The organism is Streptomyces sp. NPDC059564 (assembly GCF_042735575.1).
Classification (GTDB): Bacteria; Actinomycetota; Actinomycetes; order Streptomycetales; family Streptomycetaceae; genus Streptomyces.
Map to the genome: position 1 here is coordinate 1 of NZ_JBHWBP010000018.1, position 45,783 is coordinate 45,783.

The 45,783-nt window shown below is 71.2% G+C and carries 40 protein-coding genes, 1 tRNA gene and 1 pseudogene; 32 read left to right on the forward strand and 10 right to left on the reverse strand.

What is annotated here, in order from left to right; translation table 11 throughout:
• The first annotated feature begins 174 nt into the window (after positions 1-174).
• From ACFV0Q_RS06175 to ACFV0Q_RS06185, 3 genes are all read left to right on the forward strand, one after another.
• On the forward strand, positions 175-2,067 hold the full coding sequence (locus ACFV0Q_RS06175; protein WP_385001178.1) for an MFS transporter: 1,893 nt from the start codon (positions 175-177) through the stop codon (positions 2,065-2,067).
• Positions 2,068-2,206: 139 nt separating this feature from the next.
• Entirely contained in the window at positions 2,207-2,410 is a 204-nt protein-coding gene (locus ACFV0Q_RS06180) for a hypothetical protein (protein WP_385001181.1), read from the forward strand.
• A gap of 281 nt (positions 2,411-2,691) precedes the next feature.
• Positions 2,692-3,333: a sortase domain-bontaining protein gene (locus tag ACFV0Q_RS06185; protein WP_385001184.1), complete on the forward strand. Its 642-nt coding sequence runs from the start codon at positions 2,692-2,694 to the stop codon at positions 3,331-3,333.
• Positions 3,334-3,393: 60 nt separating this feature from the next.
• Here ACFV0Q_RS06185 and ACFV0Q_RS06190 read toward each other — a convergent pair.
• Positions 3,394-3,466, reverse strand: a tRNA-Arg gene (locus ACFV0Q_RS06190).
• Between the two features lie 254 nt (positions 3,467-3,720).
• Between ACFV0Q_RS06190 and ACFV0Q_RS06195 the strand changes: the two genes are divergently transcribed.
• Positions 3,721-4,041: an SDR family oxidoreductase gene (locus tag ACFV0Q_RS06195; protein ID WP_385001187.1), complete on the forward strand. Its 321-nt coding sequence runs from the start codon at positions 3,721-3,723 to the stop codon at positions 4,039-4,041.
• A 129-nt stretch (positions 4,042-4,170) separates the two neighbouring features.
• Here ACFV0Q_RS06195 and ACFV0Q_RS06200 read toward each other — a convergent pair whose 3' ends face one another.
• Positions 4,171-4,668, reverse strand: a complete 498-nt coding sequence (locus tag ACFV0Q_RS06200; protein WP_385001190.1) for an NUDIX domain-containing protein — start codon at positions 4,666-4,668, stop codon at positions 4,171-4,173.
• A gap of 184 nt (positions 4,669-4,852) precedes the next feature.
• On the opposite strand from ACFV0Q_RS06200, the gene ACFV0Q_RS06205 reads away from it, so the two are divergent.
• From ACFV0Q_RS06205 to ACFV0Q_RS06220, 4 genes are all read left to right on the forward strand, one after another.
• Positions 4,853-5,485 carry a hypothetical protein gene (locus tag ACFV0Q_RS06205; protein ID WP_385001193.1) on the forward strand — a complete coding sequence of 211 codons (633 nt, stop codon included), beginning with the start codon at positions 4,853-4,855 and terminating at the stop codon, positions 5,483-5,485.
• Positions 5,486-5,557: 72 nt separating this feature from the next.
• Entirely contained in the window at positions 5,558-6,646 is a 1,089-nt protein-coding gene (locus ACFV0Q_RS06210) for a helix-turn-helix domain-containing protein (RefSeq protein WP_385001196.1), read from the forward strand.
• A 474-nt stretch (positions 6,647-7,120) separates the two neighbouring features.
• Positions 7,121-8,383, forward strand: coding sequence for an RNase A-like domain-containing protein (locus ACFV0Q_RS06215; RefSeq protein WP_385001199.1), 1,263 nt, complete (start codon positions 7,121-7,123; stop codon positions 8,381-8,383).
• A 22-nt stretch (positions 8,384-8,405) separates the two neighbouring features.
• Entirely contained in the window at positions 8,406-9,062 is a 657-nt protein-coding gene (locus tag ACFV0Q_RS06220) for a contact-dependent growth inhibition system immunity protein (protein ID WP_385001202.1), read from the forward strand.
• Positions 9,063-10,339: 1,277 nt separating this feature from the next.
• Here the strand turns inward: ACFV0Q_RS06220 and ACFV0Q_RS06225 are convergent.
• Positions 10,340-12,679 carry an ATP-binding protein gene (locus ACFV0Q_RS06225; protein ID WP_385001205.1) on the reverse strand — a complete coding sequence of 780 codons (2,340 nt, stop codon included), beginning with the start codon at positions 12,677-12,679 and terminating at the stop codon, positions 10,340-10,342.
• A gap of 266 nt (positions 12,680-12,945) precedes the next feature.
• Between ACFV0Q_RS06225 and ACFV0Q_RS06230 the strand changes: the two genes are divergently transcribed.
• The 14 genes from ACFV0Q_RS06230 to ACFV0Q_RS06295 all read left to right on the forward strand — a co-directional run bounded on the left by ACFV0Q_RS06230 (position 12,946) and on the right by ACFV0Q_RS06295 (position 27,119).
• Entirely contained in the window at positions 12,946-14,211 is a 1,266-nt protein-coding gene (locus ACFV0Q_RS06230) for a helix-turn-helix domain-containing protein (protein ID WP_385001208.1), read from the forward strand.
• Between the two features lie 395 nt (positions 14,212-14,606).
• On the forward strand, positions 14,607-15,794 hold the full coding sequence (locus ACFV0Q_RS06235) for a M16 family metallopeptidase (RefSeq protein WP_385001211.1): 1,188 nt from the start codon (positions 14,607-14,609) through the stop codon (positions 15,792-15,794).
• The gene (locus ACFV0Q_RS06240; RefSeq protein WP_385001214.1) at positions 15,791-16,642 is read left to right on the forward strand and encodes a hypothetical protein; all 852 of its coding nucleotides are present in this window, start codon (positions 15,791-15,793) and stop codon (positions 16,640-16,642) included. Before ACFV0Q_RS06235 ends, ACFV0Q_RS06240 begins: the two co-directional genes overlap by 4 nt.
• 1 nt (position 16,643) lies before the next feature.
• The gene (locus tag ACFV0Q_RS06245; RefSeq protein WP_385001217.1) at positions 16,644-17,714 is read left to right on the forward strand and encodes a nucleotidyltransferase family protein; all 1,071 of its coding nucleotides are present in this window, start codon (positions 16,644-16,646) and stop codon (positions 17,712-17,714) included.
• Positions 17,711-18,670, forward strand: coding sequence for an ABC transporter ATP-binding protein (locus ACFV0Q_RS06250; protein ID WP_385001220.1), 960 nt, complete (start codon positions 17,711-17,713; stop codon positions 18,668-18,670). Before ACFV0Q_RS06245 ends, ACFV0Q_RS06250 begins: the two co-directional genes overlap by 4 nt.
• On the forward strand, positions 18,667-19,434 hold the full coding sequence (locus tag ACFV0Q_RS06255) for an ABC transporter permease (protein ID WP_385001222.1): 768 nt from the start codon (positions 18,667-18,669) through the stop codon (positions 19,432-19,434). The genes ACFV0Q_RS06250 and ACFV0Q_RS06255 overlap by 4 nt, the downstream gene beginning before the upstream one ends.
• An 8-nt stretch (positions 19,435-19,442) precedes the next feature.
• Positions 19,443-20,240, forward strand: coding sequence for an ABC transporter permease (locus tag ACFV0Q_RS06260; RefSeq protein ID WP_385001225.1), 798 nt, complete (start codon positions 19,443-19,445; stop codon positions 20,238-20,240).
• A gap of 96 nt (positions 20,241-20,336) precedes the next feature.
• Positions 20,337-21,287, forward strand: a complete 951-nt coding sequence (locus ACFV0Q_RS06265) for an SDR family oxidoreductase (protein ID WP_385001228.1) — start codon at positions 20,337-20,339, stop codon at positions 21,285-21,287.
• Positions 21,288-21,315: 28 nt separating this feature from the next.
• Positions 21,316-22,572 (forward strand): aminotransferase class I/II-fold pyridoxal phosphate-dependent enzyme, encoded by a 1,257-nt coding sequence (locus tag ACFV0Q_RS06270; protein WP_385001231.1) that lies wholly within the window; start codon positions 21,316-21,318, stop codon positions 22,570-22,572.
• 78 nt (positions 22,573-22,650) lie between these two features.
• The gene (locus ACFV0Q_RS06275) at positions 22,651-23,544 is read left to right on the forward strand and encodes a hypothetical protein (RefSeq protein WP_385001234.1); all 894 of its coding nucleotides are present in this window, start codon (positions 22,651-22,653) and stop codon (positions 23,542-23,544) included.
• Between the two features lie 77 nt (positions 23,545-23,621).
• Positions 23,622-24,599, forward strand: coding sequence for a hypothetical protein (locus tag ACFV0Q_RS06280; protein WP_385001237.1), 978 nt, complete (start codon positions 23,622-23,624; stop codon positions 24,597-24,599).
• A gap of 63 nt (positions 24,600-24,662) precedes the next feature.
• On the forward strand, positions 24,663-25,421 hold the full coding sequence (locus tag ACFV0Q_RS06285) for a class I SAM-dependent methyltransferase (RefSeq protein WP_385001240.1): 759 nt from the start codon (positions 24,663-24,665) through the stop codon (positions 25,419-25,421).
• A 49-nt stretch (positions 25,422-25,470) separates the two neighbouring features.
• Positions 25,471-26,694 (forward strand): cytochrome P450, encoded by a 1,224-nt coding sequence (locus ACFV0Q_RS06290; RefSeq protein ID WP_385001243.1) that lies wholly within the window; start codon positions 25,471-25,473, stop codon positions 26,692-26,694.
• A 179-nt stretch (positions 26,695-26,873) separates the two neighbouring features.
• A complete protein-coding gene (locus ACFV0Q_RS06295) occupies positions 26,874-27,119 on the forward strand; it encodes a hypothetical protein (protein ID WP_385001246.1) in 246 nt (81 codons plus the stop codon).
• A 12-nt stretch (positions 27,120-27,131) separates the two neighbouring features.
• On the opposite strand, the gene ACFV0Q_RS06300 is transcribed toward ACFV0Q_RS06295, so the two are convergent.
• On the reverse strand, positions 27,132-28,094 hold the full coding sequence (locus ACFV0Q_RS06300) for an endonuclease/exonuclease/phosphatase family protein (RefSeq protein ID WP_385001249.1): 963 nt from the start codon (positions 28,092-28,094) through the stop codon (positions 27,132-27,134).
• Positions 28,095-28,304: 210 nt separating this feature from the next.
• On the opposite strand from ACFV0Q_RS06300, the gene ACFV0Q_RS06305 reads away from it, so the two are divergent.
• Positions 28,305-30,479 carry a tetratricopeptide repeat protein gene (locus ACFV0Q_RS06305; protein ID WP_385001252.1) on the forward strand — a complete coding sequence of 725 codons (2,175 nt, stop codon included), beginning with the start codon at positions 28,305-28,307 and terminating at the stop codon, positions 30,477-30,479.
• Here ACFV0Q_RS06305 and ACFV0Q_RS06310 read toward each other — a convergent pair.
• The gene (locus ACFV0Q_RS06310; RefSeq protein ID WP_385001255.1) at positions 30,411-32,102 is read right to left on the reverse strand and encodes a hypothetical protein; all 1,692 of its coding nucleotides are present in this window, start codon (positions 32,100-32,102) and stop codon (positions 30,411-30,413) included. The two genes, ACFV0Q_RS06305 and ACFV0Q_RS06310, sit on opposite strands and share 69 nt — an antisense overlap.
• A gap of 80 nt (positions 32,103-32,182) precedes the next feature.
• Between ACFV0Q_RS06310 and ACFV0Q_RS06315 the strand changes: the two genes are divergently transcribed.
• Entirely contained in the window at positions 32,183-32,659 is a 477-nt protein-coding gene (locus tag ACFV0Q_RS06315; protein ID WP_385001258.1) for a hypothetical protein, read from the forward strand.
• Between the two features lie 10 nt (positions 32,660-32,669).
• Here ACFV0Q_RS06315 and ACFV0Q_RS06320 read toward each other — a convergent pair whose 3' ends face one another.
• On the reverse strand, positions 32,670-33,158 hold the full coding sequence (locus ACFV0Q_RS06320) for a RidA family protein (RefSeq protein WP_385001261.1): 489 nt from the start codon (positions 33,156-33,158) through the stop codon (positions 32,670-32,672).
• A 51-nt stretch (positions 33,159-33,209) separates the two neighbouring features.
• Positions 33,210-34,487 carry a M6 family metalloprotease domain-containing protein gene (locus tag ACFV0Q_RS06325; RefSeq protein WP_385001264.1) on the reverse strand — a complete coding sequence of 426 codons (1,278 nt, stop codon included), beginning with the start codon at positions 34,485-34,487 and terminating at the stop codon, positions 33,210-33,212.
• A gap of 269 nt (positions 34,488-34,756) precedes the next feature.
• Between ACFV0Q_RS06325 and ACFV0Q_RS06330 the strand changes: the two genes are divergently transcribed.
• The 4 genes from ACFV0Q_RS06330 to ACFV0Q_RS06345 all read left to right on the forward strand — a co-directional run bounded on the left by ACFV0Q_RS06330 (position 34,757) and on the right by ACFV0Q_RS06345 (position 39,388).
• Positions 34,757-35,479: a TetR/AcrR family transcriptional regulator gene (locus ACFV0Q_RS06330; RefSeq protein WP_385001267.1), complete on the forward strand. Its 723-nt coding sequence runs from the start codon at positions 34,757-34,759 to the stop codon at positions 35,477-35,479.
• 113 nt (positions 35,480-35,592) lie between these two features.
• Positions 35,593-37,137, forward strand: coding sequence for an MFS transporter (locus ACFV0Q_RS06335; RefSeq protein WP_385001270.1), 1,545 nt, complete (start codon positions 35,593-35,595; stop codon positions 37,135-37,137).
• A 130-nt stretch (positions 37,138-37,267) separates the two neighbouring features.
• Positions 37,268-38,053 carry a dioxygenase gene (locus tag ACFV0Q_RS06340; protein ID WP_385001273.1) on the forward strand — a complete coding sequence of 262 codons (786 nt, stop codon included), beginning with the start codon at positions 37,268-37,270 and terminating at the stop codon, positions 38,051-38,053.
• A gap of 357 nt (positions 38,054-38,410) precedes the next feature.
• Positions 38,411-39,388, forward strand: coding sequence for an RNA polymerase sigma factor RpoD/SigA (locus ACFV0Q_RS06345; protein WP_385001276.1), 978 nt, complete (start codon positions 38,411-38,413; stop codon positions 39,386-39,388).
• 83 nt (positions 39,389-39,471) lie between these two features.
• Here the strand turns inward: ACFV0Q_RS06345 and ACFV0Q_RS06350 are convergent, their stop codons facing one another.
• A complete protein-coding gene (locus tag ACFV0Q_RS06350) occupies positions 39,472-40,428 on the reverse strand; it encodes a helix-turn-helix transcriptional regulator (protein ID WP_385001294.1) in 957 nt (318 codons plus the stop codon).
• A gap of 59 nt (positions 40,429-40,487) precedes the next feature.
• Between ACFV0Q_RS06350 and ACFV0Q_RS06355 the strand changes: the two genes are divergently transcribed.
• The 3 genes from ACFV0Q_RS06355 (at position 40,488) to pfkB (ending at position 43,923) form a co-directional block, all read left to right on the forward strand.
• Complete coding sequence (locus tag ACFV0Q_RS06355; protein ID WP_385001279.1) at positions 40,488-42,089, forward strand: MFS transporter; 1,602 nt, start codon at positions 40,488-40,490, stop codon at positions 42,087-42,089.
• A 134-nt stretch (positions 42,090-42,223) separates the two neighbouring features.
• Positions 42,224-42,985, forward strand: a complete 762-nt coding sequence (locus ACFV0Q_RS06360) for a DeoR/GlpR family DNA-binding transcription regulator (RefSeq protein ID WP_385001282.1) — start codon at positions 42,224-42,226, stop codon at positions 42,983-42,985.
• Positions 42,982-43,923 (forward strand): 1-phosphofructokinase, encoded by a 942-nt coding sequence (pfkB, locus tag ACFV0Q_RS06365; protein ID WP_385001285.1) that lies wholly within the window; start codon positions 42,982-42,984, stop codon positions 43,921-43,923. Before ACFV0Q_RS06360 ends, pfkB begins: the two co-directional genes overlap by 4 nt.
• A 59-nt stretch (positions 43,924-43,982) precedes the next feature.
• Here the strand turns inward: pfkB and ACFV0Q_RS06370 are convergent, their stop codons facing one another.
• Positions 43,983-44,759 carry a DUF6227 family protein gene (locus tag ACFV0Q_RS06370; RefSeq protein ID WP_385001288.1) on the reverse strand — a complete coding sequence of 259 codons (777 nt, stop codon included), beginning with the start codon at positions 44,757-44,759 and terminating at the stop codon, positions 43,983-43,985.
• Positions 44,760-44,951: 192 nt separating this feature from the next.
• Here ACFV0Q_RS06370 and ACFV0Q_RS06375 point away from each other — a divergent pair, with 192 nt between their 5' ends.
• Positions 44,952-45,593 (forward strand): vitamin K epoxide reductase family protein, encoded by a 642-nt coding sequence (locus tag ACFV0Q_RS06375; protein ID WP_385001291.1) that lies wholly within the window; start codon positions 44,952-44,954, stop codon positions 45,591-45,593.
• 77 nt (positions 45,594-45,670) lie between these two features.
• Here ACFV0Q_RS06375 and ACFV0Q_RS06380 read toward each other — a convergent pair.
• Positions 45,671-45,783, reverse strand: a pseudogene (locus tag ACFV0Q_RS06380) (RdlA protein); the annotation flags it as partial.

Genomic DNA, 45,783 nt, shown 5'->3' on the forward strand with positions numbered 1-45,783 from the left:
CGACACTGCGCGGTAACTGGTCGCGCGGGGGCGGGGCAGCAAGCTGCCCCGTAGCGGCTGATCCGATCGCGATCGCCGGGGCGCGGCGGCGCCCGGGGAACCCCGGGGGCGCCGCGGCGCGTCTAGGGTGCCGGGGCGGGACTCGGGTGTCGTGTCGGGGAGAGAGCGTCGGTTGTGACCACCGCTGAGCAGCATGAGCAGAGGCAGGGCCCGGCCGTGGCGTCCCCGGGGCCGGACGCCACGGGTACGGACGCCATGGGTCCGGACGCCCCGGGGCCGGACGGCATAGGCGTCCGCGCGCTCGGATGGGCGCACCGGCACCCCGTGGCCGTCGCCATGGCCGTGGCGGCCGTCCTGCACGTCGTCTGGTTCTTCAGCTTCGCCAACAGCGGCGGGGACCTGGCCGCGCAGGACGCGTGGGCGGAGTTCGTCGGCCGGCATCCCGACACGGCGTACAACCTCGCCTGGTACGGGGGCATGCACCCGGTCTCGTACAGCGTCGTGTCCCCGTACGTCATGCACATGATCGGCGTCCGGACGACGATGATGATCGCCGGGACCTGCTCGGCCGGACTCCTCGCCCTGATCCTGACCCGCTGCCGCGGAGCCGTGCGGCGCCCCCTGTGGCCGGCCCTCGCCGGGGTGTACGGGCTGCTGTGCAACGCACTGTCGGGCCGGGTCACCTTCGGGCTCGGCGTGCTGTTCGCGCTCGGGGCCGTCGCCGCCGTCTTCTGCTGGCCCCGCAAATGGGCCCGGCGGCGCTGGGCCAAGGCCGCCGTCGCCGCGCCGCTCGCGGGGCTCGCCACGGCCGCCAGTCCGGTCGCGGGCCTGTTCCTCGGGGTGGTCGCGGCCGCGCTGTTCCTGAGCCGGCGGCGGCCGGGCGCGTACGCCCTCGGGCTGGCTCCGGCGGCCGTCGTGGGGCTGTCGGCGTGGCTGTTCCCCTTCTCGGGGACGCAGCCGATGAAGCTGGGCTCGGCCTGGCTGCCCTTCGTCTTCGGCCTGGCCATCGTCTTCCTGGTGCCCGAGCGGTGGAAGACGGTCCGTATCGCCTCGGCCGTCTACGCCTTCGGGGTGTTCCTGACCTGGGCGATCGACTCCCAGGTGGGCTCGAACGTCACCCGCCTCGTCATGCTGTTCGGCGGGGCGGTGCTGCTCGCGGCCCTCCCGTACCCGCTCCCGCGCTCGCGGCGCTGGTACGCGGTGCTGTTCGCCTTCGTGGGGCTGACCGCCTGGATCACCACCAACAGCATCACCGACATCGTCCGCACCACCCCGGTGGCCGCCTGGAACCGGGAGCTGGCCCCGCTGGTCGACCAGCTCCAGAAGGCGGGCGCCGACCGGGGCCGCGTCGAGGTGGTCCCCGCCAGCAGCCACCGCGAGTCCTCCGCGTTCCCCGCGTACGTGAACCTCGCGCGCGGCTGGAACCGGCAGGCCGACCTGGAGCGCAACCCGCTCTTCTACGACGGCACCCTCACCGCCGACGGCTACCGGGCCTGGCTGGAGCGCTGGGCCGTGCACTACGTGGTGCTGCCCGCCGACAAACCCGACTCGGGCGGGGAAGCCGAGGCGAAACTGGTGGGCGCGGGGCTCCCGTACCTCAGTGAGGTATGGGGCGACGCGAACTGGCGGCTGTTCCGGGTCGTCGATCCGACGAACCTGGTGGCCGGCCCGGCGACCGTGGTGCGGGCGGGCGCCGACCGGCTGGTCATCGACGTCAGGACGCCCGGCCGGGTGCTGGTGCGGATCCCGCACTCGCCGTGGCTGGGCCTGGTCGACGCGGAGGGCAAGCCGGTCGAGCCCCCGCAGGAGACCCCCGTCTCGAAGGCGCGCGGCGCGACCGGCTCGGGTACGGGCACGGTTCCCAAGGAGTACGCGAACACGTCCGGGTGCCTCTTCAAGGCCGCCCCGGACGCCGCCGGCGACACCTGGACGGAGCTGCTGGCCCCGGCGCCGGGGGAGTACCGGGTGGCGGCGAAGTACCAGCTCCCGCGGGGTACGCCCTGCCCGGAGGAACTGGTCCGCACCGCGGTGGGCAAGCCGGAACGCCCGGCTCCGCCACGCTCTTGATCCACGGTCCTCCACGGTCCTCCGCGATTCTTTACGTACGGCCCGGGTGCATTGGTCCGCATATCTGCATACGATCCCAGTAGTCCGATTGAGTCGGATTGAGTCCGATTGGGTGCTTCCCGAGGGAGTTGACGACGGGATGAGCAAAGAGCAGAAGCAGGACGTCCAGGCGGCGATCGCGAAGGCCGCGGAGCAGCTCCAGCTGCCGCGCACACAGGGTCACGGCTTCGACGGTCCGATCCGGAGCAAGGTGAAGGGCGGCGCCCACACCAAGGCGGCCCTGAAGCGGGCCGGCACCCCGCAGGGCGACCGGATCGGTGAACGCAGCAGGGGCCTCAGCTGACGGCACTCTCCCCGTCACGACGTGCACTGGAAAGCCCTCCCGGTCAGACCGGGAGGGCTTTCGAGCACGCCGTGACCGATCCGCCTCCCCGCATCCGGGCAACCGTTACATGGCCGACGGACGACCCAGACGTGACTCTCGTAGCTTTGTGCCTGTCGCCAGGGCGAACCACTGCACAACGGATGGCCACCGAACGGGACCCGGGACGAGACCGGGACCGGGACGCCAGGCGCCGCAGGCCTCGGCTTCGCCCCACTCCGCCGCAACCAGAACTGACCACCATGCAACCCACCGCCCGCACCACCCCCACCACCCTCACCCGCCGCAGGGTCGCCCTCACGGCCCTCGCCCTGACCGTCTCCGGCACCCTCGCGGCCTGCGGCGGGAGCGCCACCGCGAAGCTCGCGCCGGACCCCGAGGTCGGCAGCACGGCCACCGCGCAGGCCGCCTCCGCCGCCCCGGCCCTGGAGCGCTCGAAGCCGACCGGCATGAAGATCGACGCGGCGGGCGTGGACGCGAAGAAGATGGTCGACCTCACGGTCGACCCGTCCTCCGGCGAACTCGGCGTCCCCGACGCCGACACCGACGCCGACAGCCCGGGCTGGTGGACCGAGGGCGTCACCCCGGGCGAGACGGGCGTCTCGGTCCTGGTGGCCCACTTCGACACCCGGCACGGCCCGGCCCTGATGAAGGACGTCAAGAAGATCCAACTCGGCGACACCATCGAGGTACCGCGCGAGGACGGCAAGACGGCGAAGTTCAAGATCCGCGAGATCGAGGACGTCAACAAGCGGGACTTCCCGACCGACAAGGTCTACGGCCCCACCCCACGCCCGGAACTCCGCCTGCTGACCTGCGGCGGCCCCCTGAAGGACGGCCACCGCACCAACAACGTCATCCTCTACGCGGACCTGCGGCCGTAACCACCCCGCACACGAAAAAGGAGGCCCCCAGCCGATCTCGGCTGGGGGCCTCCCCTCGCGTGCCCCCGGCAGGATTCGAACCTGCGACACCCGCTTTAGGAGAGCGGTGCTCTATCCCCTGAGCTACGAAGGCCGGGGCTTGTCGGAAACATTGCCGGAAACCCCAGAGGGATCGTGCGACCTGCCTCGACAAACGTGCTGCTCAGATGACGTTCGCGCACCCAGGCGGAGATGCCCTCGCGAACACTTTCCCGGGCACACGCCTGGTAGTCATCTGACCGCTGACAGCCTAGCGGATCGTGCTGGGAGTGGTCGCATGGATTGTCGTGGTCGCGGGGCTGAGACGAAGGCACGGTCGCGACCTGGGGTTTCTGAGCGTCTGGGGTGGTGGGTGGCGAAGCCGAGGACGAAGATCTTCTGGCGATCCACGCCGTAGGCGATCACGCTGCGATTCCAGAGGCTCTGGTCGAACACTGCACCTCGAAGAGCGCGCTGAACGCGATCACCGTGCTCTACGCCAATGAACTGCGCGCCGAAGGGATCCTGGTCAACGCGGTGAGTCCCGGCTACTGCGCGACCGACCTCAACCGCCACACCGGGATGCGCACGGCGGAAGAGGGCGCGGCCGTGGCGGTTGACCTGGCGACGGCGGGCGAGGACGGCCCGACGGGCACCTTTCGGGCCGAGGACGGGCCGATTCCCTGGTGAGACTGACCTCTTGCGCGGGTGCAGAGCGACGGGCTCGCCAACGTAATTGAAGGGGTGGAACGGCTGGATGGGCGCGACAGAGCGGCGTCCCAAGGCGAATCGGACACGGCTCTCTCCTGCCTCCGGGGGCTACGACCACCCTCTGAGCGTGACCTGGGGGCCGCCGTGCAGGAAGGCTAGTAGGGCACTGCCCGACGTGTGGACGAACTCGCCCGGCAGGGCATCGACATGGGCCCAGCGGACCTGGGAGTGCTTGTGGGGCTCGCGGTTCTCGGGCTCGCCGGTCCACTCGTGAGTGGCGAAGACGACCGCTAGGTAACCGTTGGGAGCCTCGACGCCCCAGGCGCCGTGGATGACGTGAACGACCTCGAGCGAGTCGGCCTTCACCGTGAGGCCGGTCTCCTCGTAGAGCTCGCGGACCGCGGTTTCGGTGATCGGTTCACCCGGCTCGCTCTTGCCGCCAGGTAGGTCCCACAACCCCTGGCCGAACTTGGCGTTCTCACCGCGCTGGAGGAGCACGACGCGATTGGCGGCCCGATCGTGGACGATGACCGCCGCGACCAGCAGGGTCATCGAGTCGAACGCCGGCTTGAGGGCCGGGGAGGGGTTGTTGGTCTGCTGAGTCACGGGGTTCCTTCGTTGGGCCGGCGACCAAGCGGGCCGCGGCCCGCTCTGAGGCAGTGTGTGGACGGCAACCTTTGATGGGCGGCAACTAGGCATCAGCTTAAGGCTCATGGAGGGAAACTTATAAAACTGACGCCTCGTTTGCGGTAGCCTCCTTATAACTTCCCGCCCAATCACCGGAGGCTCCGTGTCCCATGGCGTCCATGCCCAGCTGGCGGCGCTGGGAACGAAGTTGGAGTACCTTCACCCGGCTCTGTACGCCGGCGAGGCGGCGCGGCGAACGGCCACCCCCAACCATCCGGCGAACACTGCCGGGACGCGCGCCTATCAGGAGCACGTGCGGATGCTGCGGGAAGCGCATATTCGCCACGAGGGGTGGAAGCGGCTTCTCCACGACCACCTCGAACTCGTCTGCAACCCGGAGAAGACGCTCGCCATCGGCACGATGGTCGGCGACGCGGCCACCGGTAGCGCGAGCCTCCACCCCACCAACCTCCACAAGAGGGGCGCCGCCACGGAGCGCGCCGCCGAACACAACGTGCAGCTCGGGCTCTTCCCGCCGCCCGTCGATCCGAACGAAGTCCTCCTCGATGAAGACGAGGCCCTGAAGCTCAAGACCTGGTTCCTGGTTTCGTACCGGGTGAAGGCCGAGGGTGGGGTGCGGATCCACAGCGAGCTGTCACTGCCCGGCCAGGTCGATCGCGGGTTCGTCGTGAAGTGGGAGCAGCGGATACTGCTGCCGGCCATCGAGATGGACGAAATCGAACTGTCGGACGAAGATGGACCCGACGAGATCGACATCTCCGTCGAGTTTCGCTGAGGCCCATCATGTGGGGTGGCCGCGATACTGGCCGCCCCACCCGCACCATTCGGATCCCGAGGCAGTCTCACCATGGTGACCCCGTCCCGCATCACGCTGGCCCGAAAGCGCCGGGGCCTGACGCTCGCCGAGCTTTCTCAACTCGCGGGGGTCTCGCTCCAGAGCCTGTCCAACTATGAGACCGGCCGGACGGCACCCCGAAGTACCACCGTGGAGCGACTCGCAGGCGCGCTCGGCTTCCCGGGAGACTTCTTCACCGGTCCGGAGATCGACGAGCTGCCCGTCGAGGGCATCTCGTGGCGTGCTCGCAGCAAGACTCCGGCCCGCACTCTCGACGCCGCGCGCGCGGCCGGAACGCTGGCCGCGCTGCTCTACGACTGGATCGAGGAGCGCTTCCGTCTGCCGGTCGCCGACATTCCCTCTCTCGGCAAGCCCGACCCCGAGACCGCGGCCGAGATGGTCCGCACGACGTGGGGGCTGGGGAGCTCCCCGGCACCCAACATGGTGCACCTCCTGGAGGCGCACGGCGCCCGAGTCTTCTCGCTCGCGCCCGACCATGCGGAAGTCGACGCCTTCGCCGTCTGGCGCGGGAGGACTCCCTTCGTCTTCCTGAACACGATGAAGTCCGCCGAGCGCAGCCGCTTCGACGCCGCCCACGAACTCGGACACCTCGTCATGCACGGCACCGACAGAGAGTGTGCCGGTCCTGAGGCCGAGCGGCAGGCGAACGACTTCGCCAGCGCCTTCCTCATGCCTGCTTCGAGCGTGCTGGGTCACATGCCGGCCGGGGCCCACGTCGATCAGATCCTCAAGGGAAAGGCCATCTGGAACGTGTCCGCGATGGCCCTGACCTACCGCATGCACGACCTCGGACTCCTCACCGACTGGCAGTACCGCTCCGCCTGCACCGAGCTGAGCCAGCGGGGCTACCGCAAGGCGGAGCCAGAAGGCATGGAGAAGCGGGAGACATCCCAGGTGCTCACCAAGGTCTTCCAGGGCCTGCGGTCCACGGGGATGAAGCCGGCGGCGGTGGCCGCCGAGCTGGGCCTCACGCCGGACGAGATGAACAAGATGCTCTTCGGCCTGACCATGACGATGGTCGACGGCGGCGGCCAGCGGGCCGCATCGGAGCCTCGGCGTGCCCTGTCCCTGGTGCCCTGAACGGAGGATGCCTGAGACGGGCTGACCGGGCCGTCTCAGGCACCGGGTGAGCTACGGGTCGGTGGTGTCGCCGATAGGCCTCTGATCTGCAGCGATGAGCCGAGCGTTCCGAGGAGGGCAGTCCGCGGCGAGCTTGGACGCGAGCCGCTGGACCGACTGACGCAGTCCCCCGCACTTCCCTGACCGGAGCGAGGCACTCGGCACTGCCCTGGGCACGCTTGCCGCCTCGCTGGCGAAAGCCGGGGCCGCCTGGGGAGACGATGAGCCGGGCAAGGAGTTCTACGCCAAGTACGGGCCGATCGTCGCCCAGATCGAGAAGTCCGCAGGCATCCTCAAGGAGGGCCTGGCTAGCATCCACACAGCGATGACCGACATGGCAGATGGCCACATAGAGAACGACGCTTTGGTCGGGGCCATCTTCCGCAAGGCCGCATCTGATTCCCAGGGTGGGCCCGACACGGGGGGCCACCAACAGTGAGCGCCGGTGACAAGGTCCGGGACATCGTCACTGATGTCACCGGAATCGAGTGGCCCGCGGCCAACGTCGGCAAACTGCGTGCTATTGCGAACGCCTGGCGCACGTTCGCCGACGACATGGAAGACGTCGCCGCAGCCGCCAACAAGGCTGCTCAGACGCTGATTCACAACAACACAGGCGAGGCCATCTCGGCGTTCGCCGACCCCTTCTGGGCCCGCTACTACAGGGACAAGAAGGGGTGGCTCCAGGACCTCGTCGATGGCCCCCGTTCCCTGGCAGCCGGGATCGACCAGTACGCCGATGCCGTGGCTGACGCGAAGAAGAAACTCGACCGCGAACTGGAGATCGCCGGCGCCGTCATCGTCGCCGGCACGGCCCTCGCGTTCTTCACCCTCGGCGCGACCGAGGTCGCCGCGGCGGCGGCCACCGCCACCATTGTCGAGTTGGCGGCAACGGTGGGCGTGGCTCTCACAACCGAGGTCGCCACAATCGCCGGCACCGTCTTCGCGACCGCGGCCATCGCGGGCATCGAATCCGTCACCGTCGACCTCGCCGTTGCGCAACCACTCAAGATAGCCGCGGGGCTGCAGACCGGCTTCAACCTTGACGAGGCACAGGATGCCGGAGTCTACGGAGGCCTTACCGGCGGAGCCTTCGGCGGAGCAGGGAAGGCGTTCCAGCTCGCAAGAGAGGGCGGTGGATGGACCAGTCTCCTGGGAGGTGCCCGTCTGCCGGTCTACACACCGGAGTTCGCGCTGCCCAGCGGGCTCGCGGTCGAGGCGGGCGATCTCGGCATGCTCCTCCGCGATGGAGAGCCGAACGCATGGCCTCGCAGCAAGCGCAAGGGGCCAGTCAATCCCAAGTACCGTGCGGATATAGCGGGGGACGAAGGAAACAACGGCTCGCATACCATCGAGCGGCACGTGACGATGACGACACGCGACCTGCGTGCACGTCTGCGAAGCAACCCCGGAATGGGTGCGGCATCCCGATACATAGACGAGGTCTCTGCTCAGAGATTCGCTGATGCCGCGATGCTCAAACACCAGAAGGAGATCGGCGAATGGCTCGCTAACCCCAAGAGGAAGAAGATGGACTTCTCTGAGCACTTCGACGAGGCAACCGGGATGAGCCTGACCCGGGAGAACTTCAAACGCGGAACCGCCGCACAATGGGTGAACGGAGTGCAAGTGGTCCTGAAGCGCGATCCATCCGCTGCGAGCGGCTACCGAGTCCTCACTTCATATCCCATTCCATAGCGCGAGAGTAAGGCATGAACAGGTGACACCGTCGAACGATCGTTTCCGTGAGCTGCGCCAGCTGCTGCGCTCCTATGAAGTGACCGGCTACGTCTTCGATGACACGGACGACCGCAGCGGAGCTGCGCTCAGCGCCTACCTCAGGCAAGCAGCGATCGACCCCGCGCGCGCAGCCGAGGCGGCAGCCGAAATCGACGACCTCCTCGAGACCGGTCTGTTCAACGAAGAGATCGCGGATGACGTCGACCTCCTGCCCCACATCCACCCTCCCCACGGGAAGTCGGTGGAGGGCTGCCTTGCCGTGATCGGCGGGCACCTCCGGCAGTTCCTCGCGGAGCCGGCGGCTCCCTCCCAGACGCCTCCTCAGACCGCATGGGAATGGAAAGAACGTTTTCCTGAACTCTCACACCTGCTGGGAGCGTACTTCCACCAAGATTTCTCGCTGGAGTACTCCTCGCACAGGGAGGCTCTGGACGACTACAGTTCAGACACTTCGGAGAGCGACCTCCGGCAGTTGGCAGGCGAGATCCGTGAATTCCTGAGCCTCAACGAATCAGATCAACTGCTCAAGAAGTCAGCGGCGACACTGGGACTCAGTATCCTCCCGCCCAAGGGCGTGCGGCTGCGCCAATGGCTGGCGGATGTGCGGGAGATCGTTCTCCACCAGGCGCAGGGATGAATGGCGGGTAGTCGGCATGGCTTGGCGGTCGATACCTGGCTCGCCCGGCCCAGCCCTGCCTTGCCGGTAACGCCCGCAGGCCCGGTGTGCGTGGGTTACGCCTACCGGGCCTGCCTTTGAATGTGGAGATGCGGATCAGGGATCGGCCGCAGCAGCCGCCCTCCGGCTGGAGGGGCCGGATCGGCTCGTAGGTGCTGCCTCCCGGCAGCTTGGCCCTGCTTCCTGCCCATGGTGCGCCGTATCTGGCCAGCACGGGTTGCGGTCCGCTCAACGGGCCAACGCCTGGAACTTGGTCGGCGGATGCTGCCGGTCGGAGACGACCAATGGCCCTTCGTGCCCCACACCCAGGATCGGTGCCGTCCGCGCAGGCGCTCCGCCGGGGGTCTTCTTCGGCGTTCCTCACCGTCACAGGTCAGCAACGGCACTGCCAACGGCCTTGAGCCGTGCCACGCTCCCTTCAAGGGAGAAGGGGGCATGATGATCTCCGCAGTTCACCGTCAACTCGTACAGCGTGAGTGGGGCCTGGCCCGCGGGAATTGGCCGTCGCTGCGGTCCAACATCGTTCAATGGGCGGAAGGCGTCACGAGTGACCTGCGTGCCACCGGGACTGAGGCCACGCTGCGGCCGCCGCTGCGGAAGGCGATCGCTTGGCACGTGTACGTCGCGGCCCGCGCCGAGGACATGAACAGCATCCTCTTCGCGATATGCCTCCTGTGGCTTCCTTGGTTCGCCTGGGCGGTCACCAGTCACCCTCACGCAGGTGAGATCTACGGTGCACCTGTCGCCCTACTGTCGATGCTCTACGCACCGCTCATCCTGTGGAGGTTCGGGGTCGTGCGTTGGGCGAAGGGCAGATGCCTGCCCCTTGCTCTGACGCTGCCAGCGATCCATGCCCTCGGGACGATCGCGGAATGCGCTCAGCTCGTAGCCGTACCCGCCAAGCTCAGGCCTGTCACGCTCCACGCTGTTTCGAATAGCCTCCGCGCCACGGAGCGTGCCGTACTACGAGCACGCCGCCGGTGCCGATTGATTCCTCGCTCGTCACCGCGTCGTGGGCACATCGATCGGCACGCCAGACTGGCCGTGGCCGTGGCCGCGCTGCGCAGGGCGGAGCTTCGACTGGATGCCGAGACTGCCGATGGTGCACGAGAGCTGTCCCGGCTTCTGATCCTCGTCGCGGAGGGCTACGCTTCCGGCCGTCTCGGTTAGGGGCCGTGACGGCGGCGGGCGCGTCGCCCAGCGGCGTGCGGCGGTAGAGCGGGGTGGGCGTGGGCAGCTCATGAGGCCGGCGCGGGGCTGTCACTGATGAGTTGGTCGAGCTCGTTGGCGGCCTCGGTCTGGCGAGGATTGTTCAGCCGGACGAGGCCTTGGTGGGCGGCGGTCAGGGTCGCGTGGGCTTCCTGGTGCCGGGCGAGGTGGCGCAGGACGATGCCGAGGTCGAGGCGGGCCGGTTCGCCCCAGGCGGGCATCTGCGCCGCCTCGAAGTGGGTGATCGCGTAACGCAGGGGGTCTTCGGCCTCGCTCCACCGGTGCAATGCCGCAAGGTCGTTGCCGATGTGCTGCTGGGTCACCGCCAGGTACAGGCCGACCAGTTCGGGCAGCACTCCCGGGACGCCGGCACGGCAGATGGATTCGCTGCGTCGGTGGATGGTCAGGGCCTCTTGCGCGCGGCCGGCCTGGCGCAGGTGCTGGCCGAGGGTGTTGAGGGCGCTCAGTTCGGCGAGGCGGCTTTGTCCGCAGGTCTGCTGGCCGAGGTGGTCGGCCGCTTCCTGGAGCCGGACGATGGACTCGTCGGTCCGTCCGAGCCGGTGGAGCGCCGCTGCCGCGTAGCCCAGGGCCCAGCCCACTTGGAGCTGGTCGCCGACCTCGCGTGCCACGTGCAGGGCGGTCCGCGCGGTGGCCAGGCCGGCGTGGTGGTCGTAGAGGCACATGTTGTAGGCCCAGGCCAGATAGTTGAGCTGGACGGCCTCGTCGCGCTTGCTGCCCAGGGCGCGGGCCGAGTCGACGGCCCACTGGAAGACCTGCGCCCACACCTCCCAGTGCGGGGTGCGGTCGGAGAACCAGTGCATCGCCTCGGCGGCGTCGATGACCTGCTGGTGCCGGCCGGCCGCCCGGGCCCGGCCCAGCGCCTCGAGCCACTGCGCCCGCTCCTCCTCCAGCCACGTCCGCGCTTGCTCGCGGTCGGTGGGCGCGGTGTCCGGGTCGAGGTCGCCGTCACCGCTGGAGTCGGGGTGGGGTTCCGTGTCGAAGAGCCGCGCGGCGGCGGTCGCCCGGCGCAGTGTCCATACGTCGACCCTGTCCCGCGTGGCTGCGAGGTGTGCGGGATCGTCCTCCTCGGCCAGTTGTTCGGTGGCGAACAGGTGGAGGAGGTCGTGGAAGCGGTAGCGGTCGGCGGTGGGGTGGGGCTGGAGCAGTCCGGCATCGGTCAGGTCCTGCGCGCATCTGGCGGCCTGGCGAAGGGGCAGGTCGGCCAGCAAAGCCGCGATCTGGGGGCTGAAGTCGGGGCCGGCGGCGAGCGAGGCACGGCGAAAGACGGTGCGGGCAGCCGGACTCAGTTGCCGGTAGGACAGGGCGAAGGTGGCCCGGACCTGCAGTGAGCCGGCTTGCAGGGCATCCAGGCGGCCTTCGTGGGTGGCGAGCTGGGTGGCGAGTTTGGCGAGGTGCTCACCGGGCCTGGCGGCCAGGCGCTGTGCGGCGATGCGGACGGCCAGGGGGAGGTGCCCGCACAGCTCCGCGAGGTCGCGGGCGGCCTGGCTCTCCCGATGAACTCGTTCGGGGCCGATGACACGGGTGAGGAGCTCGACCGCCTCCTCGCGGCGCAGCAGGGCCAGCTCGGTGCGGTGGACGGCTTCGAGGCCGGCCAGGGAGTGGCGGCTGGTGACGAGGGTGAGCGAGGGGCCGTGGCCGGGCAGCAGCGGGCGGACCTGTTCCTCGTCGGCCGCGTTGTCCAGCAGGAGCAGGACCCGCCGGTCGCGCAGGACGGAGCGGAGCAGGCCGCAGCGGTCGTCGGTGGTGGGCGGGACGGCACTGTCGGCCACCCCGAGGGCGCGCAGCAGCCGGGCAAGGGCGTCGCGCGGGAGGGTGGGCTGGGGATCCATGCCGCGCAGATCGACGACGAACTGCCCGTGCGGGAAGTGAGGGGCGAGTGCGTGAGCGGCGTGTACGGCGAAAGCGGTCTTGCCCAGCCCGGGCTGTCCGGAGACCACCACGACGGGTGGATGGGCGGGATCGAGTTGTTCGGCCAGGGCGCGGACCCGGTCCAGGGCGGGGCCGCGGGCGGTGAAGTCGCTCAGATCGCGCGGCAGCGTGAGCGCGTGGTGTGGGGCGGGCCCCGCACCCGGTCCGTCGGTCGGCCGACGGACCGGCTCGGTGGTGGGGCGGGGGCGGGGGCGGCCCAGACGGGCCGCGCGCTCCAGATCGTGGGCACCAATGGCGTCCAGTCCCAAGGCGGTGGCCAGGGCCTGCACGGTGCGGCGCTGCGGGCCCCGGGTGCGGCCGCGTTCCAGGTCCGACAGGGCACGCACGCTCACTCCTGCGGTCTGCGCCAGATCCTCCTGACTGACCCCCGCACCCGCCCGCAAGGCGCGCAGACGCTCGGCGAACTCCCCGTCGCTCATCGATGATTCCCCTGGTCACGCGGTCCCGCCGGGACGGCGAATCCTTTCTGCAGAAGTATGCAAGATCTTTCTTCTGCTAGTGGAACTTCCTGGTCCGCTCCCTGTCCGACGAGGTTGGCTGAGTCACCTCGGGCACAGGGCCGACCCACCCGGCACACCCCGGCCCCGCGCTCCTCCACCCCATCGAACCTCCAGAATCGCGCGGCAGGGCCCCGGACCCATGTCGGTACCGGCCGTCGCGGACCCCCCCTGAAAGTGAGCGGCAGTTGTCATTCGGGAACGACCTCCGGGCGCGGCGACTGGCGGAAGGCCTGTCGCTCAGCGAACTGTCCAAGGTGGTCCACTACAGCAAGGGTCACTTGAGCAGGATCGAAACCGGTCGTAAACAAGCCTCCGAGGACTTAGCCCGGCGGTGCGACGACGCCCTGCGGGCCCAAGGCCGACTGGCTCTGGCGCACGAGAAGACGGGCAGCGCCGGGCGGCCGCGGGCCGGACTGCCGCTCCCGGCCCAACTTCCCCCGGCGACCAGGGGATTCGTCGGCCGCGCGCAGATGCTGGCGGCATTGGACCGTGCGCTGCCCTCGGCCGACGGAGCGCATCGGGGAGGGACACCGGTCTGTGTGACCGGCACGGCCGGTGTCGGAAAGACGGCGTTCGCCCTTGAATGGGCACACCGGAACGCCTCCGCCTTCCCCGACGGCATCCTCTTCCACGACATGCGGGCGCATGGCCCCGACGGCACGGCGGTCGAGCCGTACGACGTCCTGCCGGGCTTCCTGCACGCGCTGGGAGTGGAGCCGGAGCGAGTGCCGGGCGGACTGCAGGACCGGGCGGCGATGTACCGCAGCCTGCTCGCCGGAAGCAGGGTGCTCGTCGTTCTGGACAACGTCGCGACGGCCGAACAAGTCCGCACCCTGCTGCCCGGCTCACCGCACTGCGGCGTACTCGTCACCAGTCGCAATCGGCTGCCCGGCCTGGTGGTCCGGGAGGGAGCGGTTCGGATCACCCTGGAGGCGCTTTCCCCCGACGAATCGTGCGAGCTTCTGCACGCGGTCACCGAAGGCACCGGTCTGAGCACCCGGCAGGCCGATCGGACCGTTCTCCTCGAACTTGCCCGACAGTGCGGTTACTTACCCCTGGCGTTGCGCATCGCGGCGGAGCATTATTCGACCGGGCAGTACGCACGTCTCGACGACATGGTCGCGGAACTGAACGATGGATCGGCGCTGTTCGACCTACTGGCCTGTGCGAACGACGTGGCGAGTTCGATCCGCTCGGTCTTCTCCTGGTCCTACCAGGCGTTGGAGAAGGACGAAGCCCGTGCGTTCCGAGTGGTCGCGCCGCATTCGCGGGGCGGCGTCTCCGTTCAGGTGGCGGCGGACCTCCTCGGCGTCCCCGAGCGCGTGGCCCTGCGGCAGCTGGACGCCCTGTACCAGGCCCAACTGCTGGGCCGGGCGGAGCCGGGCCGCTACAGCACCACAGCGCTGCTGGGCGCCTACGCAGCCGAGTTGGCCGGCGCCCTGAACGACTGACGGGACATGGCGACGCCCTCTGGGGTGCGGACCCCGAGTACACCTCCCGTACGTGGAGAGTTGTCCATCCATTCGGACAACGGACAACACCTTGATCATCCGGAAGCCCCACGACAGGATTTGAAGTGAGGAAACCGCCTCCCCGAATACGGGTGGGCGGACCTATCAATGGAAGGGGGGTGTACAGAATGCGTAACCACAACGTGGGTCTCCGTCCGCGCCTGGACAAGGTCAAGGTCGGCCGCTGAGTCGAGTGCTTGACGCCGAGTGCCGCCGCAGGAATCTTCCTGCGGCGGCACTCGCATCAATTCTTCATTTCCGGCCTTGAAATCGCATTCCTCGACATCGGCGCGCAGTTCTCCGTCTCCATGAACCATTCGGCATAAGGAACCCTGATGTACCCAGCGGATCGCGTACCGGTCACCTTGGTGGTCGACGAACGCCTCAGGACAACGAGCATCTGCCTCGGTGTGGCGTACGGCTCGCGCCACGACTCGGTGCACCAGGGTGGGCTCGCCCATGTGCTGGAACACCTGTTGATGTCCGCCCCGGTGGCCGATGGCGAACCGCTCGTCCAGTACATCGAGCGCCTCGGTGGCAGTGCCAACGCGGAGACCGGTCTGGAACACATGGTCTTCTACGCCCAGGTCGACGCCCAGGACGCCGACGCCGTCGTCGAGTCGATGCTGTCCGGCATCCTCGCACCCGAACTGGACGCCGTCGTCCTGGAGTCCGAGCGCGCGGCCGTCCTGCAGGAACTCGCGGCAGCCGCGGCCGACCCCGCCGATGTCGTCCAGGACGCCTTCCTCGCCGCGCTCTTCCCCGGGCACCCGCTGGGCCGTCCCGTGGGGGGGAGCGTCGAAGAGGTCCGTGCTCTGGGGCTGGAGGCGGTCGGCGAGGGGCACCGCAGCGCCTTCTCGGCCAGCCCGATGGCGCTGGCCGTGGTCGGGCCCTCGATCCCTCGCGGTCTGTCCGGTCGGGAAGCGGCGCCGTCAGGCCCCGCCCGAGTCCGGGAGTCGGTCCCGCTCCGTCCGGTCCACGCAGCCGCGCCGGCCTGGCCCGACGAGTTCGGCTGGGTTGCCGTGGGCGGGCGGTCCACGAGTCTCGCCGACCCCGGCCGTCACCGGTTCACCGTGCTGGCCAACCTCTTCGGCGGACACGCCTCATCGCTGCTGTACCGCAAGCTCCGTGTCGAGGCGGGCATCGCGTACTCCTTCGAGTCCTGGGACCGCGGCTACACCGAGGCGGGGGCGTGGCGCGTCCTGATCGGTGTGGACAGCGGCAACGGAGGGAAGGCCGTGGACATCGTGATCCGGGAGCTGGAGGGCCTCGCGGCCGCCGGGCCGTCCGACGCGGATCTCGATGCCGCCCGTCGGCAGGCACGGATGCGTCTGATCCTGGGTACCGAGACCCCGCTGGAGCACGCCCGTTCGCTCGCTCTGCACGCCGTGAGCCGTCCCGAGCCGTGGAATCTGCAGAGCGAACTGGATCGGATCGCCGCGGTGGGGGCACAGGACATCCAGCAGGCCGCTGCCGAAGTGCTCTCCGACCTGATCACCGTGGTCCGCCCGGAGCGGCCGTGAACGCCCGAGCCGACGCGTGCGCTCGCGTCGCCGCCGCCGCGTATCTCGCGGCGGCCGAGGAGGCAGGGCTGCTCGGGAGTCTGCACGGCCACCCCTACGTGGCCGGTGAGCACCATGATCCGGCACTGGACGAACAGCGGGTCCTGATCGAGTTCTGCGCCCCGGAGATCCTCCTCGATGCCGTCAGCCTCGACACGTTGGCGGACCGGGTCCTCAGGGAGAGCCCCGGCGCGACGGCCGTGGTGGTGCGTGCGCCCGGATGGCTCGCCCTGGACGCACCGTGGGAGCGGCAGCTGACGTATGTGCGGTACGACGGTGAGCCGGTGGACTCCGTGCCCTCACCCGAGGGCTTCGACATCCGCCCCGCCGTGCCGGAGCGCGACGACGCTGTCGTCGCGGAGTGGATCGCCCGGGCGGTCACCGACGGCAGCGCCGAACAGGACGCGACGGCCGATCCGGAGATCGTGGCCGCGGTCGCCCAGGACCTCCTGCACCTGCCCGATCGCGTTTCCTACCTGGCCTTCGCCGACGGCCGGCCGGTCGGGCACGCCACGCTGCTGTGCGCGGCCCATGACGACGTGACCGGTCGCGATCACATCGAGCTGCTGGACGTGCTGGCGGACACCGCGGACGACTGCCGACGCGCGGTGGTGGCCGCGCTGACCGCGGCCGCCATCGCCCATGCGGGCCGGGCGGGGCTCCCGTTGATCGGCCACGTCGTCCACCCCGCCCGGAACGTCGCTCCCGGGAGGGGCGAGGCGGTCACCGCCGCACTGGTCCAGCGGGGCTGGCGCGTCGACCACGTCTACTGGCGGCTGGCCCACAACGGCACGAGGAACGGTGAGTGACATGGATCTCGCGACGTTGTACGAGGCACTGGGCGTCCCCGAGGAGGCCGGCCCCGCCGAGCTGCTCTTCGCCGCGCGCCAGCAGCACTACACGCTCCCCTACCTCGTCCTGTCCGCCGTGGCGCGCCACGGTGTGGAGATGTCCGACGCCGCACGCGGCGAACTGGACAGGGCCCGGCGGCGTGCCGAGCGGTACGAATCCATCCTGGCCGAGGTCTCGGCACAGGTTCCGGTACGGCCCGTCAAGGGCCCGCTGCTGGCCCGCTACTATCCGGACGGCCTGCTGCGCCCCCAGGGCGACCTCGACCTGCTGGTCGACAACGAGCGGGACCTGTGGCAGGTGGTGCGGCTGCTGCTGGCCGACGAACCGCTCTACCTGGGCGTCTCGGTACTGGGAGCACCGACCCGGCACGTCGTGGTGACGATGACCTGGACCCCCGAGGACCCCCTGCTCGATCCGGAACTCCGTGTCGAGGTGGCGACGGCGGCGCTCACCGGCGACTACCGCGGCGTTCCCATCCGGCCGGCCCTGCCCGACGACGTCCTGGTCGCCAACCTGCTCGCTCTGGGCGAGGAGCGTTTCCAGCGGCCGTTCCACGCCCGGGACGCGATCGACACGCACGTCCTCGGGCAGGCGCAACCGCAGCTGTCGACGGCACAACTCGTCGCAGCCGTGGAGGAGTACCGGTTGGCTCCCGAAGTCAGGGAGCTGGTGGCCTTCACGGCCGAGCGCGTCCCGCCGGGCGCGCTGAGCGGCCTCGGCGAGGCGCTGGAGGCACCGGCGGCCCGTGAACTGGAACGCCGGGCGGCCCATCCGGGCCCCGCCCGGCCGACGGGCGAGGTGACGGCCGCCGTCGCCGACGGCAGCCCGCTGTACGGGATGCCGCTTCGGCGCGTCGCCGGACGCACCGGCTGGGACGGCGTACGGACGCACCTGTTCGGTGACAACGCCCTGCTGCTGACACCGGTCGGCGATTACCTGCTGGTCACCGACGAGATCGTCGACCAGGAGCGGTACGACGCGGCGCTGCGCGAACTCGAACTCGACCGCCTGCCGGAGGAAACACCGTGACGGCTGTGCAGACCCGAGCCCTGACGCGGTCCTACGGGTCCCGGAAGGCGAAGCGTCAAGCCGACGTAACAGCCCTTCAGGGCGTCGACCTGACGGTGGAGGAAGGCGAGGTCTACGGCCTGCTCGGCCCCAACGGCGCCGGCAAGACCACGCTGTGCAGGATCCTCTCGACCGTCCTGATCCCCACCTCCGGCACCGCCCGGATCCTGGGCCATGACGTGGTCAAGGAGGCGGACCAGGTCAAAAGGTCCATCGGCATCGTCTTCGGCGGCGACCGGGGCCTCTACGCCCGGCTGACCGCGCGGGACAACATCCGGTTCTGGGCGGCGCTCTACGGTCTGCACGGCGGCGAGTCGAGGCGGCGGTGCGACGCGCTCCTGGAGAGGATGGGACTCGGTGAACGGGCGGGTGACCGCGTGGACACCCTGTCGCGCGGTATGAAGCAGCGGCTGCATCTGGCCCGGGGACTGATCGCCGACCCGCCCGTGCTCATTCTCGACGAGCCGACGGTCGGAATGGACCCGGTCGCGGCCCAGGACTTCCGGGCCCTGGTGGGGGAACTGCGCTCCGACGGACGCACCATCCTGCTCACGACCCACGACATGGCCGAGGCGGAGGCCGTCTGCGACCGGGTGTCCCTCGTCGACCACGGACGCATCCTGGCGACCCACGCCCCGTCCGAGATCGGCGCGCTGATCTCCCGCTACGAACGGGTGGACGCCGACCGCGTCCCCGGCCACGTGGCCGCGGAGCTCGCCGGAATTGCCGGGGTCGTCTCGGTGAAGCAGGCCGACGGGCACACGACGCGGGTCGAGACCGAGCACAGCGACGCGACGCGCCTCGTGCTGCGCAGGCTCGTGGACGCGGGGGTGACCGGGATCAGCACCGGGCGGCCGAGCCTCCAGGAGGTCTACCTGCACGTCATGGGTGAACGAGGCATGGCGGTGACCGGGTGAGGCTGTTCCGTACCGCCGTCTGGTTCCAGCTGCGGCTGGCGTGGAAGTCACCGGACACGGTCCAGGTGTGCCTCACGACGCCGTTGCTGACCGTTCTGTTCCTGGCGATCAGTCAACACGCGGGACGTGAGGATCTGTCGGGGTACGCCATCGTCGCGCCGACCCTCATGTCGCTGTGGCTGCTGTCGCTGTACACCGCCGGTGAACTCATCAACGAGGAGCGGGCGCTCGGTACGCTGGAGGGACTCGTGGCGGCGCCGGCGCGGCTCGGGGTCGTCGTGATGGGCCGCATGTGCGCGGTCACCGCCGTGGGAGTCGTCGCCTTCGCGGAGGCATGGCTCACCGGGGGGCTCGTCTTCGGGCGCTGGCTGCCGCTGCCCCACCCCGGGGTCACGGTCGCGTGCGTACTGGTGACGGGCCTGGCGACCGCGGGTACCGCGAGCATCCTGTCTTCGCTGTTCGTCCTGATGCCCTCGGCACGCATCGTCCAGAACACGCTCAGCTACCCGTTCTACCTGCTCGGCGGCGTCCTGGTACCCGTATCGGTGCTCCCGGCCTGGCTGCGGCCCGCCTCGTGGGCGGTCTTCCTGTCCTGGTCCGCGGACCTGATGCGAGACAGTCTCGGCGCACCACCCGTCATGCACGCGCTGCCCAGACTCGCCGTGATCGCCGGACTCGGCGCGGTGGGCTTCGGCACGGGACTGGTGCTGTTGGGCTGGGTCCTGCAGCGGGTGCGCCGTATCGGAACCCTGGCCCAGGTGTGAGGTCCGTGATGCTCGTGCAACCCCTCCGGATCATCAGGCACAGCGCGGCCAACGCGTTCGCCGACATGCGGGTCATCTACACGTGGAAGTCGTGGACGTTCGGCTGGCTCGGCCGGATGCTGGCGCAGGTCACCTATTTCGTGCTCCTCGGCCATGTGGTCGGCGGCTCGGGGCGGACCACCTATCTGGTGGTCGGGAACGCCCTGATGACGTGTGCGATCGAGTCCCTGTCGGTGGTGGCGTCGTCCGCCTGGGAACGCCAGGCCGGGACGCTCTCGCTCATCACCGCGTCCCCGGCACGGCCCATCTGGGTCTTCATCGGCCGAAGCCTGCAATGGCCGATCAGCGGCACCGGAACCTCGCTCGTGGCGCTGTTCACCCTGGGCCCCGCCTTCGGCGTGCACTGGCGGGCCGGGCAGATCGTTCCGGTGGTGGTCATCGTCTGCCTCACCGCGGTGACGACCTACTGCCTGGGACTGTTCCTGGCCGCGGTCATCCTCAACGCGGGCGGCTTCCGCAACGTCGTGTCCAACGTCGCCTATCTGGTGATGATGGCCATCTGCGGAGTTCAGGTGCCGGTCGGCTACTGGCCCGCAGGGGTGGGAGTCGTGGCCGACGCGATCCCCCTGACGCACTTGCTGGCGGCCCTGCGCGCGCTGGCGGACGGCAGCGGCCCGGCACATGTCGCCGTGCTGGCCGCGAAGGGGCTCCTCGTGGGGGCCTGCTGGCTGGTCGCGGCCCACTTGGCATTCACCTCGTTGGTATACCGCGGCAGACGAGCCGGGACCATCGACTTCGCATCCTGAGGGCCATGGCGTGCCCGAGGAACCCGCGAGGAAAGCGCGTCGGGCCACCGGCGTCGCCCCGTTGCACTCAGGAGAGGCGTGAACTGACCGATGGATGTGGACAGCACTATCCGGCTCATCGCGGAGAAGGACCTGCAAGCGCTCGCGGACACCGTGCGGACGAGTGACTCCGGGCGGCCGCGCCAGGGGTCCATGGTGGACGCCCGGCCGCTTCCCGCGACGCTGCCGAGTCCGGCCGACCCGATGCGGCTCGCCGGCAAGGTCGTGATCATCACGGGCGCCGCATCGGGCATCGGGCGAGCGGTCGCCCGGCTGTTCAGCTCCCTGGGCAGCCGCCTCGTCCTCACCGACCTGGACGCCCAGGGGCTCAAGGTGCTCGACGAGGAACTGGGGGATTCGCCGGACCGGATCACCGTGGACGGCAACCTGAATTCCCCCGGGACGGCCGCCCGGGTGCTGGAGGCGACCCTGGACCGCTTCGGGACCGTGGACTCCGTCGTGTTCGCCGCGGGCGCCAGCGCCACCGGCCGGCTCTCGGAGATCTCGGCGGCCGAGTTCTCACAGAGCATCGAGCGGAACCTCGAAGTTCATTTCCCCCTGTCACAGGCGGTTCTGGCGCACTTCTCCGAGAACGCGGCCACTGGTACGGGCTGCTCACTCGTCTACATCGTCTCCAAGGTCGCGGTCGCGCCGAGCGTGGGCTTCGGCGCGTATCCGATAGCCAAGGCGGCCGAGTTGCAGCTGGCCAGGATCGTCGCTCTCGAAGGCGCGGCCGTCGGGGTACGCGCCAACGTGGTCAATCCCGGTGCCGTGTTCGAGGGATCCCAGTTCTGGGGACCGGAGCTCAGGGCGGAGAAGTCCGCCAGTCACCGGGTGGCTCCGGAGGACCTGGAGACGTACTACGCCCAGCGCACCATGCTCCGGGTGCGGGTCACCCCGACCGAGGTGGCCGAGACCGTCGCGTTCCTCGCCTCGCCCTGCAGCAGGGCGACCACCGGAGCCGTCATTCCCGTGGACGGCGGGCTTCCCACCACCTTCGGACGCTGACCACCCCATCCAGAAGCGAGCTACCGCCATGAACCGCCCTACCGACCCCGCCTCCGGCGGCCGAGCCGTCACGTTGCCGCTGCCGGAGGCCTGGCCCCGCTACTCCGAGGCCACGGCAGCCCGCGTCCAGCGCAGGATCCAGGAGGGGACCGTCTACGCCTTCGGCAGGGAGCGGAGCGTCCTGGAACTGGAAGACTGGGCGCGGGAGTACTTCCAGGTCGAGCACGCCCTGGCGGTGTCCAGCGGTACGGCGGCGCTGGCCAGCGCCTACGCGGGGCTCGGGATAGGACCGGGCGACGAGGTCCTCGTCCCCACGTACACGTTCCACGCCAGTGCGACTCCCCTCTTCGGTCTGGGCGCGCTACCGGTCCTGTACGACTGCGACCCGGTGTCCGCGCGGGCCGACATCGACGACATCGCCGCCAGGATCAGCCCGGCGACCAAGGCCATCTGCGTCACCCACATGTTCGGCCTGCCCGCCGATATGGACGCCCTCATGAAGCTCGCCGACCGGCACGGCATTCCGGTCGTCGAGGATGCCGCGCAGGCACACGGAGCCACCGTCGGCGGCCGCAAGGTCGCGACCCTCGGCGCGGTCGGCTGCCTCAGCCTCGGCGGCCAGAAAATGATCAGCGGGGGCATGGGCGGGCTGCTGCTGACGAACAGCGCGGACATCCACGCGAGAGCCCTGCTGCTCGGACACGCCCATGAACGCGCACAGGAGGAACTGCCCGCCACGAGCCGATGGTCCGGGCCCGCCGAGACGGGACACGGGCAGAACCTGCGCATGCATCCGCTCGCGGCGGAACTCGCCCTCGACCACTGCCACTCGCTGGACGAGCGGATCGCGACGCGGACAGCGGTACTGACCGGCCTGAGCGAGCGCCTGGCCCGTTTCGGCTTCCTGGACCCGCCGCGCACCCCTGCCGGTTGCAGCCGCGGCGGCTGGTACGGATACAAGGTGGTCTACCGCCCGGAGCACGCGGCCGGCACCGACATCGACACCTTCGTGGGTCTCCTGCAGGCCCAAGGGCTGAAGGTGGCCCGCCCGACCACCAAGCCGCTGCACCAGACCTGGCCGTTCCAGCACCACGACATCGGCCTCGCGGGCTACGACCCCCAGCGCCGCCGGCCGCTGTACCGTGACGCCGAACTCCCCCACGCCACACACCTGTACGGCGCCACCCTCGCCTTTCCTGACAAGAACCTGCACGAGCCCGCGGACGCCGTCCTCGACCAGTACGTCCACGGAATCGAACGTGTCGCCCGCCGACTCGGGCTTTGAGCGCGGACGCGACCAGCCTGGCGATCGGCCTTCTGAGCCCGCCTGAACCACCGTTCTCCTACCGCTCGGAGCTTCTTCATGGCCAATGGCCTCCACATCTCCTTCCTGGGCGCCGACGGCATCGGCAAGACCACTCTCGTACGCACCGTCGCCTCCGCCCTGCGCGAGCGCGGGCTGACCGTGCGCGAGGTGTCATGGCGGTCGTGTCTCGACCGTGAACAGAACCCCTGGGTGTCCGACGCCCTCCAGCAACTGTGGCTGGAGACCTTCCGCCTGCTGTACGGGGGATCCCGTGTCGGCGACGAATGGCTGCGCCTCCCCCGCGATTTCCCCACCTGGCGCGACGGCGAGTGGGAGGACCGCCTCGCCGAACTCGCTCCGGGCCCGGCACGGCCCGCCGGTCCGCTGGCCGCGGCCATGGTGGAACTCGCCGGCAACTTCGTCCTCGCCGCCGAGGTGATCCGTCCCGCGGTGAGCAGGGGCGAAATCGTCTTGCAGGAGACCTTCCCCTTCAAGCACACGCTGAAGGAGATGCTGATCGCGCGGCGCCTCGCCGGGGCCGACGAGCAGTGGTCGGACGCCCTCCAGCACGTGCAGACATTGCTCGAACAGGTCTTCGGGTCTCCTCTTCTCCGGCCGGAGCTGGGGATTCTGATCGACGGCCCGGTCGAACTCGCCTACCGCTGGCGGATGGCGCAGAGCGGGCGGCTCGGACTCCTGGAGGACTACCGGGCCGCCGGGGACTCGGGCATGGAGAGCTTCTGCCTGCTGCAGCAGGATTCGGTGCAGATCTTTCGCGACATGGCGAAGCGGTGGGACTGGGCCGTCCACACGGTGGACGACTCCGGTCTGGAACCGAACCTGCGACGGGGGCTGGAACTGGTGCTGGACCAGCCATGCCTGCAGGACGTCATCGCCCGCCTCGACCGACAGGGCGAACACCCGGGGCAGCCGGAGGAGGTGGCGCGGTGAGACGTTCTCACGTCGGCGTTCTCGCCGAGGCGCGACGGCTCGCCGCCCGTCTCGGTGCCGAGGACGCGGTGGACTCCGTGTACCTGGCCGGCAGCCTTTCGGCCGGCTTGGGGAACGCGACGAGTGACGCCGACATCTATGTACTGGTCGCGGACGATGCCGAAAGGGAGACAGGAGCCCGGCAGCTTCTGGTCGATGGCCAAAGGATCGATGTCGAGTACCACCGGACCAGCGAGGCTCGACGGTGTCTTGAGGAGGCCACCACGTGGCGGACTTCGCTCGGCGACCTGTCGGCACTGAGCATCGCCGAGAACGACCTCGACTTCGTCGTCCGTCTTTCGTACGCCGAAGTGCTGTGTGACTCGGCGCAGTTGGCCCGTCTCCGGGGGCGGCTGGACGTCGGCGCGGACCGGTTGCGCCAACTCGTCATCTCCCGATGGGCCATGGAGGCGAACGCGCATCTGGAGGACTTCACCGGCGCCTTCACCGACGGGGATCTCGACTCCGCCGTTCTGATCGGCACCTCACTGATGACGGCGGCGGGCAAGGCGGTCGCCGCGGCGGCCGGCGACATCTACCTGGGGCGCAAGTGGGTGTTCCGACAGCTGCACCGATCGCTCCCGGACCAGTTCCCGCTGGCGGTGTTCCGCACGATGATGCGGGGGGAATGGGCCAAGCGCCCGGAGACGGGGCACAGGGATTTCATCGCCCTGCTCCAGAGGTGCCTGACAGCGGCCCAGGTCCTCGGTTGGGAAGCGGCCGACGGCCGTCGGTGGAACCACTGGGGCGTGTCGCCGCAACCGGTGCGCTGCCACCCCGACTTCCTCCCGGTCCGGCTCAGCGAGGGCGTGCTCCTCAACCACGAAAGGGCCAAGCAGTTCGTCGTCGAGCCGCACGTCGCGCTGCTCTGGGGGTTGGCCGCCGGACGTGACGAAGACGGATATCTCGGCGCGGCCGCAGCCCTGGACAGTTCGCTCGGGGTGCCTCTCGGCCTTTCCGTGCCAGATCTGCGCGCCGTGCGAAAGGACCTGCTGCGGCACGGCCTGCTGCTGTAACAGTCACCCATGTCCTGTTCGCGGATTCCCCCGCAAGGGCAGAGAGAAGGGAATGATTCCATCATGAACACCTCCCAGGCGAAGACAGCCGAGGAGACGTTCTTCGGTTCCCAGTTTGGTGCTGCCAAACTTGACACGAAGATCGAGCGCGCGGGACGCGAAGCCGAATGGATCCTGGAACGGCTCACCCCGGCACCGCGGGTGCTGGACCTCGGCTGCGGGCGAGGGCGCCTGTCGATCGCGCTGCGGGCCCGAGGGGCCACCGTCACCGGGCTGGACATCAACGGTGACTACCTGCGGACCGCCGAGGAGCGTGCCGAGGCGGCGGAACTCTCGATTGCGTGGCGCCAGGGTTCCTTCCTCGAACTGGCGGACGAGGAAAGCTTCGATGGGATCGTGAGCATGTTCACGTCCTTCGGTTACCACGACGAGGACGGCAACGCAGAGGTCCTGCGGCGGGTGAGCCGCGCTCTGGTGCCCGGAGGCGTGTTCGTTCTCGAGGTACTGCACCGTGACGCGCCCGGCATGCTGCAAGGCGATGTCACCCTGGAGCGCACTCCGGAAGGCGTGGAGATCCTCAAGGAGCGTTCCGTCGACCTTCTGACCAGCCGCCGCACCCTGAGGTTCCGCTACCTGTCGGGCGACACGGTGCGGGACGGCGGTGAGCTGGTGGTGCGCATGTACGCGCTTCACGAGCTCGTCGCCCTGTTCAAGAGGTTCGGACTGGATGTCGAGGAGGTGCACAGCAACGCTCGGGGCGCCGCGTTCACACCCGAATCGGAGCACATCGTCCTCGTCGGCCGACGTATCGTGGCCAGCTGACCGGGGCCCGGCTACTGAACGGGTCGCGGCACAGTGTGGGGGGGAATCCATGAGTCACACCGCCGAGGCAGCCGTTTTGTCCCAGCCGTTCGGGGAGGCCTTTCAGGCCGATCCGTACGCCGTCTACGCGCGACTGCGGGCGGCGGGGTCCGTGCACCGGGTGGCGTTGCCCGACGGGGCGCCGGTGTGGCTGGTGACCCATGAGGCCGATGTGCGGCGGGGGTTGGCCGATGCGCGGTTCTCCGTCAACAAGCGTCACTCCGGTACCGGCTTCAAGGGGTTCTCGCTGCCGCCCGCGCTGGACGCGAACCTGCTGAACATCGATGCCGAGGACCACCTGCGGCTGCGCCGGCTGGTGGCCCAGGGGTTCACGCCCCGGCACGTCGAGGGGATGCGCAAGGGCGTCCAGGAGGCGGTCGAGGGGTTCGTCGGCCGGCTGGAGGAGCGGATCGCCGCCGATGGGTCGGGTGATGTGGTCGCGGAGTGCGCAAGACCCCTTCCGCTCAAGGTCATCGGGGATCTGCTCGCCGTGCCGGAAGCGCAGCAGGGACGTTTCTCCGGCTGGGTCGCCACCATGCTCGCGCCGACCGGACGCGAGGAACTCGCCGCCGCGATCGGGGAGATCCACCGCTACCTCGTCGAGCTCGTCGCCGAGCGCCGCGCCGCCCCCGGCGACGACGTCCTCTCCGGCCTGATCGCCGCGCGCGACGAGGACGACCGGCTCAGCGAGAACGAACTCGTCTCCCTCGCCTTCCTCATCCTCATGGCCGGCAGCGAGAACGTGCAGCACCTCATCAGCGGCGGCCTGCTCACCCTCCTCACCCACCCCGACCAGCTGGCCGCCCTGCGCGCGGACCCCGGACTGCTGCCCGCGGCCGTCGAGGAGCTCCTCCGTCACTCCCACCCCAACCACACCGCCATCCGCCGCTTCCCGACCGAGCCGGTCGAGATCGGCGGCGTACGGATCCCCGCGGGCGACACGGTGCTGTTCTCGCTGGCCTCCGCCCACCGCGACCCCGCCCGCTACGCCGACCCGGACCGTTTCGACATCGCCCGGGCCGACCAGGGCCACCTCGCCCTCGGACACGGCCTCCACTACTGCCTCGGCGCGCCCCTGGCCCGGATGCAGGTCACCCTCGCCCTCGGCGCCCTGCTGCGCTCGCTCCCCGGGATCCGGCTGGCGTCCCCGGCCGGGGACCTCCGGTGGACGACGACCTTCCGGTTCCACGCCCTCCGGGAGCTGCCGGTGACCGTCGGTCCGCCCGGCGACTGACCGGCATCGAGGGGGCCGCAAGTCTGCCGGGTTCCGGAAATGCGGAGGCGCGGGCCGGAGGGGCAGGATCGGTGGCGCAGGGGGGTCCGGCGCCGCCGCCCGGATGCCGCAGTGGGGGGACCGCGTGCGGCACCCGCGGCGGCGACGAACGGGCAGGGGCAATGAGACGGGGGCGGGCCGTGAGCGACGACGAGCCGGTCTTCAAGCGCAGCAAGTGGGGCGCGAACCGGTACTACTACAACCCGAGGAATCCCGTCGGGCTGACGCTGATCGTCCTCAGCCTGCTCTTCACCGGGACCATGCTGATCCTCATGGCCAACCGCGCCGGCCCCTTCGCGCCGCCGAAGGCCACGCCGTGGCCGCAGCAGTCGTACGACTACTCGTGGCCGCCGCCCTCCGCCCCGCCGCCCCCGCCGTCACCCTGAGCGGCGGCAGCGTCAGAACCGCAGCGACGCGGCGACCGGCAGGTGGTCGCTCGCGGTGGGCGGGAGCGACCACGCCGAGACCGGCGTCAGGTCCCGCACCAGGATCTGGTCGATCCGGGCCATCGGGAACACCGCCGGCCAGCTGAAGCCGAAGCCCGCGCCCGCCGCCGCCTGGGCGGAGGTGAAACGGTTCGTCACCCCGGCCAGCGCGTCGTCGTCCGTGGTGCCGTTGAAGTCCCCCATCAGCAGCGTCCGCCCGTTTGGGCCCGCCCGCAGCACGGCGGCGAGGTTGCGGGCGGCCCCGTCGCGCCGCCCGGTGGCGAAACCGGCCGTGCCCAGCCGGACCGAGGGCAGGTGGGCGACGTAGACGGTGACCGGACCCCGCGGCGTGTCGGCGGTCGCGCGCAGCACCAGCCGCCACGGCACGATCGGCTCCGCGACCGCCTCGCGCAACGGGAAGGTGCTCCACAGCCCGACCGTGCCCCGCACCACGTGGTACGGATGGCTCGCGGCCAGCGCCCCCTCGTACGCGCCCGTCGCGGGGTCCGTCAGCTCCTCCAGCGCGATCAGCTGCGCGCCCGACGCCGCGACGGCGCGGGCCGTGCCCGCCGGGTCGGGGTTGGCGTCGTCCACGTTGTGGGTGACGACGGTCAGGTCGGCCGGGCCGCCGCGGCCCCGGTCCCCGGCCAGGGTGGCCCCGTAGAGCAGGCCCCACACGAGCGCGGGCAGCAGCACGGCGGCGAGCGCGAGCCGGGACCGCCGTAGCAGGGCGGCCGCCAGCAGCGCCGGCACCAGGAGGCCGGTCCACGGCAGGAAGGTCTGTACGAGGCTCCGCGCGTGCCCGCTCGCGGCCCCGCCCGGGATCCACGGATGCAGCACCATCACCAGGGCGGCCGCCCCCGCGAGGACCGCGGTGACCCACCCGCGCGGAAGACGGCCGACGACGGAGGCCGGGAGGCGGGGGCGCGAGATCACGCAGCCCAGGACGCGCCCGCGCGCCCCACGGTTCTCGCCGGGCCGAGGCCGGGCCGAGGCCGGGCCAACACCGGGCCGACACCGGGCCGAGGCCGACGGGGGCCCGGTCGGAGGCCGACGGAGGCCGACAAGGACGGCCAGGGGCGGGTTTTGGCCGGAATGGGCTGGAGCGGTGCCTTCCGGGTGGGGCCGGGTGGAACACTGCGCCGCGTGGACACGGTCAGCAACAGCATCTCCGGTGGCACCTTCTACGGCACCGTCGTGCAGCAGTATGGCGCCATGGCCCCGCGCGCCCCGCAGGTACCACGGATGCTGCCCCACGGTCCCGACGGCTTCGTCGACCGCGACGGGCTCCGCGCCCGTCTGGACGAGCTGCTCGCCACCCGCCACGACCGCGCCACACCGCTGCTCGTGCTGCTCCACGGGACGCCCTGGGTCGGCAAGACCGGCCTCGCCCTGCACTGGGCCCGCCTGCGCCAAGGGGAGTTCCCCGGCGGGGCGTTCTACGCCGAGCTGAGCCCCGACGGGATCGGCGCCACCCCCCAACCCGCAGCCGTACTGGAGTCGTTCATCGGCATGACCGGCGCCCCGCGCGCCGAACTCCCCTCCACCGAAGGGGAACTGGCGGCGCGCTTCCGTGGGCTCACCGCCGCCGCACCCGCCCTCGTCGTCCTCGACGGCGTCGCCCGCGCCGCCGACGTGGCCCGGCTGCTGCCCGGCCACCCCGCGAGCATGGTCGTCCTGACCAGCAGGTTCCGCCTGAGCGCCCTCGCCCCCGACCGGTTGCCCGTACGGCTCGGGGTGGAGGAGCTCACCGAGGAGGCCTGCGCCGAACTGTTCCGCACCGTCGCGGGGGCCGAGGCGGCCGCCGCCGAGGAGGCGTTCGGAGAGGCCTTCGGGGCCGTGATCCGGGCCTCGGCCGGGCTGCCGCTGGTGGTGCGGATCGCCGCCGCGCAGGCCGCCGACCCGCTGTCCGGCGGGGTCGAGGCGCTCGCCGCCCGCATCGCCGAGCGCTCCTCGGTCCTGGAGGTGATCGGAGTGTCCCTCGACCTCGCGTACGCGTCCCTCGACCCGGCCGCCCGGCGCGGACTGCGGCTCCTCGGGGCGCACCCCGGGCCGGAGTTCGCCGACGCCCTCCTCGACGCCCTCGCCCCCGGCGCGCTGCCCGCCCTGCACGCGGCCGGCCTCCTCGAACGCAGCGCCCCCGGCCGCTCCCGCCTCAACGGCGCCCTCCACGGCCACGCCCGTACGCTCGGTGCCGACGGACCCGACGGACCCGACGGACCCGACGGACCCGACGGACCCGACGGACCCGACGGACCCGGCGCACCCGACGAGTCCGCCGCCTTCGCCCCGCTGATCACCGACTGGTACCTGCGGCGCGCCGCGGCCGCCGAACACACCCTGACCGGGCGCTGGCACCACGGCCCGCTGTTCGCCGAACCGGAGCTGCTGGAGCCGGTGTTCAAGGGGGACAAGGCAGCCGCCGTCCAGGCCCTGGAACCCGACCGGCACAACCTCGCCGCCCTCGCCCGGCAGTGCGCGGTGACCGATCCCGCCGCGCTCGTCCAGCTCGCCGAGGCCGTGCACGGACTGTTCTTCGCCCGCGGCCACCACAGCCTGTGGATCGACATCGTCCGCCCCGCCGTCGAGGCCGCGGGCCGCACCGGCGACGGACTGGCCCTGGCCCGCGCCCACTTCGAGCTGGCCTTCGCCCTCGCCGACCGGGGCTCGGCGGAGGACCTCGCCGAAGCCCGCGAACAGTACGACAAGGCCCGCGAGAGCGCCCGCCGCATCGGGCACGCCCGCACCGAGTCCTCCGCCCTGGAGGGCCTCGGCCAGCTCGCGGCCCGGTCCGGCGACCCCCTCGCGGCCCTGGAGCTGTACGGACGGGCCCGCACCGCCCTCGGCGACGTGGAACACCCGCGCGGCCACGCCCTGCTGGAGTACCACCGGGGCAACGCCGCCAGCGCCGCCGGACGCCACGGGGAAGCGGTCGCCCACCTGCTGGAGGCGCTGCGCCGGTTCCTGGCGCTCGAACGGCCGGACACCGGCAACGCGGCCAAGACCCGGCTCCGCCTGGCCGCCGCCCACCTCGCGGCGGGGCGGCCCGAGGAGGCGCGGGCCCCGCTGGAGGAGGCCCTCGCGGCCTTCGCCGAGCCGGGCCCGACCGTCAACGAGGCCGACGCCCTTCTCGTACGAGGAGACGTGCGGCTGGCCCTGGACGACCCGGCAGCCGCCCGGTCGGACTGGCGACACGCCCTCGACCGGTACGAACGCCTCGGCAGCATCAGGGCCGAGGAAGCCCGCATCCGGCTAGCCCGCACCCCCTCGGCCGGAGACGACGCCCCCACCGACCCCGAGCCGGGTGAACCGCAGGGCTGACACCACGCCCCCGACCCGCAGGGCGACCTCCCCCTCCGGCTCGGCCCCCGCGCCGAGCAACGCCAGCAACGCCGACCCGGCCAAAGCGGGCTCCACCCCGCCCCGCCCCGACACCCCGAACTCCCGCCCGTCCCGCAGCACCAGACGGCCCCCCGGCCCCGCCACCACCGCGCACCCCGGATGGCGGGCCAGCAGCTCCGCCGGATCCGCCCCCGCCCGGGCCAGCAGCACGTCGGCCCGCCCCCGCCACCGCGGGTCGGGCTCCGCCGCGTCCGCCACCGCGTGCGGGTCGGGCCCCAGGTGCGCGGTGCCCCGCCCCTGCGGCTCGGCGGGGTAGCGGCGCAGCTCCACCGCCCGCCCCGAGACGGCGGCGTCCACGTACAGCGGCGGCCCGGCCGGGCCGGAGGCCGTCCCACCCCCGCCGGGCACCACCACCGGACGCGGCACGCAGGCGGACGGCGGCTCGGGCAGCCCCAGCCGCCGGTAGCACAGGGCCCGCAGCAGGGCCGCCGACCGCCCGGGCCGCGAGCTCACCCGCTCCGCCGCCCCGGGCACCGGCACGGCGGCGGCGAGCTGCCCGGCCAGCGGCGCGAGGGGGTCCAGCCGGGGCAGCCGCTCCCCGAGCCAGGCCATGGCCGAACCCGGGGCGACGGTGTCCTCGCCGAACCCGGCCAGCAGCCCGGGCAGCCCACGCGCGGCGGCGTACAGGGAGAGCGAGCCGTGGTCCCCGACGAAGGCGTCGGCGGCGCACAGCGCGGCCTTCCAGGTGTCCCCGGCGGGCGGCGGCAGCAGCAGCCCGGCCCGCAGGCAGGGCTCCAGCCAGGTCCGGATCTGCCAGCCACCGTGGCCGTACCAGGCATTCGGGTGCACGGCGGCCAGCACCCGGAATTCGTCGTACGGCAATTCGGCCAGGGCGCGCCGCACCACGTCGAAAGAGGACCCCAGGACGGAATCGGCGCCCCAGGTGGAGGTGATCAGGAGGAGTTTCTGCTCCGGCCGGATTCCGAGGGCCGCGCGGTATTCCGCACGGAAAGGCGCGGAGGCGTCGAGCTGATCCGCGCAGGGATCACCGAGCACGTGCGCGTACGGGAGGGCCTCGGGGCAGTCCCGGCCCAGGCGGGCCAGCTGTTCCTCGTGGGAGAGGACGATGGAGTCCGGCACCACCCGGCCTTCGTGCAACAACCACTCACCCGACAGCCCGAAAGCCCCGCCCCCCGCCCCCGCCCCTTCCCCGGATTCCGGATTCCGGATTCCGGATTCCGGATTCCTGCTGAGCTTTTTATTGTATCCGGCGCCGTGCGGAGTTCCAATGAGCGGTGCGTGGATATCGTGCAGATCTCCACCCCGGCTGGTACTCACGGCGAGATCGAATTCCTCCGCAATCGCCTTTTCCCAGGGGACGAAGAACAGCCCGTTCTCGCTGACGAACTCGGCGACCCCCTGCTCGATCGCGGAGGACCTGGTGCACGTGAACACCACCCGCACCCGGGGGTCCCCCTCGAAGACGGCGAGCACGTCGAGCAGCCGCGTCGCGGAGGTGACGTTGTGGATGACGCCCAGCACGGTCCGGTCGGCCGGCACCGTCAGCCACCGCCCCGCCGGAAGCCCGCGCTCCGTCCGCATCAGGCCTCCCGCCCGTCCGGGATCCACCCGTTGTGCCGATCCGCCCACGCCGCCGTCAGCCTACGGCTAGCGTGGACGCCATGGATGTCGCGGCACTGGTAACGGCGGGTGCGACCACGGTGGTCGGACTCATGGCCTCCGACGCGTGGACGTACGCGAGCGGGCGGTTCGCCCGCCTCCTCGGGCGGGGGAGCGACGGAGCGGACGGGGAGCCGGCCGCGAACGAGGCGGCGACCGCGCTCGAACTGCGCGCCTCCCGCGCCGAACTGCTGATGGCCCGCGCCGACGGGGACGAAGCCGCCGCCGCACAGGTCGAGGAGACCTGGCGGGAGCGGCTCCGCGCGGTGCTCCAGCGGGACGAGTCGGCGGCGCGGGAACTCGCCGAACTGCTCGACGACGTGAACCCGGGCTGGCGCCAGCCCGCGGGGACGGTCATCAACAACACCATCAACGGTGGCACGTACTACGACCCGGTGATCCAGAGCGGTGGGATCAGCAATTTCACCCTCAACCAGGGCCCGAAGCCCCCGCAGGCGCCCCCGACCCCGCCCGCGTAACCGCGCCCGCTCACACCCCCATCGGGGTGTGCAGCTCCACGGTGATCTCCACCTCCACCGGCGCGTCCAGCGGCAGCACCGCCACCCCGACCGCGCTCCGCGCATGGATGCCGGCGTCGCCGAAGGCCGTGCCCAGCAGCTCGCTCGCACCGTTGACCACGCCCGGCTGCCCGGTGAAGTCGGGGTCGCTCGCCACGAAGCCGACCACCTTCACCACCCGTTTGACGGCGGACAGGTCCCCGGCCACCGACGCGACGGCGGCCAGCGCGTTCAGCGCGCACCGCTGCGCCAGCTCCTTGGCCTGCTCCGCGCTCACCTCGGCCCCGACCTTCCCGGTCACCGCCAGCGCGCCGTCCACCATGGGCAGCTGGCCGGAGGTATGGACGTAGTGCCCGCTGACGACCGCCGGTACGTACACGGCGACGGGAGCGGGAGCCGGGGGCAGCTCCAGCCCGGCGGCGGCCAGGCGCTCTTCGGGGGTGGTGGGGGTCGCGGTCACAACGGGCTCCTCCATACGAAGCGGATCAATGGTGTTCCCCCCCCGCCCCCCTCAAGGCCGCGTGACCCGCACCTGGTACCTCCCGTCGGGCAGCTCGCCCACCACCGACACGCCGATCCCGGCCTTCGCGTCGGTGAAGGTCTCGCCCGGCCGGAACGGCGCGTCCGACAGCTCCGCGTGCACGTTCGGCCGCCGGGTGCAGCCGCCGCTCCCGCTCAGACTGTCCGCGACGGTGACCGGCCCGCGCCCGGTGTCCACGTCGGAGTCCACCTTGTAGACGAGCACCCCGGGCTTGCAGACGGCCTCGTCGTTCCCGGCCGGGGTGCGGACCTCCACCGCGTACCCGGCACTCTCCGACAGGGGGATGAACGCCAGCTTCGTGCCGCCCTCCACCGCCAGCGGCGACAGGACGTGGTCACTGACCCCCGACTTCGACGCGCAGCTGATCTGCGCACTGTCGAGCCAGCCCAGCTTCCACTTGTGCCAGCCGAGGAGGTCGTTGTTGGCTCCCCAGTCCTCGCTCATGATGTCCCAGTGGCCGACCGCGCCGCCCCCGTCCGGGGTGTAGAGGTCGGGCAGCCCGAAGACGTGCCCGTTCTCGTGCGGGAGCACCCGGTAGCCGGTCTCCCGGTAGGAGCCGGAGCCGTCGTCCTGCCGGCTGTAGACGAAGGACGTGTTCGCCAGCGGCACCCCGTCGGCCATCGGCGCCTCCCCGTTGCCGGAGAACGTCACCGACAGGACGGTGTCCAGGGCGGACGGCCCGGCGTTCGGGGTGACCAGGATGTTGATCAGGTCGTAGCGGCTGAAGTCCACCTCGGCGTCGGCGGCCTTCGCGATGTGCTCGACGAGCTGGCGGTAACCCGGCTCGTACGCGGACCCGCGCTCGATCCCGTACGCCGCGAAGGGCATCGGCATCCGCAGCCAGTTCCGTATCGGAGCCTCGGCCCGGTAGGTGAGCCGCCCGTAGGAGCTGGTGCGGAACCAGTCCGAGGTCTGGGGGAAGAACTCCGCCAGCCGGTCCAGTGCCGAGCCCTCTCCTTTGGCGTCCGGGAAGTCGATCATCAGGTTCAGCGCGCGCACCTCGCCGGTCGAGCGCGAGTACCCGGGCGGCGTCGGCAGGCCCTCCGACATCTGGACGCCCATGGTCCCGGCGATCCGGCAGGGTGCCAGGACGGATTCCGCGCTGGTCGCGACCGGTCCGGCCGCCGAGTGGCCGCGCCCGGATATGCCGGTGCTGGCGGTGGCGGTGACGCCCAGGGCCAGGGCCGTCAGGCCGATGTACGCGCCGGTGCGGCAGGGTCTGCGTATCCGGTGGCGGGTCTGCGGCATGGAGATCGCCTTCGGGTCCGCGGCAGCCGGCCGGGTCCGGACTGCGCTCTGTGGGCTCACCCTCCGACGGCTCCGGCGCCCCCGCGCGTCGGAAGCGTCCAAACGGGATGAAACACCACATATTCCTATGTGATGCGGGTCACACTCAAGAGTGAAATAACCGGGGACGCAATCCCCGTTTGTACGTGAGTCCCGCAAAGCGGGGACCGGCTCCCCGTTTGGCGGGCGCCGGGTGAGCCGTACGAGTCCCAGCCCCAGGGAGGCCCCGGATGAAGAGCCCCGCCCACACGTCGGCGGCCGCCCCCGAGGCGACCGTGGACATCACGGGCTCCGCGACCTCGGCCGCCTGCGCCGCCGGCGGACCGGGCCGGGTCCCGAAGCCGCGCGCCGACGCGGTGCGCAACCGGGAGCGGATCCTGGTGGCGGCCCGCGAGATGCTGGTGGAGTTCGGTGCGGAGGCCCCGCTCGACGAGATCGCCCGCCGGGCCGGCGTCGGCAACGCCACCCTCTACCGGCACTTCCCCGACCGGGCCGCCCTCGTCCACCACGTGGTCCTCTACGTGATGGACCGGGTCACCGCCCTGGCCGAGGACTCCCTCGCCGAGGAGCCGGACGCCTTCGCGGCGCTCTGCCGCTTCACGCACGCCGCCGCCGACGAGCGGATCGGCGCCCTGTGCCCCATGCTCGCCGGCGACTTCGATCACGAGCATCCCGAACTCCTCGCCGCCAGCGGCGCACTCGACGCGGCCGTGGAGACGCTGGTCGCCACCGGCCAGCGCGACGGACTGCTGCGCACCGACATCGGCGTGGGCGACCTGATGGTCGCCCTGTCCCAGCTCAGCCGCCCCCTGCCGGGGACGCACTGCCTGGGCATGGACCGCTTCGTCCACCGCCACCTCCAGCTCTTCCTCGACGGGCTGCGGGCCCCGGCCCGCTCCGAACTGCCCGGCGAGGCCGCCACGTTGCAGGACCTGAGGCGTAAAACCATGTGACGCGACCACCCGGAACCCCATAGCTTCTGCACCGAACAATTCAGTTCATTGCAGTTCATTGCAGTCCATCTCGGCTTGTTTCAGTCATTCCGCACAGTGAAGTGGGTACCCCCATGTCAAAAACAGCCGCGGCTCCCGCGCCGGCTGCCGCCGATCCCAGTCGCTGGAAAGCCCTGGTCTTCATAGCCCTGGCGCAGCTGATGGTCGTCCTCGACGCGACCATCGTGAACATCGCGCTCCCCTCCGCCCAGACCGACCTCGGCATCTCGGACGGCAACCGCCAGTGGGTCATCACCGCGTACGCGCTGGCCTTCGGCGGACTGCTGCTCTTCGGCGGGCGCATCGCCGACAAGTGGGGCCGTAAGAACGCCTTCATCGTCGGTCTCGTCGGCTTCGCCCTGGCCTCCGCGCTGGGCGGCGCCGCGAACGGCGAGGCGATGATGCTGGGCGCCCGCGCCCTCCAGGGTGCCTTCGGCGCGCTGCTCGCCCCGGCCGCGCTCTCCCTGCTGGCCGTCAGCTTCACCGACGCCAAGGAGCGCGCCAAGGCCTTCGGCATCTACGGTGCCATCGCGGGCGGCGGCGGCGCCGTCGGCCTGATCCTCGGCGGCTTCCTGACCGAGTACCTGAACTGGCGCTGGACGTTCTTCGTCAACATCCCGTTCGCGATCGTCGCGGCCGTGGGTGCCTGGATGGTCATCCGCGAGCCGGCCGGCTCGCGCAACAGCGCCCGCCTCGACATCCCGGGCGTGATCCTCTCCACCCTCGGCCTGGTCTCGCTCGTCTACGGGTTCACCCGCGCCGAGTCCGCGGGCTGGTCGGACGCGGTCACCGTGACCCTGTTCATCGCCTCCGCCGTGCTGCTGCTGGCCTTCGTGGCCGTCGAGTCCAAGGTGAAGTCCCCGCTGCTGCCGCTGCGCGTGCTGCTGGAGCGCAACCGCGGCGGCGTCTACCTCTCGCTCGGCCTCGCCGTCATCTCGATGTTCGGCCTGTTCCTCTTCCTCACCTACTACCTCCAGGTCGTCAAGGGCTTCTCGCCGGTCAAGACCGGCTTCGCGTTCCTGCCGATGATCGCGGGCATGATCACGGGCTCCACCCAGATCGGCGCCCGCCTGATGACCCGCGTCCCGCCGCGGCTGCTGATGGGCCCGGGCTTCCTGCTCGCCGCCACCGGCATGCTGCTGCTGACCCAGCTGGAGGTCGGGTCCTCGTACCCGGCGCTGATCCTGCCGGCGCAGCTGCTGCTGGGCCTCGGCATGGGCACCGCGTTCATGCCGGCCATGTCGCTGGCCACGTACGGGGTGAACCCGGCCGACGCCGGCGTGGCCTCGGCCATGGTCAACACCTCGCAGCAGGTGGGCGGCGCGATCGGCACCGCCCTGCTGAACACCATCGCCGCCTCGGCGACCACCGCGTTCCTGACCGACCACGCGGCGCAGGCCGCGGCGGGCGGAGCGGCCGGGAAGCTGATCCAGGCGCAGGCCATGGTGGAGGGCTACTCCGCCGCGATCTGGTGGGCCGTCGGGATCCTGGTGATCAGCGCGACCATCGCGTTCACCCTGATCAACACCGGCCGTCCCGGCTCCGGCGGCCCGGTGGCCTCCGGCTCGGGCGCCGACTCCGAGGACGCCGAGTTCAAGGTCCCGGTGATCGCCCACTGACGGGGGTCCCGGTACGGGAATGACTGATCGCCCCGCTTCGTTCAAATTTGAACGAAGCGGGGTTAGTCTTTGTGGCGTGGCCCCGCACCGCACGCCGTGGCCCCGCACCGATGCCCGAGGAGCGCCCCCGATGACTTCTGACGCCGCCACCCGCATGCCGGCGCTGTACCTCAGCCACGGCGCCCCGCCGCTCGCCGACGACCCGCTCTGGCCGGCCGAGCTCGCCGCCTGGTCCGCGGACCTGCCCCGGCCGCGCGCGATCCTGATGGTCTCCGCCCACTGGGAGGAGGCCCCGCTCGCCATCGGCGCCGTCGACCCCGTCCCGCTCGTCTACGACTTCTGGGGCTTCCCCGAGCACTACTACGCGGTCCACTACGACGCCCCCGGCGCCCCCGCGCTCGCCGCCTCGGTGCGCAAGCTGCTGCGGGCCCCCGGCGTCCCCGTCCAGGACGTCCCCGACCGGGGCCTCGACCACGGCGCGTACGTACCCCTGGTCGAGATGTACCCGGAGGCCGACGTACCGGTGCTCCAGATATCCCTGCCGACCCTGGACCCGGCCCGGCTCATGGACATCGGCCGCAAGCTCGCCCCGCTGCGCGACGAGGGCGTCCTGATCGTCGGCAGCGGCTTCTTCACCCACAACCTGGCCGCCCTGCGGCACACCGGCCCCGGCGTCCCCGGCTGGTCGGCGGAGTTCGACGCGTGGGGCCGCGAGGCCCTGGCCGCCTCCGACGTCGACGCCCTGCTCGACTTCGAGTCCAAGTCCCCGGCGGGCCGCCTCGCCCACCCCCGTACGGAGCACTTCGCCCCGCTCTTCGTCACCCTCGGCGCCGCCGGAGCGGACCTGCCCGCCCAGCGCACCCCGGTGGACGGCTTCTGGATGGGCCTCTCGAAGCGCAGCCTCCAGTTCGGCTGATTTGTCACGAATTCGGCGTTCGATCGCCAGTCCAGGCAACCAGAAGCCGGCGGGCCCCGTCTTCAGGGTGGGAACGCGGTCGCAGGGTGTGTGACGGCAGTCACGCCGCCCGGCCGCCCGGTCGGCTCCGCCAGGGCCTCGGGTCCGGGCCTGACCTGCGCTTCTTCGGATTCTCGCGGTGCGCCGACGCCTCCCTGCGCGGGGATGGCGGGGCAGGATACTGCAAGATCTCGAAAAAGAGCGGGCGGCGTGGGAATTCTGTCCCGATTCCGGTCGTTGTTTCCTTCGGAAGCGGGCACTCGGGAGAGTGTCCGGGGACGCACCGCGACCGACACATCGCATCGCAAGGGAGCACGCATGGCAACCCGCGCCGTCGCCCGTCGTCAGTCCACGAGCAGCGCCCGCGCCGCGGGTGGGGAGATCGCAGACCGCGACCTGGTCGGCATGTACCTGGACGAGATCGCGCGCACCCCGCTGCTCGACGCCGCCAAGGAAGTGGAGCTCTCGCAGATCATCGAGGCGGGCGTCTACGCCCAGCAGATCCTCGACGATGCGATAGAGCGTGACGGGGACACCCCCGCGCGCGAGGAGCTGGAGGCCCTGGCCGCCGAGGGCGAGCGGGCCAAGGAAGTCTTCATCCGCTCCAACCTCCGCCTCGTCGTGGCCGTCGCCCGCCGCTACCCCCGCAGCGGGCTGCCCCTCCTCGACCTCATCCAGGAGGGCAACGCCGGCCTGGTCCGCGCCGTGGAGAAGTTCGACTACGCCAAGGGCTTCAAGTTCTCCACGTACGCCACGTGGTGGATCCGCCAGGCCATCACCCGCTCCATCGCCGACCAGTCCCGCACCATCCGCCTCCCCGTCCACCTGGTCGAGGAGCTCGGCCGGATCCGCCGGGTGCAGCGCGAGTTCAACCGGGAGAACGGCCGCGACCCGGAGCACGCCGAGATCGCCGCCGAGCTCGAATCCACGGAGAAGCGCGTCGGCGACGTACTGGACTGGGCGCGCGACCCGGTCAGCCTGAACATGTCGGTGGACGACGACGGCGACACCCAGTTCGGCGACCTGCTGGAGGACACCTCCGCGATCTCCCCCGAGCAGTCCGTCCTCTCGCTGCTGCGCAGCGAGGAGCTGGAGGACCTCCTCGGCAAGCTGGACCAGCGCACCGCCTCCATCATCAAGATGCGGTACGGCATCGAGGACGGCCGTGAACGGACCCTCACGGAGGTCGGCAAGCAGCACGGCCTGACCCGTGAAAGGATTCGACAGATCGAGAAGCACGCACTGCTCGAACTGAAGCGCATGGCCCGCGACACCGGCTTCGACGCCGTGGCCTGACCCGGCCCGCGTCCAGCCCCCCGTACGAGCCCCGGCACCTAACCCCCCCCAGGTGCCGGGGCTCCCTCGCGTCCGGCCCCGCCTCAGGCCCCCGCGCCACCCGCCCCCGCCGACAGCCGCTCCGCCAGCGTCCGCGTGCTGCGCACCAGGAAATCCGGCCCGTGCACCGTGAACGGCAGCCCCGTCAGCGCCAGCCGCGCCGCCACCCACTCCGGGGAGTCCCCGCTCTCGAAGCGCACCCGGGACCCGCCCTCCTCCGCCTCGGCCGCCTCGCGCAGCCACCCCGGCAGCTCCCGCGCGGGCGCGGCGAAGGACACGTCGACCGGGTACGTCTCCCCGCCCCGCAGCCCGCGCCGCACGAACTCGGCCGCCTCCATCGGCAGCTCCCTCGGCGTGAACCGGGCCCCCGTCGCGAACGGCTCGCTCACCCGGTCCACCCGGAAGGTGCGCCAGTCCTCCCGCTCCAGGTCGTACGCGACCAGGTACCAGCGGCTCCCGGTGCTCACCAGCCGGTACGGCTCCACCAGCCGCCGCGAGTCCACCCCGTCCCGGGCCCGGTAGGCGAACCGCAGCCGCTCCGGACCCGCCACCGCCCCGGCCATCGCCGTCAGCGTGCGCGGGTCCACGCTCGCCCCGTCGCCCCGCGTCACCGCGACCGTGGCCGACTGCAGGGCCCCCACCCGGTGCCGCAGCCGGGACGGAAGCACCTGTTCCAGCTTCGCGAGGGCCCGTACGGAGGCCTCCTCGACCCCCTCGATGGCATGGCCGGCCCCCGCCCGCAGCCCCACCGCGATGGCCACCGCCTCCTCGTCGTCGAGCAGCAGCGGGGGCATCGCCGCGCCCGCCACCAGCCGGTACCCGCCCTCCGCGCCCATCGTGGCCTCCACCGGGTACCCCAGCTCCCGGAGCCGGTCGATGTCCCGCCGGATCGTCCGCGCGCTCACCCGCAGCCGCTGGGCCAGTTCGCTGCCCGGCCACTCGCGCGGGGTCTGGAGCAGGGACAGCAGGGTGAGCAGGCGGCCCGGGGTGTCGTTCATGATTCAAGATTGCCAGGGAAATAGGACACCGATTGACCTACATCCCGTCTAGGTTTCTCTCCATGAGCACCGAGACGTCCCAGACATCGCCCGAAAGAAAGAACGGGCCCGTACGAGAAGAGCGGAACGCACCCGCGGAAGCACCGGACGCGACAGCCCCGCACGACGCCCCCCACGAGGCCCCCGCGGACCGCCGCCGCTGGCTGGCGCTCGCCATCGTCATGACCGCGGCCTTCATGGACCTGGTCGACGTCACCATCGTCAACATCGCGATACCCAGCATGCGCCAGGACTTCGGCGCCTCCACCAGCGCGATCCAGTGGATCACCGCCGGATACGCCCTGGCCTTCGCCGCCGGCCTGATCACGGGTGGCCGTCTCGGTGACATCTACGGGCGCAAGCGCCTCTTCCTCATCGGCATCGCCGGCTTCACGGCCGCCTCGCTGCTCTGCGGCATCGCCGCCGACCCCTCCATGCTCGTCGCCTCCCGCATCCTCCAGGGCGGTATGGCGGCCATGATGGTCCCGCAGGTCCTGTCGATCATCCACGTCACCTTCCCGCCGCACGAGCGCGGCAAGGTCTTCGGCATGTTCGGCGCGATCGTCGGCCTCGGCGCCGTCTCCGGCCCGATGCTCGGCGCCCTGCTCACCGAGTGGAACGTCTTCGGCCTCGAATGGCGCCCGATCTTCCTGATCAACCTGCCCGTCGGCATCGCCGGCGTGCTCCTGGGCCGCAAGTTCATCAGCGAGTCCAAGGCCCCCAAGGCCCTGCGCCTCGACCTGGTCGGCGTGGTCCTCGCCACCCTCGCCCTGGTCATGCTGATCTTCCCGCTGACCCACGGCCGGGAGAACGACTGGCCGCTGTGGGGCTTCGTCTGCATGATCGCGTCTCCGTTCGTCTTCGCCGCCTTCATCGCCTACGAGCGCCACAAGATCCGCAAGGACGGCTCGCCGCTCGTCGAGCTCTCCCTCTTCAAGGTCAAGAGCTTCGCCGGCGGCATCGCCGTCCAGCTCACCTTCGGCATCGCGACCGGGATCTTCTTCCTGGTCTGGACGCTGTACATGCAGATGGGCCTCGGCTGGAGCGCCCTGCGCGCCGGCACCACCGGCATCCCCTTCTCCATCGCCGTCTCGGCGGCGGCGGGCATCTCGGTCCAGAAGCTGGTCCCGCGCTTCGGCCGCAAGGTGCTCCAGGCCGGCGCGCTGACCATGGCCGCGGGCCTGCTCCTCTACATCTGGGAGTCCGACCACTACGGCATGGGCATCGCCTCCTGGCAGATGGCGGCCCCGCTGGTCGTCATGGGCGTCGGCATGGGCCTGATCGTGGCCCCGCTGACCGACACCGTGCTCTCCCAGGTCCCGCGCGAGCACGCCGGATCCGCCTCCGGCCTGATCAACACCACCGGCCAGATGGGCAACGCCCTCGGCCTCGGCCTGACCTCGGTGGTCTTCTTCGGGATGATCGACGACGACATGGTCTTCGGCCCTCCCTACGTCGAGGCCTTCCGCAGCGCGCTGTGGTGGGTCGTGGCGGTGCTCGTCGTGATCTTCGCGGTGATGTTCATGCTGCCGCGCAAGCAGGTCCCGATGGCCGAGCGCGAGGGCGGCGCCGAGGGCGCGGCCGAGCCCGGCGACCTGACCCCGGAGAAGGTCCCGGCCGTCTAGCCGCTCGCTCCCCAGGTTCACGGACATGCCCGCCTCCTTTGGCGGGCATGTCCGTTTTCCTTTGTTTTTGTCCGCAATCGGGCGTACGGTAGGGGAAACCCATGGAAACGGGCATCGAACGGACGTAAACCCACATGTACGCACCCGAGCGCCAGCAGGAGATCCTCCGCCTCGCCCGCGAGGCCGGCCGGGTCGAGGTCGTCCTCCTCGCCGAGCGTTTCCAGGTCACCGCCGAGACCGTACGCCGCGATCTGACGGCCCTCGACCGCTCCGGGCTGCTCCGCCGCGTGCACGGCGGCGCCGTCCCCGCCGGCCGGCTCGGCTTCGAGCCCGACCTCACCGCCCGCGAGGCCACCGCCGCCGACGAGAAGGACCGCATCGCGGCCGCCGCCCTCGCCGAAGTCCCCGCCGGCGGCAGCGTCATCCTCGACGCGGGCAGCACCGTCGGCCGCCTCGCGGCCGCCCTCCCCGTCGAGACCGCGCTCACCGTGGTCACCCACGCCCTGCCCGTCGCCGCCCGCCTCACCGACCACACCGGCATCGACCTCCACCTGGTCGGAGGCCGGGTCCGGCACCGCACCCGCGCCGCCGTCGACGCCTGGGCGCTGCGCTCATACGCCGAGATCCACGCCGACGTGCTCTTCCTCGCCACCAACGGCTTCACCGCCGAAGGCGGCCTGACCACCCCCGACCTGGCCGAGGCCGCCGTCAAACGCGCCGCCATCGCCGCGGCCCGCCGCGTGGTGCTGCTCGCCGACTCGGCCAAGGCCGGCCAGGAACGCTTCGCCCGCTTCGGCTCCTTCGCGGACGTGGACCTGCTCATCACCGACACCGGGCTCGCCCCGGCCCACAAGGCGGCGATCGAGGCCGCCGGTACGGAAGTTGCGCTCGTATGATCCTGACCGTCACCCCCAACCCCTCCCTCGACCAGACCTACGAGGTCCCCTCGCTGGATCCTGGCCGGGTGCTCCGCGCCACCGCCGACCGGGTCGACCCCGGCGGCAAGGGGGTCAACGTCTCGCGGGCCGTCGCCGCGGCCGGCGTCCGCACCACGGCCGTCCTCCCGCTCGGCGGCTCTCCCGGCACCCTGCTCGCCGAACTCCTGGCCGCACAGGGCGTGGACGTCACCGCCGTCTCCATCGCCGGGCAGACCCGCTCGAACATCTCCCTCGTGGAATCCGACGGCACCCTCACGAAGATCAACGCGGCGGGTCCGGAGCTCTCGCCCGAGGAATCGGCCCTCCTCCTCGCCACCGTCCGCACCTGCGTGGGCGACCCCGCCTGGATCGCCTGCTGCGGCAGCCTGCCTCCCGGCCTGCGGCCCGAGTGGTACGCCGAACTCGTCGCCCACGCGCGCGAGGCGGGTGCCCGCGTGGCCCTCGACACCTCCGGCCCGGCCCTGCTCGCCGCCCTGCGGGCCCGCCCGGACGTCATCAAGCCGAACGCGGCGGAACTCGCCGGGGCGGTGGGCCGCCCCCTGGCCAGCCTCGGGGACGCCGTCAAGGCCGCCGAGGAACTCATCGGCCGGGGCGCGGGCGCGGTACTGGCCTCCCTCGGCGCGGACGGCCAGCTCCTGGTCTCCCCGGAGGGCGTCTTCCACGGCACCGCCCCCGTCACCACGGTCCGCAGCGACGTCGGCGCGGGCGACGCCTCCCTGGCCGGATTCCTGATCGCGGGCGGCACCGGCCCCGCCGCCCTCGCCTCCGCCCTGGCCCACGGGGCGGCCGCCGTACAACTGCCCGGCAGCGTCATGCCGACCCCCGCGGACCTGCGCCCGGACGAGGTCCGGGTCACCGCCGACCCGCCGCTGGACCGGCCCCTGACCACGGCCTGAGCACGGCCGGGGCCGCCGGGGCCGACGCGCCGGCGGCCCGTACCGCCGTACCGGACGTACTAGCGGACCCGCGTGCGCAGTTCCATCGCCCCGCGCGCGGCGGCCTCGCTCTCGTAGACCTCGCACATGTGCCGCCCGTCCGGCGTCGCCGTGTGCTCGACCTCCCACAGGCTGAGCTCGGTTCCGTCGAGCAGCACGAACGAGTGCTCGTACAGGCTGAATCCGGCGTCCCGGCCGTCGGCCAGGCACTGCCGGCCGCCGAACGCCTGGGTGATCTGGTGCGCGTACGCCGAGCGCAGCAGCGTCGCCATCCCCTCCCCGGGGCGGTCGGCGTTCTCCGCGCGGCGCAGCACCCGGCGGGCGTGGTCGGCGGACTGCTCCACCGTGTACTCGCGGTGCCGCCGCTGCGGGCCCGAAGCCGCGAACAGGGCGCCGAGGACCGCCAGATCGCTCTCGGCCCCGCTCTCCCCCTCGCCCTCCCCGAACAGCGGCTCCAGCGCGGCGTCCGTCGGCACCTCGCCGAAGATCCGGGCCACCGCCAGCCGGAGCCCGCTCTTGCTCGCGTAGACCTCGCACCGCGTGCTCCGGTCGCCCTTCAGCCGGTAGGCCAGCTCCCAGAGCGACTCCGAGCCGCCGTCGGACAGCAGGTACGTGTGCCGGTGGGTCTCCCGCCACAGCCCGGCCGAGGGGCTGTGGTGCGTGGTGTACAGCGAAGAACTGTGGGCGAGCGCGGTGCCGAGGCGCTCCACCAAGTGGTCGGGCAGGTCGAAGGAGTTGAGGGCGCGGCCCAGGAGTCGCTCGAGGTGCGCCTCGGTTGTCTCGTACGGATCGCTCAAGGTGGGTCTCCAGGCCGTCGCAGCTTGTCACTTCGCGGAAGCACAACGTAGCCCCTGGCTCTGACATCACGTCCGGGGTTCGGTAAAACGTCCGGGAAGTATCAGGGGTTCCCGCCACCCCTTCAGGTCAACTTGCTGGGGTCTGCGCATGGTTGGCCCGGGTCTGTGCCGGTGCGGGGGAGTATGGGCCGCATGGCAACCAATACAGTGGGCGTCCCCCGGCAGCAGGGCGGCCCCCGCACCCGGCCCGAGGACGAACCGGCCGCCCCTTCCAGGGGGCTGGCCTGGCTGCTGGTGGTCACCGGGGCCGCCGGACTGCTGGCCTCCTGGGTGATCACCCTGGACAAGTTCCTCCTGCTGGAGGACCCGGACTTCAAGCCCGCCTGCAGCCTCAACCCCGTGGTCTCCTGCGGCAGCGTCATGAAGAGCGAGCAGGCCGCCGTCTTCGGCTTCCCCAATCCCATGCTCGGGCTGGTCGGCTACGCCGTCGTCGTCTGCGTGGGCGCGGGCCTGCTGGCCGGGGCCCGCCACCGGGGCTGGTTCTGGCTGGGTCTGAACGCCGGCACCCTCTTCGGCACGGGCTTCTGCGCCTGGCTGATGGTCCAGTCGCTCTACGAGATCAACGCCCTCTGCCTGTGGTGCTCCCTGGCCTGGGTGGCGACGCTGGTGATGTTCTGGGCGGTCACGGCGCACAACGTCCGCACCGGAGTCCTGCCCGCCCCCGGCCCGCTGCGGACCTTCTTCACCGATTTCGCCTGGGCCCCGCCCGCCGTGCACACCGGCGTGATCGCGATGCTGGTCCTGACCCGGTGGTGGGATTTCTGGACGGGCTGAGCGGGCCGCCCGCGGACGTGCGAGGGCCCCGGCGGCCGGAGGCTGCCGGGGCCCTCGTCGCTCGGGGGAGCGGGAGATCAGCTGCCGACGGAGGCGTTGCCGGACAGGACCGGGATGTTGTCCAGGATGTGCGAGAGCGGCTCGTCGCCCTTGGCCTGGGTGGAGTTCTCGGTGCACTGCTGGTTCTGCG

Bases quoted from the DNA above. Each gene is read 5' to 3' on its own strand.
- ACFV0Q_RS06180 (WP_385001181.1), top strand. From the start codon at position 2,207: ATGAGCAAAGAGCAGAAGCAGGACGTCCAGGCGGCGATCGCGAAGGCC.
- ACFV0Q_RS06185 (WP_385001184.1), top strand. From the start codon at position 2,692: ATGCAACCCACCGCCCGCACCACCCCCACCACCCTCACCCGCCGCAGG.
- ACFV0Q_RS06210 (WP_385001196.1), top strand. From the start codon at position 5,558: ATGGTGACCCCGTCCCGCATCACGCTGGCCCGAAAGCGCCGGGGCCTG.
- ACFV0Q_RS06225 (WP_385001205.1), bottom strand. From the start codon at position 12,679: ATGAGCGACGGGGAGTTCGCCGAGCGTCTGCGCGCCTTGCGGGCGGGT.
- ACFV0Q_RS06235 (WP_385001211.1), top strand. From the start codon at position 14,607: ATGTACCCAGCGGATCGCGTACCGGTCACCTTGGTGGTCGACGAACGC.
- ACFV0Q_RS06245 (WP_385001217.1), top strand. From the start codon at position 16,644: ATGGATCTCGCGACGTTGTACGAGGCACTGGGCGTCCCCGAGGAGGCC.
- ACFV0Q_RS06260 (WP_385001225.1), top strand. From the start codon at position 19,443: ATGCTCGTGCAACCCCTCCGGATCATCAGGCACAGCGCGGCCAACGCG.
- ACFV0Q_RS06270 (WP_385001231.1), top strand. From the start codon at position 21,316: ATGAACCGCCCTACCGACCCCGCCTCCGGCGGCCGAGCCGTCACGTTG.
- ACFV0Q_RS06275 (WP_385001234.1), top strand. From the start codon at position 22,651: ATGGCCAATGGCCTCCACATCTCCTTCCTGGGCGCCGACGGCATCGGC.
- ACFV0Q_RS06285 (WP_385001240.1), top strand. From the start codon at position 24,663: ATGAACACCTCCCAGGCGAAGACAGCCGAGGAGACGTTCTTCGGTTCC.
- ACFV0Q_RS06290 (WP_385001243.1), top strand. From the start codon at position 25,471: ATGAGTCACACCGCCGAGGCAGCCGTTTTGTCCCAGCCGTTCGGGGAG.
- ACFV0Q_RS06310 (WP_385001255.1), bottom strand. From the start codon at position 32,102: ATGCGGACGGAGCGCGGGCTTCCGGCGGGGCGGTGGCTGACGGTGCCG.
- ACFV0Q_RS06315 (WP_385001258.1), top strand. From the start codon at position 32,183: ATGGATGTCGCGGCACTGGTAACGGCGGGTGCGACCACGGTGGTCGGA.
- ACFV0Q_RS06325 (WP_385001264.1), bottom strand. From the start codon at position 34,487: ATGCCGCAGACCCGCCACCGGATACGCAGACCCTGCCGCACCGGCGCG.
- ACFV0Q_RS06330 (WP_385001267.1), top strand. From the start codon at position 34,757: ATGAAGAGCCCCGCCCACACGTCGGCGGCCGCCCCCGAGGCGACCGTG.
- ACFV0Q_RS06335 (WP_385001270.1), top strand. From the start codon at position 35,593: ATGTCAAAAACAGCCGCGGCTCCCGCGCCGGCTGCCGCCGATCCCAGT.
- ACFV0Q_RS06340 (WP_385001273.1), top strand. From the start codon at position 37,268: ATGACTTCTGACGCCGCCACCCGCATGCCGGCGCTGTACCTCAGCCAC.
- ACFV0Q_RS06345 (WP_385001276.1), top strand. From the start codon at position 38,411: ATGGCAACCCGCGCCGTCGCCCGTCGTCAGTCCACGAGCAGCGCCCGC.
- ACFV0Q_RS06355 (WP_385001279.1), top strand. From the start codon at position 40,488: ATGAGCACCGAGACGTCCCAGACATCGCCCGAAAGAAAGAACGGGCCC.
- ACFV0Q_RS06360 (WP_385001282.1), top strand. From the start codon at position 42,224: ATGTACGCACCCGAGCGCCAGCAGGAGATCCTCCGCCTCGCCCGCGAG.
- pfkB (WP_385001285.1), top strand. From the start codon at position 42,982: ATGATCCTGACCGTCACCCCCAACCCCTCCCTCGACCAGACCTACGAG.
- ACFV0Q_RS06375 (WP_385001291.1), top strand. From the start codon at position 44,952: ATGGCAACCAATACAGTGGGCGTCCCCCGGCAGCAGGGCGGCCCCCGC.